Genomic DNA, 56,909 nt, shown 5'->3' with positions numbered 1-56,909 from the left:
GTTAAAACAAAAAAAGGGATGCTAAAAGAAGCATCCCTTTTTAAAAAAGTTTGTAAAATTTTATTACACAGAAAAACTTTCGCCACAACCGCAAGTACGGCTGGCGTTTGGGTTATGGAAGTTGAAACCTTTTCCGTTTAAGCCGTCAGAAAAATCAAGTTCGGTGCCGGCCAGGTAAAGAAAAGATTTCATGTCTAAAGAAATCCGGATGCCTTTATCTTCAAAAAACTGGTCGCCGGGCTTAATTTCATTGTCGAAATCGAGCTTGTATGATAAACCCGAACAACCTCCTCCGGCAACAGAAACCCGCAGAAAATAAGATTCGTTCAGGTTTGATGAACGGATCAGCTCTTCCACTTTACTTTTTGCTTTATCGGTTACAGTTATCATTGTATCAATTTTTAGTTCTATGTTGTAGTTTTAAGTTGGATAGCAAGCGTAAAAAATACATGCTAAAAACAGTATGGTAAAATCAAAGGTTGAAAGTTGTACAACTTTCAACCTAAAACTTACCAATTACAACTCTCCTAATGGTGTACTTTCTCAGATTCGATCGGAGCAAGGCCGTTTTTGATACGGAAATCATTGATGGCAGCTTTGATCGCATCTTCTGCCAAAACAGAACAATGGATTTTCACCGGCGGCAAAGCCAATTCTTCCACGATGTCCATGTTGTCAATTTTCATGGCATCGTCAATGCTTTTTCCTTTCAGCCATTCTGTGGCCAAAGAAGAAGAAGCAATGGCCGAACCACAGCCAAAAGTTTTAAATTTTGCGTCTTTGATTACGTTGTTTTCGTCAACTTCAATTTGCAAACGCATAACGTCGCCGCATTCCGGTGCACCAACCAAACCTGTTCCAACTTTGTTGCTGCTTTTATCCAAAGTCCCAACGTTGCGTGGGTTTGAATAATGATCAATTACTTTATCTGAATAAGCCATAGCTTTATGTTTTAATAGTTTTTTAATTAGTTCAAATATCCTGCCGCTCTGCTTTTTACAGCCAGTTTGGCAATACTGTTTTTATCGTATAAAAATTAGTGTTCTGCCCACTCGATCGAATCCAGGTCGATACCTTCTTTAAACATTTCCCAAAGTGGAGAAAGTTCGCGAAGATGTGTTACTGCATTCCGGGTAACTTCGATGGCACGGTCAACTTCTTCTTCAGTAGTAAACCGACCCAAACCAAAACGGATGGAAGAGTGCGCCAAATCATCCGATAAACCTAAGCTTTTCAAAACATAAGAAGGTTCTAAAGATGCCGAAGTACAAGCAGAACCGGAAGAAACGGCCAAATCTTTCATAGCCATCATTAAACCTTCGCCTTCTACATATTTAAAGGAAATATTAGTGGTGTGCGGCAAACGGTGCTCGCGGTTTCCGTTAACGTACGATTCTTCTAATTGCGTTAAAGCAGCTTCCAACTTATCGCGCAAAGCAGAAAGCCGAACCGCATCTTCGTGCATTTCTAAACGACCCAGTTCACAAGCTTTGCCTAAACCTACAATTCCCGGAACGTTCAATGTGCCAGAACGCATGCCTCTTTCGTGGCCGCCACCGTCCATTTGCGCCGTAACTTTAACCCGTGGGTTTTTACGGCGAACATATAAAGCGCCAACACCTTTCGGGCCATACATTTTGTGTCCGGATAAAGCTAAAAGGTCAATTCCGTCTTCAATAACATTTACCGGGATTTTGCCAACCGCTTGTGTGGCATCCGTCATAAACAAAGCGCCAAAAGAATGTGCGATACGTGCAATTTCTTTTACCGGCTGAATTACACCAATTTCGTTATTGCCATACATGATGGAAACCAAAATCGTTTCCTGGCTCATGGCGGCAACCAATTGTTCCAAATCAATTAAGCCATCAGGTTTTGGGGTAAGATAAGTAACCCGGGCGCCTAATTTTTCCAAATGTTTGCAAGCATCCAAAACGGCTTTATGTTCGGTAACCATCGTAATAATGTGGTTGCCTTTTTCCTTGTACATTTCAAAAACACCTTTCAAAGCCAAGTTGTCTGATTCTGTAGCACCGGAAGTAAAAATAATTTCTTTTTCGTTTGCGCCGATCAATTGTGCAACCTGCTCGCGGGCGTAATCAACAGCTTCTTCGGCAACCCATCCAAAAGCGTGGTTACGGCTGGAGGCATTGCCAAATTTTTGCACAAAATACGGAACCATCGCATCCAAAACCCGTGGGTCCATCGGCGTAGTGGCATTGTTATCGAGATAGATAGGAAGATCCATGTTCTTAATTAGATTAAGTATAAATGTTGATGCAAATATATTAAATGTTTTAGCTAAAATTTCCAAAAACCTTAGTAAAATCAGCTTTCAAAGTCATGTTGCTGCAATATTAAAAACGCCGAAACCGTTGCGGTTTTCGAGTTGAAATTTAAACAATTTAAACTTCAATTAGTGTTATTTTACAACAGCACTTTTTTTTAGTGGTAAAAGAAGTATATTTGCGCCTGTTTTTGAAACAACCCTACCGAAATGAAAAAAGAAATTCACCCTTCCAACTATAGATTAGTGGTTTTTAAAGATATGTCTAACGATTATTCTTTTATCACTAAATCTTGCATCGAATCCAAAGAAACCGTTCAATGGGAAGACGGACAAGAATATCCGTTGATCAAATTAGAAATTTCGCACACTTCGCACCCGTTTTATACCGGCAAAATGAAGTTGGTTGATACCGCAGGCCGTATTGACAAATTTCGTAACCGCTACAACAAAAAGTAACCCGTTTTTTAAGATATTTTATAGTCCCGGTTTTGCAACCGGGACTTTTTTTATTTTTGCCAAATGGGAATTATTTCTTTTGACGGAAGCACGCGACAAACTTTATTGCCGCTTACGTTTACCCGTCCGGTTGCCGATTTGCGTGTCGGGATGCTCACCATCGCCCAAAAATGGCAGCGCTATTTAAACCAGCCGGTTTCTTATCTAACGCAAGAATACTTACAAACTAAGTTTCCTTTAAAAATTGATGATCAAAATTTACTGATCAATGGCTCTGTTTGCCCGGACGAAGCTTTGCTTGAAGCGATAACGAATTTGCAGGAAGGCGAAGTTTTAAAGCAACAGGGTTTTTTGATTGCAGCAAAAGTTAAAGCCAGCGACGTTAAAAATTTCCAAACGATAAATGCTTCTTTTACCGGCATAAATTATGCGTCTGCTTTTGTAAAAATTAGTTATCCCGAGGATATTTTCAGCAAAAACGATGAAGAATTGCGCAAAGATTTTGCTTCGTTGACCAAAGGGAAAACCAGCGCAAAAATCAGCCAAACCAATACCATTTTAGGCGATATGTTTTTTGCAGAAGAAGGTGCCGCTGCCGAATGTGCGACTTTTAACACACGTTTAGGCCCGGTTTACCTCAGCAAAAATTCGGAAGTTTTTGAAGGTGCCAATATCCGCGGCAGTTTCTTTTTGGGCGAGTGTTCGCAGGTAAAAATGGGCGCCAAAATTTACAGCGGAACAACTATCGGCCCGCATTGTACCGTTGGCGGCGAAATCAAAAATTCGGTGATTTGGGGCTATTCATCCAAAGGACATGAAGGTTATTTGGGCAATTCGGTTTTGGGCGAATGGTGTAATATTGGTGCGGATTCTAACAATTCCAATTTAAAAAATACGTATGCCGAGGTAAAATTGTGGGATTATCCAACGCAAAAACTGCGGAATACAAACCTGCAGTTTTGCGGATTGATCATGGCAGATCATGCCAAATGCGGCATCAATACCATGTTCAATACCGGCACTGTGGTTGGCGTAAGTTCCAATGTTTTTGGCGCCGGTTATCCGCCAAAATTTGTCCCGGATTTTTCCTGGGGCGGAATCAAGGACACTGAAATTTATGCGATAAAAAAAGCATTGGCCACCGCCAAATTGGTTTTTGAACGCAAGAACAGAAATTTTAGCGAAGCAGAAGCTGAAATTTTAAAACATATATTTGAACTGACAAACCCTACACCATTAAAATTAATATGAGACAAAAAATTGTTGCCGGCAACTGGAAAATGAACTTGGATTACAACGAAGGCTTATCCATTTTTTCTGAAATTATCAACATGGTAAATGATGAAGTTACCGGCAAGCAAAGCGTAATTGTTTGTTGCCCATACACTTATTTGCACAGCTTATCGGCTTTGGCCAAAACCCATCCTAAAGTTTCGGTTGGTGCGCAAAATTGCCATCAGGAAGATGCAGGCGCTTACACGGGCGAAATTTCGGCACGGATGATCAAATCTGTTGGTGCAGAATACGTAATTTTGGGCCATTCAGAACGGCGCCAGCATTTTGGCGAAACAAATTTGGTTCTATCGCAAAAAACAAACGCCGTATTAAGCAACAGTTTGAAACCGATTTTTTGTGTGGGCGAAACCTTGGAAGAACGTGAAAGCGGGCAATTTTTTGACGTGATTAAATCGCAAATCAGCGAAGGTTTGTTTCATTTGGATGCGCAGCAATTCGGTCAGGTTGTGTTGGCTTACGAACCGGTTTGGGCGATAGGCACCGGAAAAACAGCAACGGCAGCACAAGCGCAGGAAATCCATGCTTTTATCCGCAAAGAAATTGCAACCCAATTTGGACAGTCAGTTGCAGATGAAACCACCGTTTTATATGGCGGAAGCTGCAACCCAAAAAACGCAAAAGAGCTTTTCTCAGAACCGGATATTGATGGTGGCTTAATTGGCGGCGCGTCTTTAAAATCAAGGGATTTTGTGGATGTGGTTAAGGCTTTTAATTGAGTTCAGTTGCTGGTTGCCGGTTGTGAATTGTCAGTTCTTATCTCATACAAAAATTAGCAGGACAGTTTTAATTTAAAACTCGCAACGGACAACTTACAACTCACAACTTCCTCCAAAATGAACTACATCGAACTTCTTTTCACCACGCTTTACCAGGAAGATTTTCAGCAGGATTTGCTGATGAACGCTTTGGCCGAAGCTGGTTTTGATACATTTGAAGAAGTTGATTTTGGGTTTAAAGCTTACATTCCGGCAGTTGATTTTGACAAGGAAGATTTGGACGATCAATTGGAACCTTTGCACCAAGTTTTAACTTTTTCTTACGAAGTAAACCTCATTCCACATAAAAACTGGAACGCCGTTTGGGAAAGCAATTTTCAGCCCATCCAAATCAAAGACCAGATTTGGGTGCGGGCAACTTTCCATGAACCGCGTCCGGATTTTCCTTTTGAAATTGTGATTGACCCGAAAATGGCTTTTGGCACCGGCCATCATCAAACCACTTCTATGATGATGGATTTTATGCTTGATACTGTTTTTACCGGCAAAAAAGTGCTGGACATGGGCTGCGGCACTGGCATCCTCGCCATTTTGGCTTCCAAAAAAGGCGCAACAGCAATTACAGCGATAGACAACGACCCGATTTGTTGCGAAAGCACGAAAGAAAATGCTGTTTTAAACGGCATTGAAAACATTACGGTTTTTTGCGGGTCAAAAGAAGTTATCCCCAACGAAACTTTTGATGTTATTTTAGCCAATATCAACCGTAATATTCTGCTCGACCAAATGGACACTTATGCGCAACGCCTGTCAGCAAACGGCCAACTGTTTCTAAGTGGTTTTTACGAAAACCCGGATTTGGAGATTTTAAAAACCGGGGCTAAAAAGTGCGGCCTGCAATTTTTGGAACGGAAAAAAATGCAGGACTGGGTTTCTGCAAAATTTATTCGTTAAACTATCGTTAATTTCTACATATGCTATTTTTATAGCATAAAATTTATTCTTGTAATTATAAATTAAATCGCTACTGGTTTTTACATGAAGATACATTTCATTGCTATGGGTGGAAGTGCTATGCACAACTTGGCCATTGCTTTGCACAAAAAAGGTTTTACGGTAACCGGTTCTGATGATGTTTTTACCGAACCATCAAAATCTAGGCTGGATAAATATGGTTTGCTTCCCGCAAATTCCGGTTGGGACGAAAAAAATATTACCCCCGATTTGGATGCCGTAATCTTAGGCATGCACGCCAAAGCCGATAACCCGGAATTGCTGAAAGCGCAAAACCTGGGCATTAAAATATATTCGTACCCGGAATATGTTTACGAACAAGCTAAAAACAAAACACGCGTAGTAATAGGAGGGAGCCATGGCAAAACCACCATCACTTCCATGGTTTTACATGTGCTAAAAGAAGCATCGCTGGATTTTGATTATCTGGTTGGCGCGCAACTGGAAGGTTTTGATACAATGGTCAAAATCACAAACGAAGCGCCGCTGATGGTAATTGAAGGCGATGAATATCTTTCTTCGCCGATTGACCGAAGGCCGAAATTTCATCTGTACAAAGCTAACATTGCGGTCATCAGCGGCATTGCCTGGGACCATATCAATGTTTTCCCAACCTTTGAAAATTACGCAGAACAGTTTTCGATTTTTATTGACACGATTGAAAAAGGCGGCCAATTGATTTATTGCGAAGAAGACAAGGTGCTGAAAAATCTGGTTGAAAACCATTCAACCGAAATCAAAAAAGTTGCTTACTGTTTGCCTCAGCATAAAATCAAAAACGGCATCACCATATTAATTAATAACAATCAGGAATATCCGTTGCAAGTTTTTGGCGATCATAACCTGTTGAATTTACAAGCGGCAAAAGCAGTATGTACGGCATTGCAAATTGATGAGGAAATTTTTTACAAAGCCATCAGCAGTTTTAAAGGCGCGGCAAAACGTTTGGAACTGATTGGCCAAAATGAGCGTACAAATATTTATAAAGATTTTGCGCACTCGCCATCCAAACTTTTGGCCACGATAAAAGCAGTGAAAGACCAGTTTCCCGAAAGGAAATTAATAGCCTGCATCGAGCTGCACACGTTCAGCAGTTTGAACAAAAAGTTTTTGCAGGAATATGCCGGAACGATGGACGAAGCAGACGAGGCGATTGTGTTTATAGATCGGCATACTTTTGTTCAAAAAAATATGGAACCTTATGAAAATATGGTGGTAAAAGAAGCATTTAAGAAACAAGATGTAATATTTTTCGACGATGCGAAATTATTGTTCCGGCATCTAAACCAATTAAATTTTAAGGACAGTAATTTATTAATGATGAGTTCGGGGACTTTCGCCGGTACAGACCTGGCAAAATTTTCGGAAAATATATTAGAGAACAATTAAAAAATAAATATTATAATAACTAATTATCAGAATAGCCGTATAAAATGTTGTATTATAAATCGCTTTCAATTATAAATTAAGCAGTATGAAATCTTTAGGAAAAAAAATTAGGTTGTTACGCCATCAAAAAGGTTGGAGCCAGGAAGATGTTGCCAAACAGTTAGACATATCTATCCCTGCGTTTTCAAAAATCGAAACCGGTATTACGGATATTAACTTATCACGTTTGGAGCAGATTTCAAAATTGTACGAAATGACTATCGTTCAATTGTTGACTTTTAACGATGCGGAGCAAGAGCAAAAATCAGCTTCGGAAATTGAATCCATCCAGAAAAAACTGGTTGAGCGCGAAGCCGAAGTGATTGACCTGCAAAAAAAGGTGATCGAACTGTACGAGGAATTAAGACATCCAAAGGCTATGGCCTAAGCTGTACTTTTGGTGGTTTTTGTTGCGTTTATTTAAACAAATAGCGCATCGTAACATGCCTTTTTCCAAATTTTGCATTCATAGCTTCATGCAGGGCGAGCATTTTTGTGTTAAAGTCTCCAACCCACGATAATTCCAGCTCATGGTACTGGTTTAGCGGGTACACATATTCTTTCAGTTTGATAAATATGGCCGATTCTAAACCGTGTTTCTGAAATTTTTGCTTCGTCCCCATTACCACGGCCCTCATCCTGTTTACGCCGCGGTACCTGCGGTAAAGGAATTTCAGTTTGCCAATCAGGTTTAATTTGCCGTTCAGGCCTTTTATCATCTGGTTGGCATCCGGTAAAATGAGTATAAATGCGGCCGGTTCGTTGTTTATGTAGGCAAACCAAATCAGTTTTGGGTCCATAATTGCTTTCATTTTTTCTAAACTCTCGAGGATGGTTTGCTTGTTGATGGGTGTAAATCCGGCAAAATCATGCCAGGCATCGTTGTAAATTTCAATAAAGTCAGCCGCAAAGCTGTCTATTTTTTTAACATCAAAACTCTGGAAATCGTAACCCGGCTTTTTGGCCACCCAATTGGCTATTTGCGTAAACCGGTCAGGAAAAGGTTTGTAAACCTCTAAGTGGTTGGTAATTTGCTCGTACATTTTGTAAAAGCCGTAATGGTCAAAAAAGGCTTTATAATAAGGATGATGATAATTCATGCCGAAGGAAGGATGTGTAAAACCTTCCACCAGCAAGCCCCAAAAGCTGTCGTTCTCACCGAAATTAATTGGGCCGTCCATCGCCTCCATGCCCTGGCTTTTTAACCATTCTTTAGCGGTGTCAAAAAGTAAAAAGGCAACTTTTTCATCTTGGATGCTTTCAAAAAAACCCATTCCGCCAGTTGGCTGGTCGTTTTGGTAAGCTTTTTTTTCATTGATGAAAGCAGCAACACGGCCAATTAACTTTCCGCTGTCATCTTTCACAATCCAACGGGTGCATTTTCCGTGTTGAAAAAAATTGTTCTTTTTTGGGTCGAAAACTGCTTCTACGTTTTCATCCAGCGGACAAACCCAGTTTGGGTCGTTTTTGTAAATGTCCCTGGCAACATCTAAAAAATCTTTACGGCCCTTTTTGTCCAGTACTTCTGTGATAACCATTCCTGTTTGTTAAAAACTCAAAGATAATTAAAGCATGTGCTTTTTGGCGTATTTTATTACATACTGTTTTTATGCCTGCTGTTTTTGCTTTTGCAGATTTTGTATTGTTGCAGCAATCGGTGAAAACTTAGAAGCTATTTAGAAATTTATTTTTATGCTTCTTTTATCACCTAAAAAAATAGGAAGTGCCTGTTTTTTTAATTGGTTTGGATTGATGCCTACACCAATTTTTATAGGGTAAAAGAAGCATGGGCATTTTTGGTGTATAGACTTAAACAGCTTCATAAATTATTTTAAATGGAATTTTATAAGATTTTATCAAAACAGTAATTGTTGATACAGTTTCATTTTAAATAAACAAGTGTTGCCATCAGGAAATAAATAAGTAAGGTTTTGCTTATTACTAAAAATACTTCTTTTATTGTATAAAATATTAGTAATCAAATATTAAATATATAATTGACCGGTTTTGGTGTTGTAATAATAAGTATTTAAGGCACAAACAAAAGCAATTGGGCTGCGTTAAAAGAAACAGGTTTGGATGCTTTAAATTAAAGTAGTTTCCGCCAAAAAAATTGAGCCAAAAAAATTAACCAAAAATAACTATCGCATTTTGAAATCTGCATTAAAGCACTAAACGTATATCCAATCAAATCGCTCAATAAATCAAACTCAACTAATTATTACTATGGAAATTTTCACAAAAAAAAGTGATCAGCTCCTGACTTCCCCGGAAGCTGAGCAATCACAAAAAATGCAGAGGAGACAAGTCCTGCGTTACGCTGGTGTAGGAACTGCAGCAGTAGGTTTATTTGCAGCTGAAGCATGTAAAAAAGACAGAAACAATTTTACAGGTGTTTATTTGGGAAGCGGCGACATTGGTATTTTAAATTATGCTTATGCTTTAGAGCAATTAGAAGCTGCTTTTTACATCAATGTAGTGTCAAACAGTGCTTTTACAACGCAGTTTAGTGCTGATGAGCAGATTTTGATTACCGAAGTTAGAAATCACGAGGTTTTACACCGCGAGTTTTTTAAAGCTGCTTTAGCAGGAAATGCAATTGCCTCTCTTGCCTTTAACTTCTCGGCCATCAATTTTGGAACCCGTGCAAGTGTTTTGGCTGCTGCAAAATCTTTTGAAGATTTAGGTGTTTCTGCTTACAATGGTGCAGGTTATTTAATCCAAAACCCAACTTACTTAACTTTGGCCGGTAAAATCGTTTCTGTTGAAGCCCGTCATGCAGCTTATTTCAGGGATTTGGTTTCTCCAAATACTTTTGTTGGGCAGGATGTTGTTAATGTTGCTCAAAACGGTTTGGAGTACGAAAAAACACCGCAATATGTATTGGGAATGGCTAGTGCCTACATCACCACACCTATCAACGCAGACGATCTACCAACCTCTTAAAAAATTAAAATCATGGATTTATTAAATATTATTGAAGAAATTGAAAAGGTTGACCCTGAGTTTCAGGATAAGATCAGCCCGCGCCGTGCAGCTATCAAAAACATCACCAGCTTTGGCTCAAAAGTAGCTGTTGCTGCCATGCCGTTTGCCTTGGGTTCTTTGTTTAAAAAAGCTTATGCACAACAGTCTTCCAGCAGTATCGTTGGTGTTTTAAACTACGCTTTGCAATTAGAGTTTTTAGAATCTAATTTTTACAATGCCGGTTTAACTTCCCCTGCATTCGCTGTAATGAAAGGTACTTTAAGCCAAAGCGAATTAGCAGGTTTAACTTTGATCCAAACGGACGAAAACAACCACGTAAAGTTTTTGCAAAACGTAATCACTTCTTTAGGTGGAACACCAGTTTCTTTTACCGCTGCCAATTTTGATTTTACTGCGCAAGGAACTTTTGCCGATGTTTATGTAAATAGCAACACTTGGTTGGCAGTTGCCTCCACTTTTGAAGACACAGGTGTAAGAGCGTACAAAGGCCAGGCGCCAAATTTATTGCGCAACAAAACAGTTTTAACGGCTGCCTTGGATATCCACTCTGTTGAGGCACGTCATGCTTCCCATTTACGCCAATTACGCCGCAACAGACAGTTGGTGTTAGGAACAACTTCTGCTAACTCTATCAGACCATGGATTACTGGTGCAAATGATTCTGGCGTTCCTGCAGTTGCTGCTTCTTACGCAGGTGAAGACAACGTAATTCAAGGTGGCGTTAATGTTGCTACCGGATTATCGGCTTATAACACCATTGCCGGTGCAAACGCAACAACAAGTGCTCAGCAAGCTTTTGATGAGCCTTTAGATATGCCAACAGTTGTTGGTATTGTAACACCGTTTTTTAAATAAGAAAGTCAATAATATTAAAAGTAAAAAGGAGCGAAAATTTCGCTCCTTTTTTTATGCGATAAAAACAGTATCAATAATTGATTACCTGTTCTTCCAGTTCCTGCGGCAGTTGGCGCCACTGGTATTTTTGGTTGCGCAGTTGCGGTTCGAACCCTGCTTCCATAATCGCATCCTGAATTCCTTTTGCCGTAAAACGGTGCGGTGCGCCTGCGGCAGAAACCACGTTTTCTTCAATCATAATCGAACCAAAATCATTGGCACCGGCTTGTAAACACAATTGGGCAACTTGCTTTCCAACCGTCAGCCACGAAGCTTGGATGTTTTTGATGTTCGGCAGCATAATCCGGCTTAAAGCAATCATCCGGATATATTCGTTGCCGCTTACATTATTGGTGATGCCACGCACTTTCCGCAACAAAGTTCCGTCGTCCTGAAAAGGCCAGGGGATAAAAGCGACGAAACCATAAGCATCAGCCGGTTTTTCGGCTTGTACTTCGCGTATCCAAACCAAATGTTCAATGCGTTCTTCCAAAGTTTCTACATGCCCAAACATCATCGTTGCAGAGGAAGGCAAGTTAAGCTGATGGGCAGATCGCATCACATCCAGCCATTCTTTTCCGCCGCATTTCCCTTTTGAAATCAAACGGCGAACACGGTCGTTCAAAATTTCTGCGCCTGCTCCAGGAAGCGAATCTAAACCTGCTTCTTTTAAGGCCGCTAAAACTTCAGTGTGGCTTAGCTTATCTAATTTGGCAATATGTGCAATTTCCGGCGGGCCTAAAGAATGCAGCTTTAAGTTTGGATACAATTTTTTTAGTTCCGAAAATAAATCAACATAAAACTTCAAACCCAAATCCGGGTGATGGCCGCCTTGCAACAAAAGTTGGTCGCCGCCGTAACGGAAAGTTTCTTCGATTTTTTGTTTGTAGGTTTCGATATCGGTAATGTAACTGTCTTCGTGTCCCGGCCGCCGAAAAAAGTTACAAAACTTGCAATTGGCAATACAAACGTTGGTGGTGTTTACATTACGGTCTATCTGCCAAGTTACTTTGCCATGAGGAACCTGGATTTTCCGCAGTTCGTTTGCCGTAAACATCAGTTCGGCGGTAGAAGCATGGTTGTAAAGAAAAAGGCCTTCTTCAATTGTTAAAAACTCAAACTGAAGGGCGCGGTCTAACAGTTCTGCTGTATTCATGTAACAAAGGTAGCTATCGGCAGACAGTTTTTAGCGATTAGCAATCAGCAATCAGCTTTTAGCTGTCAAACATAAGCCATAATTTCTTGAAGCTATCAGCTTTCGGCTTTCAGAAAACATGCTTAAAGTTATCCGATAAAAACAGTATCCGAAATACCTTCAACTTCAGTTTAAATTTAGGCTGATAAAAGAAGTATGCTGAGGTTTTCCCGCTTTTTAGTAACTGATTGCTGACAGCTTTTCCTCACCTAATCATCACCCCCGGCTTGTTTAAAACCGGCAAACGGATAAAATTGGATTCCACAATGCTTTCGGGCAAAAAGATAAATTTTTTATCGTAGATCTGGTCCTTAATGTAGTAGCTCAACCAATACTCATTGTTTAAACCGAAAGTTTGCTCGTCAATCGGCTCGATCAAAGCAAAACTTTTGGAACCAACTTTCGGAAAAACGTGGCGTAAAACAGAAGTTTTCACTTCTTCGCCGTCTTTATGCCCATAACCGCGCGAAGTAACCAGCGCGTTTTCTAGTTCCTCATTTTTTAGGTTGATAAGGTAAACATACCAAACCTTGCTTTCCGGGCCTTCGCCTTCCAGCGCAACGGCAATGGCAACATCTTCAACGATATTTTGTGGGAGGTCTTTAAGCATGAATAATGGATATTAATTTTTGCACGATAAAAGAAGCATTACAAACTACTTCTTCTTCGCAAATTTTTTGACTGGCTTTTTGGGTTCTTTTTCTGCCGCAGCGGCTAAAGTTTTGCAGTCTTCGTAAGTCAATTCTGTTGCTTCTTTGTCTTTTGGAAGTTTGATGTTGAGTTTTCCAAATTTTAAATACGGTCCCCAGCGGCCGTTTTCAATGCGTGCTTCCGGGTCTTCTTTAAACGATTTGATCAATTTGTCGGCATCAGCCTGGCGCTTGTTTTCAATAATTTCGATACCGGCTTTTTCGTCCACATCCAGCGGGTCAACACCTTTTGGCAACGAATAAAACATGCTGTTGTGGCGGATGTACGGGCCAAATTTTCCGATGGCAACCGTCATGTCTTTATCTTCAAACACACCGATTTTTTTCGGAAGTTTAAACAATTCCATTGCTTCTTCCAGCGTTAGCGTTTCGATCATTTGTCCGGTACGCAGGCTGGCATAAGCCGGTTTTTCTTCACCTTCCACCGCTTCTCCAATTTGCACAAACGGGCCGTATCGGCCAATGCGTACCGAAACTTTTTTCCCGCTTTTTGGGTCAATTCCTAAATCACGTTCGCCGCGTGTGCGGTCGGCAGTTTTGATTGTGTCTTCAACTTCCTGATGAAAAGGCTCGTAAAATTTATGCAGCATTTTGGTCCAATCTTCCAAACCTTGTGCAATTTCGTCGAACTTTTTTTCTACAACCGCTGTAAAATTATAATCAACAATGCCGTTAAAATGCTGCACTAAAAAATCGTTCACCACAATCCCAATATCCGTTGGAAACAATTTTGATTTTTCGGCACCCGTAATCTCTGTTTTTTGTTCTTTAACTACTTTTTTGTTAGCCAGCGTTAACACATTAAAACTGCGTGTTTTTCCTTCACGGTCTTCCTTCACCACATAACCGCGGTTTTGGATAGTCGAAATGGTTGGCGCATAAGTAGAAGGACGGCCAATGCCCAGTTCTTCCAGTTTTTTTACGAGCGTGGCTTCTGTATTGCGGGCGGGAGGGCGGGAAAAGCGTTCTGTCGCGTTCAAATCGCGCAAGTTTAATTGCTGGCCTTTTTCTAACGGAGGTAAAATGGCGTTATCGCTGTTGTCATCGGCTTTGTTTTCTTCTTCCTCGTCCAAAGATTCTAAATAAACTTTTAAAAAACCATCAAAACGTAACACTTCGCCGTTGGCAACCAGTTCTTCTTTTCGGGTGGAGATACTGATTTTAGCGGTCGTTTTTTCAAACAAAGCTTCGCTCATTTGCGAGGCAATAGCACGTTTCCAAATCAATTCGTATAAACGGACTTCTGCGGATTCCCCATCAGTTGTATGATGGTTAAAATAAGTTGGGCGGATGGCTTCGTGCGCTTCCTGCGCGCCGGCCGATTTGGTTTTGTATTTTCTGAACTGGTAATATTTATCGCCGTAGGCCGATTTGATTTCTTTGGATGCCGCCTCCAAAGCCGTATCCGATAGGTTGACGGAATCCGTCCTCATATAAGTAATTTTCCCAGATTCGTATAAACGTTGCGCAACCGACATGGTACGCGAAACCGAAAAACCTAATTTCCGGCTGGCTTCCTGCTGCAAAGTTGAAGTGGTAAAAGGGGCAGCCGGGGCGCGTTTTGATGGCCGGGTTTCTAAACTGCTGATTTTGAAAATGGCTTCGGCACAATCGCTCAAAAACTTTTCGGCATCGCTTTGCTGCACAAATCGGTTGGACAGTTCGGCTTTAAAAACCTCTTTATTTTTTCCGGTAGTAAAAACAGCAATGACGCGGTAAGCGGCTTCCGGTTTAAATTTGTTGATTTCGCGCTCCCGTTCCACAATCAAACGAACGGCAACCGATTGCACGCGACCGGCAGAAAGGGAAGGTTTAATCTTTTTCCACAACACGGGCGAAAGTTCAAAACCTACCAATCGGTCTAAAACGCGACGTGCCTGCTGTGCATTAACCAGGTTGTAATCTATTTTTCGGGGAGATTCTATCGCTTTTAGAATGGCAGGTTTGGTGATTTCATGGAAAACGATTCGGCGTGTAGTCGCATCTTTTAAGCCTAAAGTTTCAAACAAATGCCAGGAAATGGCCTCGCCTTCGCGGTCCTCGTCCGAAGCAAGCCAAACCACATCGGCTTCTTTGGCCAGTTTCTTTAACTCGTTCACTACCTGCTTCTTATCCGCAGGAACTTCATACTTCTGGGCAAAACCGTGGGCAATATCAATGGCATCTTCAGATTTTACCAAATCACGGATATGTCCGTAACTTGATTTTACTGTAAAATCTTTGCCAAGGTAACCTTCAATGGTTTTGGCTTTTGCCGGAGACTCTACAATGAGTAAATTTTTTGCCATTAATGGAATTTAGTTTTTGCAAAGGAAACACAACAATGCGCTAACTACAATATTTATTTTTGTAAATTAAACAGAACCAATTGTAAACACTAAAAAAGTACCGGTAAAAGAAGCATCCCTTATCGGTGAAACTTAAATTAAAAACCCTCCGCCCAGCAGATCGTTCCCCTCATAAAATACAGCCGATTGGCCTGGCGCAATACCGGCAACACGGTGATGAAAATCAATTTTTAAATGATCGTTCATTTGCGTAACCGTACTCAAAGCGCCCTGGTCTTTGTAACGTATTTTTGTAATTGCTTCAACTGAATTTTGCAGGTTTTCGTATTTGATCAGGTTAAAATCGCGCACCCAGGCTTCGCTGCTTTCCAAGTCTTCCTGTTCGCCCAAAACAACCGTATTCGTGTTTGGTTCGATTTTAGTTACAAACATCGGTTTGCCCAAAGCTATTCCCAAGCCTTTACGCTGGCCAATCGTGTAAAACGGATAACCCTGATGCTTACCGACAATGGTTCCGTCTTGTAAAACAAAGTTTCCGCCTGCAACGCGTTCTTCCAAATCTTCTACCTGATGTTTTAAAAAAGCGCGATAATCGTTATCCGGCACAAAGCAAATTTCGTAGCTTTCGCTTTTGTTAGCCAATTCCAATTGTCCCATTTCCACCGCCATATTTTTAATTTCGGCTTTGGTAAAAGAACCTAACGGAAACTGCGTCCGGGCCAAATTCTTCTGCGAAACGCCCCACAAAACGTACGATTGGTCTTTATGCTCATCGCGCCCTTTGGAAATCACGTAGCGGCCATTATCTTGTTGCCTAATATTGGCGTAATGGCCAGTTGCAATAAATTCGCAATCCAGTTTATCGGCCCGTTTTAACAAAGCTTCCCATTTAATATGTGTGTTGCACAAAACGCAAGGGTTTGGCGTACGGCCAGCCAAATATTCGTCCACAAAATTATTGATGACGGAACCGCCAAACTCGTTGCGGATATCTAAAATATAATGCGGAAAGCCATAACCAACAGCCAATGCGCGTGCATCGTTTATGCTATCCAAACTGCAGCAGCCGGTTTCTTTAGAACTGGAGCCGGAAGAAGCATAGTCCCAGGTTTTCATGGTCAAACCAATCACTTCATAGCCTTGCTCATGCAGCATCACCGCTGCTACCGAACTGTCTACACCGCCACTCATGGCTACCAATATTCTTCCGTGTCTGCTCATTTTAATTAACGCAAAGGTAAGCTAAGAAAAGTAGATATAAAAAAAGCATGGTCAGGCATAAGTAAATAGTGTTTGGCGTTTAACTTTTGGTATTTGGTTTTGCCCAAAAAGAAATGTTTGTAAAGTTTTAAAGAAAATTGATTTTTTGAAAAACATTTTTATACTTTAGCCAGCACAACCAATTATCCTATTTTAATTTTTCAAATATATGGCCAGCAATGAGTATGATGCAATTGTAATTGGTTCCGGTATTTCTGGTGGCTGGGCAGCCAAAGAACTGACCGAAAAGGGACTAAAAACAATTATGTTAGAGCGCGGTAAGAACATCGAGCACATTAAAGATTATGTAAATGCCAATAAAGCGCCTTGGGAATTTCCGCACCGCGGTGGCAAAACCCAGCAAATGATCAAGGACTATCCGGTTTTAGCGCGGGACTATACTTTGAACGAAAGCAATTTGGATTATTGGGTGAACGAAAAAGAAAGCCCTTACACCGAAGTTAAACCGTTCGACTGGTTTCGTGGATACCATGTTGGCGGGCGTTCGCTGATGTGGGGAAGGCAATCCTACCGGTGGGCCAACTCTGATTTTGAAGCTAACATGCGTGATGGTATCGGCGTAGATTGGCCAATACGATATAAAGACTTAGAAAAATGGTATGGTTATGCAGAGCGTTTTGCAGGCATTTCCGGTAATCGTGATGGTTTAGCTATTTTGCCAGACGGGGATTTTATGCCACCGATGGAGCTAAATGTGGTTGAAAAAGATGTTGCAGCCCGCTTAAAACAACATTACAAAGGCATGCGCCCCATGATTATTGGCCGTACCGCTAATATTACGCTTCCGCACCACAATCGTACAAATTGCCAGTACCGTAACAAATGCTGGTTAGGCTGTCCGTTTGGTGCTTATTTTAGTACGCAATCTGCAACCTTGCCCGCTGCTATGGCAACAGGCAAGTTAACGGTACGTCCGTTTTCTATAGTTACCAAAATTTTATATGATAAAGACAGCAAGAAAGCTACAGGTGTGGAAGTGCTCGATGCAGAAACAAAACAGACTTATGAATACAAGGCTAAGATTGTTTTTGTAAATGCTTCAACCATAAATTCTGCCTGGATATTAATGAATTCTGCTACAGATATTTGGCCGGGTGGTTTAGGTAGCAGCAGCGGAGAATTAGGTCATAACTTGATGGACCATCACTTAAATGTAGGTGCATCCGGGACTGTAGAAGGTTACGAGGATAAATATTATTTTGGCAGAAGGGCAAACGGATTCTACATTCCGCGTTTTCGCAATACCAACGGCGAAAAACGAGATTATATTCGTGGTTTCGGTTATCAGGGAAGTGCCAGCCGCGATGGTTGGAGCCGTGATATTGCCGAAATGAATATCGGAGGTGATTTCAAAGATGCGCTATCAGAGCCAGGTAGCTGGAAGATTGGCATGGGTGGATTTGGCGAAACTTTGCCTTATCACGACAACAAAATCACGATAGATAAAAGCAAAAAAGATGCCTGGGGCTTACCGGTGGTAGCTATTGATGCGGTGATTAGAGACAATGAAAAGAAGATGCGGGTAGATATGATGCAGGATGCCAAAGAAATTTTGGAAGCTGCAGGCGCTAAAAACGTGCAGGGAAATATGCAGGAAGCTGTGTTAGGTAAAGGTATCCATGAAATGGGGACGGCCAGAATGGGACGTGATCCTAAAACTTCCGTGCTAAACGAATGGAACCAGGTTTGGGATGCCAAAAATGTATTTGTAACCGATGGTGCAGCCATGGTTTCTTCCGCCTGCCAAAACCCTTCCCTTACTTACATGGCGCTAACTGCCCGTGCCGTTGACCATGCCGTAAGCGAAATGAAAAAACTGAATATTACCTGATCCTAAAACCTGTTTAAGCTTTGTTGAAAGTCTTTTGATATTTTAAAAATTGGTGCCGATGCTTCTTTTACCCTATAAAATTTGGCCGCTGCATCAATTGCATAAACTAAAAACTAAAGGTTTGCCATTTTTATAGCGATAAAAGAAGTATCAAAATTCAATGAAGTAAATCTTAAACTTCTTTTTGAAATTAGAACAAAACTAAACCATTAAGAATAAAAATCATGACTGAAAACCATTTAGAACCGCAAGACAAGTCGCGGCGTGTTTTTATTAAAAATGCCGCCGTTGCCGCCGCCGCTTTTACCATTGTTCCCCGCTTTGTTTTAGGCGGAAAAGGGTATACCGCACCAAGTGATAAGCTGATTGTTGCCGGTGTTGGCGCCGGTGGAAAAGGCCAGAGCGATATTGCTAATTTTTACAAAAGCGGCAAAGCAGAAATTGGTTTTTTATGCGATGTGGACGACAGGCGCGCAGCCAAATCTGTGGCCAGTTTCCCTAAAGCAAAATATTATAAAGACTGGCGCAAGCTGTTTGATAAGGAGGCAAAAAATATTGATGCCGTATCCGTATCAACCCCTGACCATAACCACGCCGTTATTGCATTGGCCGCCATGCAGCACGGCAAACATGTCTATGTACAAAAACCCATGACCCATGATATTTATGAGGCACGTATGCTGACAGAAGCGGCCAAAAAATACAAAGTGGTTACGCAAATGGGCAACCAGGGCTCATCAAACGATGGCACAAGGCAATTGGCCGAATGGTATGACGCCGGTGTAATCGGCGATGTACATACCGTTTATTGCTGGACAGACCGCCCGGTTTGGCCGCAAGGCATTCCATGGCCAACCACCAAAGCAGATATTCCAAAGGAATTAGATTGGGATTTATGGTTAGGTACGGCCCCTGAAAAAAATTATGTTGATAAATTAGTCCCTTTTAACTGGCGCGGCTGGTGGGATTACGGAACCGGTGCTTTGGGCGATATGGGCTGCCATTTGGTAGAAGCGCCTTTCCGGGTGTTGGGTTTGCAATACGCAAAAGATGTACAGGCCAGCGTAGGCAGTGTTTATGTAGATGAATTTAAACGTGGCGTTTTCCCGGATAGCTGTCCGCCTTCCAGCCACGTTACGCTTACTTTCCCTAAAACCAAAAAAACAAAAGGCGATATTATCCTGCATTGGATGGATGGCGGCATTCAGCCGGAAAGGCCGGAAGAATTAGGGGCCAATGAGAAATTCGGAGACGACGGCAATGGTATTTTGTTCATCGGCACCAAAGGGAAAATGATGGCCAGCACGTATTCAGAAAATCCTTTGTTGTTGCCAACATCACGTACCAACGAAGTTCATGTAAAGCAAACCATTGCGCGTGTGCCCGGACAAGCAAACGGACATTACGCCCAATGGGTAGAAGGTTGTTTGGCAGGTTACGGCAAAAAAGAATTAAGTTCGCCGTTTGAATTAGCCGGGCCATTAACAGAAGCTTTATTGATGGCCAATTTAGCGGTAAGGGGAAATGATTTGAAAGGCGGCCACATCAAAATGCTTTGGGACAATCAAAACATGAAGATCACCAACTTTGACGATGTAAATCAATATGTAAAACGCGAATACCGGCAGGGCTGGAGCTTGAGGGCATAAGTTTTAATTATTAAATACTTTATGGGCCTGTTTAAATTTGCACAAGAATAAAAATGACGATGCTTCTTTTACCCTATAAAAATTGGTGTCCGCATCAATTTTAATAAACCAAAATTTACGGTTTTTTAGGCGATAAAAGAAGCATGGGAAAATATATCGAACAAATTTTAAACAGGACCTAAATACTGTTTTTAGCACATAAAAATATGGATAGAAGAGAAGCCATAACAAAAGTTGCCTGGTTATTGGGCGGCACAGTTTTAGGGGCCGAGTTTTTTTTGCAAAGTGGTTGTAAATCAACACCCGAAAAAGTAAGCGAATTATTTAACACCGACCAAATCGGTTTTATGGATGAAGTTGGCGATACCATTTTCCCGGCAACCAGTACGCCTGGTGCAAAAGAGGCTGGCATTGGCCATTTTATGGCCACGATGGTAAAGGATTGTTACTTGCCGGAAGACCAGAAAGTGTTTACCAAAGGTTTGTCGCAAATAGATAACGCCAGCCAGAAAAAGCACGGCAAAAAATTTATGGAAAGCAGCCCGCAGCAACGCACCGCTTTGTTGGTTGAGCTGGACAACGAGCAAAAAGCGTATCAAAAAACAAAGAAAAAGGAAGACCCGAACCATTATTTCAGGATGATGAAAGAGCTAACCATGCTGGGCTATTTTACTTCCGAGGTTGGCGCTACCAAAGCTTTGCGCTATATGCCTATACCCGGAAAATACGATGGCAATTATCCCTATAAAAAAGGCGATAAAGCCTGGGCACTTTCCTAAACTACAATGATGAGGTTAAAATTAGGAATGATTGGCGGCGGCCAAGGCGCATTTATCGGTGCTGTCCATCGCATTGCGGCACGGATGGACGATCAGTACGAATTGGTTTGCGGCGCTTTTAGCAGTGATCCTGCAAAATCCAAAGCCAGCGGTTTATTGCTCAACCTGCCCGAAAACCGCGTTTATAATTCGTATCAGGAACTGATTGAAAAGGAAAAGCAGTTGCCCGAAAACGAGCGTGTACAAGTGATCAGCATCGTAACACCAAACCATCTTCATTTTGCACCAGCAAAAGAAGCATTGGAAAACGGCTTTCATGTTATTTTGGATAAACCGGCCACATTTTCTTTGCAGGAAGCAAAAGACTTGCAGAAAGTGATCGAACAGACCGGAAATTTCTTTTGCCTTACGCATACTTACACCGGATATCCGATGGTAAAAGAAGCACGGCAGTTTGCACTTTCAGGAAAGTTGGGAAAAATCCGCAAAGTTTATGTAGAGTACCCGCAAGGCTGGCTGAGCAAGTTTGAAGAAGGCGGAAATAACAAACAAGCTTCCTGGCGTACCGACCCGACCAAAAGCGGTATGGCAGGGGCAATGGGCGATATCGGGACACATGTTTTCAATTTGTGCGAATATGTTTCCAACCTATCCGTTACAAAGCTTTGTGCCGATGTTAACATTGTGGTTGAAGGGCGGCAGTTGGATGATGACGGCGCAGTTCTGCTAAAATTTAACAATGGCGCGAGCGGCGTTTTGATGGCCACGCAAGTTGCAGCCGGAGAAGAAAACAATGTCAAAATCAGGGTTTATGGCGAAAACGGAGGGATTGAATGGCAACAGTTTGATGCAAACTCTTTGCTGGTAAAACTTTTGGACAAACCGGTAGAAGTTTACCGGACCGGCGGCAGCTATACCAGTTCCTTCGCCCAAAAAAATACCCGAACACCTGCTGGCCATCCCGAAGGTTATCTTGAGGCTTTTGCCAATCTTTATAAAAATTTCGCTTTTACCATTCAGGCGCATTTGGCAGGAAAAACACCCGAACCGGAGTGGCTGGATTTTCCGGGAATTGAAGAAGGCATCCGCGGAATGGCCTTTATCGAAAACGTAATTGCATCCGGAAAGTCTTCCGAAAAATGGACGGACTTCAAAATATAAATCATGACTACTTTATTAGGACCTGCCATATTTTTGGCCCAATTTATTTCTAACGAAGCTCCTTTTAACAGTCTGGATGCCATTTGCAAATGGGCTGCTGACCTTGGTTTTCGGGGTATCCAACTGCCTACCAACAATGCTTCTTTTATAGACCTAAAATTGGCCGCAGAAAGTAAAACTTATGCCGATGATTTGAACGGGAAAGTGATGGGTTATGGCTTGCAAATCACCGAACTTTCTACACATTTGCAAGGCCAGTTGGTGGCAGTCAATCCGGCTTATGATACTTTGTTTGATGCTTTCGCGCCGGATCAGGTAAAAAACAACCCCAACGCACGTAAAGAATGGGCCATACAGCAATTAAAGTATGCCGCAAAAGCTTCCCAAAATTTGGGATTGCATGCCCATGCTACTTTTAGCGGTGCTTTATTATGGCCGATGGTTTATCCCTGGCCGCAACGCCCGGCGGGTTTGGTAGAAACCGGTTTTACAGAATTAGCAAAACGGTGGTTGCCGATCCTGAATGAATTTGACGAATGCGGTATTGATCTGTGCTACGAAATCCACGCCGGAGAAGACCTGCACGATGGTATAACTTACGAAATGTTCCTCGAAAAAGTGAACAACCACCCGCGCGCTTGTTTATTGTATGATCCTTCCCACTTTATTTTGCAATGTTTGGATTACCTGGATTACATTGATATTTACCACGAACGCATCAAAATGTTCCATGTAAAAGATGCAGAGTTTAACCCAACCGGCAGGCAAGGTGTTTACGGCGGTTACCAAAACTGGATTGACCGTGCTGGCCGTTTCCGCTCTTTGGGCGATGGCCAGGTGGATTTTAAAGCAATTTTTAGTAAGTTGGCCGCTTATGATTACAAAGGCTGGGCGGTTTTAGAATGGGAGTGTGCCATTAAAAACCAGGAAGACGGTGCCCGGGAAGGTGCACAATTTATTCAGGACCACATCATCCGGGTAACCGACAAAGCCTTTGATGACTTTGCAGCTTCCGGTGCCGATGCTTCTTTTAACAAAACTTTATTAGGAATATAATTAATACAAATACCATGAAAAAAACTGCCATTATTTTAAGCCTTTGTGCTGTAATTGCTGCTTGTAGCAATAATAAATCTAATCAATCTGTAAGCAACGATAGTGTAACTGCCGCTAACGTAACTGCAAAAAGCCAAAATAGCGATGCCGATACCAACGTGAACAGCATTGGTACAGAAAGGACCGGCGCAACTTCATCATCTAAGGGTGCACAATTGCTTGCTGCCTCTGATTGTTTGGGCTGCCACAAAGAACATGAAAAATTAATTGGCCCGGCTTATGCCGATGTGGCCAAAAAATATGAAAACAATGATAAGAACATTGACTATCTGGCCAATAAAGTAATCAGCGGCGGAAAAGGCGTTTGGGGTGATATCGCGATGACACCACATCCAAACCTGCCTTTAGCAGATGCCAAAGAAATGGTAAAATATATATTGTCATTAAAATAAACCATACTCTTTTTACCTACCTAAAACCTAAATTATGACTGCTGCCATCCGCACCAAGTTATCGGCCATGATGTTCCTGGAATTTTTTATCTGGGGTTCATGGTTTGTAACCCTGGGAACGTACTTGTTAAAAGACCTGAAAACTTCCGGTATAGAAGTTGGGGCTGCGGTAACCACGCAATCCATAGGAGCTATTGTTGCACCGTTTATCATCGGTTTAATAGCTGATAAGTTTTTCTCGGCACAAAAAATCCTGGGTGTTTTACATTTATTGGGTGGTGCGTTATTGTGGTGGGCTTCTACTGCAAGCAATTTCTCTGCATTTTATCCGGTGATTTTGGTATATATGATTTTGTATATGCCCACATTGGCTTTGGTCAATTCAGTTTCCTTCCGGCAGATGCAAAACCCAAGCAAAGAGTTTCCGCCCATCCGTGTTTTGGGAACGATTGGCTGGATTGTGGCCGGTGTTTTAATCAGCTATCTAAACTGGGACAAGCAAGGCGGAGAAGCAGCTTTGGTAAATACCTTTAAAATGGCTTCCATTGCTTCCATCATTTTAGGTTTGTTCAGTTTTACTTTACCAGCAACGCCACCGGTAAAAAGAGGCGAAAATGTTTCTGTTGGCGATATGTTGGGTTTAGATGCTATCGGTTTGCTCAAAAACAAATCTTACCTCATCTTTTTTATTGCGTCCATTGCCATTTGCGTTCCGCTGGCATTTTATTATGGTTTTGCCAATCCTTTTTTCCAAGAAGCAGGCATGCACGCCACCACGGTAACACAATCTTTGGGGCAGGTTTCCGAGATTTTATTTATGGTGATGATCCCGTTTTTCTTCGTCCGTTTGGGCGTAAAAAAAATGCTGGCCGTGGGCATGTTGGCCTGGGCATTGCGTTATGTTTTGTTTGCCTACGGCGATGCAGGCAGCAATTACTGGATGCTGATTGCCGGTATCGTTTTGCACGGCGTTTGCTACGATTTCTTTTTTGTTACCGGGCAGATTTATACCGACAACCTGGCTGGCGAACGCTTTAAAAGTGCGGCGCAAGGCTTTATCACGCTGGCCACTTATGGTGTTGGGATGCTGATCGGATCTTTAATTGCCGGACAGATTGTGGACAACTACAAAACTTCTGATACCGCACACAACTGGCAAACTATCTGGTTGATACCAGCCGGAATTGCGGCCGTGGTTTTAGTGTTGTTTTTGCTGTTGTTTAAAGATAAAAACCATATGGAAGCAAACCCGGCTTTAAATTTGGACGAACAGCGGGACATGCGCCTCGATGTTTAATTGATCAAAAAATGGCATCAAAACTAAACCGCCGGTCTGCTATTAAAGATTTGATTGCAGGCACCGTAACCTTGGCCGCTGGCAGCAGCCTTACTTCTTTTACCACATTAAAAATGGAGTCAGTTGCACTAAAAGGAAACATCAACCACTCGGTTTGCCGCTGGTGTTATAATGAGTGTTCGGTAGAAGAACTTTGTGCAGCGGCAAAAAAAATCGGCATCAAAGGCATTGATCTGGTTGGGCCAAAAGACTGGCCAACGCTGAAAAAATACGGTTTGGATTCGCCCATGTGCAACGGTGCCGAGATCAGCCTCACTCAAGGTTTCAACAACAAAAAATACCACGAAACTTTGGTGAAAAATTATTCGGAAATGATCCCGCTGGTAGCAAAAGCCGGTTATACCAACCTAATTTGTTTTAGCGGGAGCCGCGAAGGCATGGACAACGAAACCGGCTGGAACAACTGTGTAGAAGGCTTAAAAAAAGTAATCGGACTGGCCGAAAAACACAAAGTTGTGCTGGTGATGGAGTTGTTGAACAGCAAGGTCAACCACAAAGATTACCAGTGCGACCGAACTTCCTGGGGCGCAGAACTGGCAAAGCGTTTGGGTTCTGAAAACTTTAAATTGCTGTACGATATTTACCACATGCAAATTGATGAAGGCGATATCATCCGGAATATTACAGATTATCACCAATACATCAACCATTACCATACCGGCGGCGTTCCCGGAAGAAATGAAATAGACGATACCCAGGAACTGTATTATCCGGCAATTATGCGTGCAATTTTAAAAACCGGGTTTAAAGGATATGTGGCACAGGAATTTATCCCTTTGAAAAAAGACAAACTTGCATCGCTGAAAAACGCAATAGAAATTTGCGATGTATAAGGGCCTGTTTAAATTTATACAAGTAAATATGCAAATGCTTCTTTTACCCTATAAAAATTGGTGTTTGCATCAACCTGAACAACCGATTGCACACCAATTTTTGTGTGATAAAAGAAGCATAATAACTTAGATAAGTAAATGTTAAACAAGCCCTAATTTACCCTGCTAAAAACAGTATCCCTTTTAAATAACCTAAACCATTTCCATGATCAACAGAAGAAAATTTTTAGCACAGGCCGGTTTAGTGTCGGCAGGTGTTTTGATAAAGCCGGATTTTCTAAACGCATCCATCAACAGTAAACAAATTGGGCTGCAACTTTATACCCTGCGTAATGAACTGCCTAAAGATGTAAAAGGCGTAATTGCCAAAGTGGCGACAGCGGGCTACAAAGAGGTAGAAACTTTTGGCTTTGATAAAAAAACCGGCTATTGGGGCTTAACTTCAAAAGAATTTAGCCAACTGCTGAAATCACATGGTTTGTCCACACCAAGCGGGCATTATGGTTTGGATCAATTTTTTGGAACCGGAAAAACCGATGACCTGAAAGCGTACATCGAAGTAGCACACGATACCGGCCAGTCTTACATTACTGTTCCTTCATTGGCAGAACAATTTATCAAAACCGCGGAAGACTTTAAACAAGTTGCAGATAAAATGAACAAAGCCGCAGCAATTTGTAAAACAGAAGGGCTGAAGCTGGGCTATCATAACCACAACTTTGAATGGAAGCCGGTAGATGGCACCACGTTTTATGATACGATATTAAAATATACCGACCCGGCTTTAGTGCATATGGAGATGGATATTTTCTGGGTTGTACGTGCCGGCCAGGATCCCATCGAAATATTAAACAAACACAAAGGCCGTTATTTTGCGGTCCATGTAAAGGATAGGGATAAAACCAACACCAACCTCAACACCGAAATAGGCAAAGGCAGTATTGATTTTAAAAAGATACTGCCTGTGGCCAAGGCTGCTGGTGTTAAACATTATATTATGGAACAAGAGAATTTTATCAACATTGATCCTTACGTTAGCATTGCAGAAAGTGCTAATTACATGAAAAATAGTTTACCGGTATAATCTATAATCTAATTCATTTCTTTAACCAATTTTAAAAATGATGAACAAACTAATATTAACCGTTTTATTGGCAGGAGGTTTTTCTATGGCGAATGCCCAGCAAGCTGCAAAACATGAAGACACTGAGTTTTACGAACCGGTGCCAAAAGTGGTAACTCCGGGAAAAACAAACAACGAACCGCCTTCTGATGCGGTTATTTTGTTCTCCAATGGTAATTTAAACCAATGGGTTTATACAGACGATAGCAGCAAACCCGTAGAGTGGCCGGTGAGCGGTGATTTTTTTACGGTTAAAAAAGGCACAAGCAACATCGAAACCAAAAGAAAATTTAACAATTACCAGTTGCACCTGGAGTGGAAAATTCCAACAAATATTACCGGCGAAGGCCAGCTTCGAGGAAATAGCGGTGTATTTCTGGCTTCTACCGGAAAAGGCGATTCTGGCTACGAATTGCAAATTCTGGATTCGTACAACAACAAAACTTATGTGAACGGGCAGGCAGGCAGTATTTACAAGCAATCTATCCCGCTAGTAAATGCCAACAAAAAGCCGGGCGATTGGCAAACATATGATATCATCTGGCAAGCACCAACTTTTAAAACAGATGGTTCTGTAAATACCCCGGCTACAGTTACCGTATTTTTTAACGGTGTAGTGGTGCAAAACCATTATGTTTTAAAAGGCGAAACGCTTTACGTTGGCCAGCCGAAATACAAAGCTTACAGCGGAGGCGCACCTATCAAACTGCAGGCGCACGGTGATAAAAGCGAACCGATAAGTTACCGTAATATTTGGGTTCGAGACTTGTAAGCTCACACTAATTTTATGCTGATAAAAGAAGCATCAACAAATTTCAAAAAAACGGCACTAATTTTTTACAGTGCCGTTTTGCTGTTTACAAGTATTTTTCAACCAGTTTTTGCACAATTAAAACCGGCAGCAATTATCCCTGATTTTACTTTGTACACAATGAACGATCAGGTTTTCACCCAAAAGCAACTGAAAAAGGATAGCAAAATTTTATTCTTGTTTTTTGATGCTACCTGCCCGCATTGCCAGTACGAAACGCAGTTGATTAGTTCGCATTACAAAGAATTTAAAAATACAGCATTCTATCTGGTATCAATGGACAAGAAACCTCAGATCCAAAAGTTTGTACATACTTACGGCAAGGCTTTGGAAAATAAAAATAATGTTACCCTTTTGGCCGATGCAAACCGGCAATTTATCGAACGCTTTACACCTTCGCAGTTTCCAGCATTGTATATTTACAACAAAGAAAGGAAGCTGTTAAAATACTGGGATACGCCTGTCAGCATTGATCAGGTTTTGGGTGTCATTTATCAGCCTTAATGATTTTATGGGCATAAAAGAAGCATCTGTAACAATTAAACAAGACAAAAACGAGTAAGCAAATCGTATTCAATCATAAAAAAACTAACCAGTGAAAAGAAGTGCTTTTATCAAAACAACATTAACAGCCGGTTTGGCCGGAAGTGTTTTGCCCGCCATTTCATCCGCAGAAAAAACGGCCAACAAAGACCAGCAGACCGAATTTTACGAACTGCGCATTTATACTTTAAAAGATGAAACGCAGCAAAAACTGGTAGAAGATTATTTTCAAAATGCGGCCATTCCGGCTTTAAACAAATTGGGCAGCAAGAATATTGGTGTTTTTACGGAGATGAAACCCGAAGGGCAAACCAAAATTTATGCGATTATTCCGTTTAAATCTGCCGATGCTTTTTTTAAAATGGAAAACCAGTTGCTGGCTGATACTGCTTATCGGCAGGCTGGTGCTGCTTACCTGAATGCGCCTGCTTCGGCACCAGCTTATGACCGGATTGAAAGTTCGTTGATGCAAGCTTTTAAAACTACGCCAAACTTATTGCCAACAGAGAAAAAGCAGCGTCTTTTTGAACTGCGCCGTTACGAAAGTGCCAGCGAACTGACCGGCAAAAAAAAGATCGAAATGTTTAACGAAGTCGGCGAAAGCGCTATTTTTAAACGTTTAGGTTTTAGGCCCGTGTTTTTTGCAGAAACCCTGATTGGGGAAATGCGGCCAAATTTAACTTACATGATTATGTTTGACGATATGGCCGACCACGACGCCAAATGGAAAAGTTTTGGCGGCGATGCTGAGTGGAAACGCATCAGCTCCATGCCCGAATATTCTGATAAATTGAACGTTTCGCGCATTACTTCTACCTTTTTAATTCCCACCGTTTTCTCTCAAATTTAAACCGGCATACTGTTTTTACCTGGCAAAATTTGTGCTGGTAAAAACAGTATTTGTGTTTCCCTATCTCAGCAAAAATTGCTATTATTGAGTAGCATTTTCCTAAGGCTAACCCAATTATTAAAACCAATTTTAACACTCAAATCATGACGACACGACGTTCATTTCTTAAATCTTCTGCGGTTTATTCTGCCAGTTTGCTGGTAGCACCAAATTTGCTGAATTACAACCACAAGTACATTGGCCTGCAATTATATACGGTAAGAGACGCAATGCAAAATGATCCGGCCGCAACTTTGGCACACGTAGCAAAAATAGGCTACAATTCGGTAGAAGGTGCAACTTACACCGGTTCGCAAAAATTTTACGGCATGGAACCTGCCGCTTTTTCGCGCTTACTGAAGCAGAACGGATTGATTATGCCAAGCAGCCATTATCGTTTGGGCGAAGAAAAAATCAATGGCGAAAGCCAAAAAGGCACGATGATGAGCGGTTGGGACAAAGCGATCGAAGATGCGTCGGCCGTCGGAATTAAATACATGGTTTGTGCTTATCTATCAGAACAGGAGCGCGGCGGCTTAGACCATTACAAAAAACTGGCCCAGGATTTTAACAAAGCCGGCGAAATGTGCAAAAAAGCAGGCATCCAGTTTTGTTACCACAACCATAATTTTGAGTTCGAAAAGCAGGACGGGCAGTTTCCGTACGAAGTTTTGCTGGCCAATACGGATAAAAATAACGTAAAAATGGAAATGGACATGTATTGGGTTACCAAAGCCGGGCAAGACCCGATTGCATTGATCAACAAACATCCGGGCCGTTTCCCGCTTTGGCATGTAAAAGACATGGACAAAACACCCGAAAAGAATTTTTCAGAAGTGGGCAACGGCTCCATAGATTTTAAACAAATATTTAAATCGGCCGATAAAGCCGGCCTGCAGTATTTCTTTGTGGAACAGGACAAAACACCAGGCGACCCTTTTGCCAGTATCACCCAAAGTATCACTTACATCAAGAAAAACTTAGTGTAAAAGAAGCATCCATTTAAAAGCTTTTTTAACAGAATGAAGATGCCCTGCTACAACATAAATTAGCAGGGCATTATTTTATATCTATAAAAACAGTATGAAAACAAAACAGCTTGTTCAAACAGCTTTACCGGTTTTGGCTTTGCTTTTTTCGTTGTCGGTTTCGGCACAAAAAATTGGGGTTTTTGATGGGCAAACCGATGTTGGAAAAAACGTAAAGCCTGGCTCGGCTACTTTCATCCCGCAAAACCAGCAATACATAATTACCGGTGCCGGAACCAATATTTGGGGAAACCAGGACGAATTTCATTTTGTGTGGAAGAAAATGAAAGGCGATTTTATTTTGTACACTAAAGCCGAGTTTGTAGGTTGGAACGGCGTGGAAGAACATCGGAAAGTGGGCTGGATGGTGCGCAAAAACTTAAACGGCAACTCAGCACAAGTAAACGCAGTTGTTCATGGCGACGGTTTAACTTCTTTGCAATACCGCAAAGCAGATGGCGCAACGACAGAAGAAACGCGTTTTAAAATTAACCATGCCAACATCATCCAATTGGAAAGAAAAGGCAACACTTACACCATGCGTGCCGCTAAATACGGCCAACCTTTTGCAACTGAAGCAATAACCAATGTAGATTTAGGCGAGGACGTTTATGTAGGTTTGTTTGTAGGCTCGCACAATGCGGATGTTACAGAAACAGGTATTTTTCGGGATGTGCGCATCACCATTCCTTATAATGGGGCAGCAGGCCAATCTACACAAATGACTTTGGGCAGCAACTTAGAGCTGATGGAAATAGCAACCGGAAACCGGGAAATTATCTACACCGTCCCTAATTCTATCCAGGCACCAAACTGGATGAAAGATGGCAAAAGCCTGATTTATAACGATAGCAAAGGTTTGATGTATAATTTTGATCTCGCCAACCGTCAGCCTAAACCGTTAAATACGGGCGAAGTAAAAAGCAACAACAATGACCATGTGCTTTCTTTCGACGGCAAAATGATCGGGCTGAGCAGTTGGGTAAAAGAGCTGGGCGGTTCTATTGTTTACACCGTTCCGGTTACCGGCGGAATACCCAAGCAAATTACACCAAAAGGGCCGTCTTACATGCACGGCTGGTCTCCAGATGGTAAATATTTGGTTTTCTGCGGAGACCGGGATGGCGAGTTTGACGTTTACAAAGTACCGGCAACCGGCGGAAAAGAAATCCGCCTGACTTCAACAAAAGGGCTGGACGACGGGCCGGAATACACGCCCGATGGCAAATACATCTATTTTAACTCCGTTCGTTCCGGCCTGATGCAAATTTGGCGGATGAGGCCGGACGGAAGCAACCAGGAGCAAATGACCAACGATGATTACAACAACTGGTTTGCACACATTTCTCCGGATGGCAAAATGATGGTGTTTTTAACTTTTCTGAAAACAGAAGTAGAGCCGGGCAGCCACCCGCCTTACAAACACGTTTACATCCGTATGTTGCCTATTGATGGCAAAGGAACGCCAAAAGTACTGGCCTATGTTTACGGCGGGCAAGGTTCTATGAACACGCCTTCGTGGTCGCCGGATAGCAAACACATTGCTTTTGTGAGCAACAGCGATATGGGCAATTAATTTATGTAGGTAAAAACAGTATTACAGATTTGGACAGCTGCGCATCTTTTATAGGTTTAACGATCACAATTATCAACTTTCGTTGTTAAGCAGGTCAAACTTTTGTATTTTAACCATCAGTTTTTAAAAACTGGCAACAACATGATTAAAGTATTACTTGCAGAAGATCACAACGTAGTTCGTAATGGTATAAAATCTATCCTGGAAAAGGATAAGGATTTAGAAATTGTTGCGGAAGCCACCAATGGAAAGCAAGCATTGGAATTGCTGGCAAAAGGCTTTAAAGCGGATATTGTACTGGCGGATGTAAACATGCCGGAAATGAACGGAATGGAAATGACCACGTTGGTTAAACAGCAATTTCCAAAAGTTAAAGTGATTATCCTAACTATGCTGGATCACGAAAAATACATTGTTCAGGCTTTTAAAAATGGTGCTTCCGGTTATATCTTAAAAAATATTACTTCAAACGAATTGATATTCTGCATCAAACATGTTTGCACAAGCGATGACCGGTATATTTGCAACGAGCTTTCTTTGCGCATGTTGGACAAATTAATCCATAAACCGGAAGTGGTTGTTCCGAACGAAAAACCAGAAATAGAACTTTCTAAACGCGAAGTTGAAATATTATCTTTAATTGCCGAAGGTTATACCAACTTAGAAATTGCCGATAAACTTTTTACCAGTAAACGCACCGTTGAAGGCCACCGCCAAAACCTCATTGATAAAACCGGAAGCAGAAACACGGCAGCACTTATCCGTTATGCTATTTTAAGCGGTTTAATTTCATAGATACCATTTCTAAACGTTTTTTGTATTAATACTTGCATCCGCCTGTTTACAAGTATTAATACAATTTATTATATATTTCAATTTTCAATCTTGTTCTTTTCAGATACAATTTTAGATTAAGCAGAAACCTGTTTTTGCTGTTACAAGCCAGGTTTTGTTTTTAAGTTGAAATAAACCTTATAAATATTTAAAGTTTTTCTCTTCTAAAGTTTCCAATCAGGCCTTTGTTTTTCGCATCAGCCTTGCATTTATTTTTAAAACGGGTACTTATCCGAGCCAATTCACAGTATTAATACTTTATAGTTAAAAATCTTTTAAAGACCTTTGAAACATTAATTATTAAACTATGAAAACGTTACTGACCCCACGTTTACTTGGTTATTTGATAAAGAAAGGTTATAAGTTCTTTTTATCTCAAACTACTTGTATAGACCAAGACGATGCTTATGTAGGCATCACTTTAAAACCTGTAAAAAAGCACCCTTTGCTGCAAAAACTGCCCAAGCCTTTTAGCGCCTATTGCAGCATTTTTTATCAGCCTTTTCAAAGGGTTTCGGATAAGGCCAACACAAAAATTTTAGTAGAACTTAATGCGCGGGATTTAAAAAATTTCAAAAATCTTTCTAATCTTTCAACCGCTTTACAATAATTTTATGCTAAAAAAAGTACTGGTACTCGATAACGATCAGCGGATTTTGGACGTAATGCAGGAAGCTCTAAACTACGAAGCTTTTGATATAAACACTTACGACAGTACAGATGACATTTTAGATTTGATCAAAAAGTGCAAACCCAATTTGCTGATCTTAGATTACATATTAATGACGTAAACGGCGGCGAACTTTGCAGCAATGTTAAAAACTGTTCCATCACCAAAAATTTGCCGGTCATCATCTTTTCGGCTTACCCCAAAGTCTTGCAGTCTTTAGGTTTTTATGGTTGTAACGCTTTTATTTCCAAACCTTTTGATTTGTCAGAACTGATAGATAAAGTAACAGAACTGGTAACCGTGCAACCAAAATTAGGTATTAATGCAAGCATAAATTAGTATTAATACTCATTGTAAAACTAATAATTGCCTTTAAAATTGAATACAGTTCAGATAAAAGCACATTCCAGATAATTACAAATATAAACCAGCACGCTATGTTTACAAATTCAGGTATAAACAAGGTATTCCTTGTAGGGCATATTGGCAAAGAACCCCGTTTGCACAACTTTACAGACCAAAAAGAAGTTTTATGTTTTCCGTTGGTAACCAACGAAACCATCAAAAAAAATGGCGATAATGTAGAACTGATTGAATGGCACAATATTAAAATTCCGAAAGAAGTTGCCGCTTCAGGAACCGAACTGTTGCAAAAAGGGCATTTATTGTACATTGAAGGCAAAATACAAACACGCAGTTTTTATGATGAACAGCAAATCAAAAAATACAAGCTCGAAATAATTGTTGTCAAGTTTCAGGTTTTAAATGCTGTTCCTGTATTGCAAGAAGTTTAAATATCCGTACAAATTTTGTAATCAGGTTGAATGCGATTTTGATGTTGGGCTAATTGAAAACAGTTTGTTCAATATTAAAAATCAAAAACCACCAAAAATATACCTGTAAAAGAAGTATCAGGCAAATTTGATCTAAACGCTGCTAAAACTTAGCAGCGTTTTTTTTATGTTGGTTTTTTTCGAAACTAAACTGTTACATAAATTTTGTAAGAAGTTAAAAACATTCGTCCGGCTTGATCTTTAATAAGTTAATGTTTAAAAATAAAATTCCGGTCCTGTTTGCCATAAGCTGCTTTCCCTGTCATCAAACTTATCATCGGTAAAAATGGAATTAGGCGTAGAAATCCTTAAAATATTAAATAAAACCTACGACCCGAACAGCATGGTCGAAACAAAGTTCAAACGCTATGACTTGGCTTTTAAAACAGACGAAGCCGGCAGGCCAATATTGTTGTTTATGGGGCAAAAAGACGAAGATGGCAAAATAAAAGGCGAACGCTACGCACGCAGGCTAAAATTTGGCGAAAACGGCGAAGTAGTTAAAGACCATTGGGACAATAAAGGCAAAGCCACGCAATAACGGATACTGTTTTTACCGGTATAAATTAAGCAACATTTATGAAAAAAGAAGAAATCCACTTTGCGGATTTGAAACGCATCTTGTTCGGCTTGGCGCCCCCGGAGTTTATGATAGAGGTTTTTATCCGAACCCTCATCATCTACATTGCGTTGCTTTTTATTGTACGCACATTAGGGAAACGCATGAGCGGACAGTTAACCATTATGGAAATGGCCGTTATGCTTACCATCGGGGCTATTGTTTCTGTACCGATGCAAGTACCAGACCGCGGGCTTTTGCAAGGTGCGTTACTGTTGCTTTGTATCGCTTTTTTTCAGCGCGGTATTAGTTGGCTGGGTTTTGTGAACGGCAAAATAGAAGATTTAACGCAGGGAAAAGCAAGCATGCTGGTAAAAGACGGCATTTTGCAACTGGACGAAATGAAGAAAGTAAGAATTTCGCACCAACAGCTTTTTGCAGAACTAAGGCAGGAAAACGTTTTTAACCTCGGCATAGTAGACCGTGTTTATCTGGAAGCTTGCGGCGAGTTCAGCATCTTTCAATCCAAAGAACCGAAGCCGGGATTGTCTATCCTTCCTCCGGATGACCAGGAAATTATAAAAACCAAAGAACAGGCTTTTACAAAACCGCCACAACCTATTGAATTAATAGCTTGCATTAATTGCGGTTTTATAAAACCTGAAAACGCAGGCGCGCCTTGTAAAAATTGTGGGCAGGATGAGTGGATAAATGCCATAAACTAAGCAAAAATGAAACCGAACGAAATACATTTACAGGATTGGTTTAGGATATTGGTAGGCGAAGTGCCTGCAAGTTTTTATTTAGAACTGGTCATCAGGGCGGCAGTGTTTTATTTATTATTGCTGGTTGCAATTCGGATGATGGGCAAACGGATGTCATCGCAACTAAGCCGTAATGATTTGGCCGCTATGGTTTCGCTTGCAGCCGCAATTGGTGTCCCGCTTCAATCTCCTGACAGAGGGATAATTCCTGCCGTAATTATTGCCGTTATTGTAGTGTTTGTAGCACGGTGGGTTGCAGCACGGTCATTTAAAAACCAGGATTTTGAAGAATTTTCTCAGGGAAATATAAGTACGCTGGTTAAAGATTCTGTGTTGGACCTGGGCACGATGAAAAAAGCCCGCATCTCGCGCGAGCGGCTTGTTGCCCAGCTTCGTGCCAACAGTATCAAACAATTGGGCAGTGTAAAACGGTTTTATATGGAAGCGGGCGGTTCTTTTACGTTGATACAGGAAGAAAACGCAAAACCGGGACTGTCAATTTTGCCGCATTGGGATAAAGAATTTAATGCGAGTTTAAAAAAATCACAAGAATTGAAAGTTTGCCAAACCTGCGGGACCCTTAAAAAAAACCCTTTTGATCAAAACACAAAATGCCCCAAATGCGGCGACCATAACTGGACGGAAGCGGTAACAGAATAAGCGGATGCTTCTTTTATCAACATAAATTTAGTGTGGTAAAAACAGCATCTGGTCAGCTTACCGTTTCTCATAAATTTGGTTTAAATTTCCGGCTAAATACAATCGCTGCTTTGCGTAAAAGTATTTGATAAAATACCGGTTAAATGAACGAAAGCCAACCGCAACCAAGAACTGTAAATGTTGTCCGCTATGTTATGCCATTGCGCGAAGGCGGTTCTTTACCGGCCATTGCCGAAGCGGACGACGGGTTTTTATATGTACTTAAATTTTGTGGTGCAGGGCAAGGCGTAAAAGCTTTGATTGCCGAACTGATTGGCGGCGAAATTGCGCGTACATTGGGTTTAAAAGTCCCGGAGATTGTTTTTGCCGATTTGGATGTTGCCTTCGGAAGGGCAGAACCGGACGAAGAAATACAGGATTTGCTTAAAGCAAGTGTTGGCCTGAACCTGGCTTTGCATTACCTCTCCGGTGCCATTACTTTTGATCCGGCCGTAACCGTTATCGCCCCAAAACTGGCTTCTCAGATTGTTTGGCTGGATTGCCTGATTACCAATGTTGACCGTACGCCCCGAAATACCAACATGTTACTGTGGCACAAAGAGTTATGGCTGATTGACCATGGTGCGGCTTTGTACTTTCATCATTCCTGGCAAAACTGGGAGGAACAGGCGCGGCGGCCTTTTGTGCAGGTTAAAGACCATGTTTTGCTGCCTTATGCTGCCGAACTGGAAGAGGTTGATGCGGAATTTCGGTCCATCTTAACAAAAGAAAAAATCGAAGCCATCGTATCGCTGATACCAGAAAGCTGGTTAACGCAGGAAGCCGGATCAGCCGAAGAAATGCGACAGGTTTACACCCAATTTTTAACCACAAGAGTGGCCGCATCCGAAATTTTTGTAAAAGAAGCCCAACATGCCAGAGAGATACTTATTTGAGTATGCCGTCATTCGTGTTGTGCCGAGGGTAGAACGGGAAGAGTTTTTAAATGTGGGCGTGGTTTTGTATTGTCCGAAACTTAAATTCCTTCAAACCAAAATTACTGTAAATGAAAACCGTTTAAATGCTGTTTTTACCGGTATAAATTTAGGCGAACTGAAAGCAAACCTTTTCGCCTTTGAAAACATTTGCCACGGCAATTTTGATTTTGGGACGATTAGTAAATTGGATCACGCTTCACGCTTCCGCTGGCTAACGGCAACACGCAGCACCATTATCCAGTCTTCAAAAGTGCATCCGGGCTTGTGCACCGATCCGAAAGAAACGTTGCTAAAGCTGCACGAACAGTTGGTTTTGTGAAAAAGTTAATGGATCATGGTTCATAGTCCATCGCCAAAGTTCGTCATGCTGGACCTCGCACCTCAAACCTGATACCTCTTACCTCAAAATCCTCATTCTCCCCAAGCGGTTAATAACAAATTTCTTTGTCCGCCATAATTGCGGTGTTCGCACAGGTAAATTCCTTGCCAAGTGCCCAAAGCAAAACGGCCGTTTCTAATCGGAATCATAACTGAACTGCCCAGCATGGCTGCTTTTAAGTGTGCCGGCATATCGTCTGCGCCTTCTTCATCATGCAAATAATTGGGGTCATTTTCGGGCACGGCTTTGTTAAAATACATTTCAAAATCTTTACGTACCGTTGGGTCTGCGTTTTCGTTGATGGTTAAAGATGCAGAAGTATGCTGGATAAAAACCTGGCAAATGCCCGTTTTAATTTCCCTGATCTCCGGAAACGCTTGTGTAACTTCTGTTGTTATCAAATGGAAACCTCTTGGCTTGGCTTTCAGTTGCAACGGTTGCTGGTAAATTTTCATTTGGCCTTTTATTGATTTTTAGGTGGTAAAAGAAGCATCGGTGAAAATACAATTAAATCAACAGGATGCGTTTCATTTTTATGTTGAGAAAAAACATCATTTAAAATACTGTTTCTTTTGGCTTAGTTTGATCAACTAAAATCAAACAAAAGGAAACCGAACAAAAAAATAATCGTAATGCTTCTTGTATCCGGCAAAAAACTTTAAACATTGTATTTTTACAAAAAAATATGCTTTTTGCTGTTTCGTTTTTACCTACAGAGTAAAGCTTAATCCGGTATGTGAAGCTTTGCTACAAGCTGATTTTTTATTAAAATTTGACCTTTAAATAAGTGAACAACCCAAACGACGAGTTTTATACAAGCGAAGCCTTTCAATTATTTTTTATAAAATCTGCGAACTCTCTCATTATTAAAGCCGATCCTCCGCATTTTACCATTCTGGCCGTGGGCAACAAATATCTTGATTTGGTGCACAAGCAGCGAAATGAATTATTGGGCAAAAGCTTGTTCGAAGTGTTTCCGGGCAGCGGAGCAGACTCTTCAGAAAAGTTTAGCGTTTTTAGTTCCTTCAACCGGGTAATCAATCATAAGGCCGAGGATAAGCTGCCTGTTTTTAAATATGAAATCTTTGTTCCAAGTTCGGGCAAGTTAGAAACCCAGTATTGGTCAAACCTTAACGAGCCAATTTTGGATAAAGCGGGAAATGTACAATTTATCATCAACACCACCAATAACATTACCGCGCAAGTTTTAGAAACTGCCGAAAAGGAGCGCGCACAAAACCTGTTGAAAGCCAGCGAGCAAAATATACAAAACATGGTGAGGCAAGCACCGTTTGGGATGTGTATTTTGAAAGGCGAACCGGCATTTGCAGAGGAAATAAACGATTGTTTTTTGACGCTGGTTGGCAAAACCCGGGACCAGTTTAAGGCAAAGCCTTATTGGGAAGTGCTTGCCGAAGCTGCCGCAATTTACGAACCGGTTACAAACGAGGTATTTAAAACAGGTAAAACTTACCATGCCAAAGAGCATGAAATTGTGCTGGTCAGAAATGGCAGGGAAGAAATTGTACACATAGATTTTGTGTACGAGCCAATGAAAGATGCGGACGGCCATGTGTTTGCCATCATGATTGTAGCAATTGATGTTACCAACCAAGTACTTGCACGAAATGAATTGCAAAGCGCTTACGAACAGGTGCGTTTATCAAAGCAGGCGGCGGCTTTAGGCACATTTGATATGGATTTAGTTAATGGAACGATGGAATGGGACGAGCGCTGCCGCGAACTTTTTGGCATTTCCCATAACAAAAATGTGAGCTACGAAAAAGACTTTTTGCCTGGCCTGCATGAAGAAGACCGGGAAAGAATCAGCAAGATAATTTCGGAACTGCTTAACAAAGCAACCAGTATCGGCGATTATGATGTAGAATACCGAACCATTGGCACAGAGGATAAAAAACTACGCTGGGTACGGGCCAAGGGCAAAGTGTTTTTTAACGAAAAAGACGAACCGGTAAGGTTTATAGGGTCGGTTTTAGAAATCACAAGTCAAAAAGAAGACGAACAGCGAAAGAACGATTTTATAGGCATGGTAAGCCATGAGCTGAAAACGCCACTTACTTCGCTTAGCGCTTATGTGCAAATGTTGCATGGAAAAGCCAGAAAAAGCGGGGACAGTTTTACGGCTTCTGCTTTGGATAAGGCAGAGCGGCAGGTAAAAAAGATGGGTACCATGATCAATGGTTTTTTAAATATCTCGCGCCTGGAATCGGGCAAGATACACTTGGAAAAGCAGTTGTTCAATCTGCAAGATTTACTTACCGAAGCCATAAAAGAAACATTGATCTCCAATCCAGATCGTTCTATTCATTTTGTTCTCTGCAACCCAACTTTTGTGCAGGCCGACCGCGATAAGATTCATTCCGTTATAAGCAATTTATTAAGCAACGCAACCAAGTATTCGCCTCCCGAAAAAGAAATTGAAGTGTTTTGCGAGGTGATAGATAATTGTGTACAAGTTGGCGTAAAAGACCAAGGCATCGGTATCAAAGCCAGCGATGCAGAAAGATTGTTTGAACGCTATTACCGTGTAAAAACAAAAAACACGCAGCATATTTCAGGCTTTGGCATCGGGCTTTATTTAAGTGCCGAAATTATAGAAAGGCACCAAGGCAAAATTTGGGTAGAAAGCAAACCTGAAAAAGGTTCAACTTTCTTTTTCAATTTGCCGATGAACTGATCCGGGTTTCAAGTTTTTTTCAAACGTAAATTGTACAATTTTAAATTTAGGTTTGGTTTTTTTTAAAGTTAAATCATTTCAATTTTTAAGTGATAAAAGAAGCATCAGCAATAGTATAGATTGGAATTTCTATACAAGTAAAAATTGAATATTGAGATATTGTTGCAATAGTTAAACTACTTTAAATCGAAATCAAAACCAAAACGCAATACTTCTTTTACCGCCTTATTTTTGGATAATGCGCAAAGTCTGCGTGTCTTTTGTCCCGCCAAAAAACTTTTCTAATACAGCTTGAAATACCGGATTTGCATTGGGCACGGCGGCAAATAAAGTCATGGATGATTTTAACTTTACATCGTCCGGGCTGCCAAATATTTGGTTGGCGTTATTGCTTTTTTGTTCTATCAAAGCTTCACAAATTTGGATCAGCCTGCTACCTAAAATTGGATGGTTTAAAAACGCTTCGGCTTCTTTTAAATCATGGATGGCATAAAACTTGGAAGTTTCGCTAAAACCTAAACCCTGCACTTGCGGAAAAATATACCACATCCAATGGCTGCGTTTTCTGCCGTTTTTAATTTCGGCCAAAGCCGTTTGGTAATCCCTTTTTTGGGCATCGAGAAAGCGTTGCAACTTATCTTCAAGTTCCATTTTAAGCAAGTTTTTAAGGAGGTTTAAACAGAATTTTAAGTTGATTTTATAGCCGGAAAGCTATTATCGCAACTAAAACTTTCTGGCCATTTGCACTTTTGCAGGCAATGCTTTTGCATGTGCTGTTTGCGGCTGGTTATTACATTTCCCCAACAAAGTATAAATCACAATAAAAATAATAATGGTAGAGAAACAGCCGCCGCCCAGTTTTTTGGCGCCCCAGGCTGCAATTATAGTTCTGAAAAAATTGTTCATCGTTTTTTATTTGGCTAATATTAATTTCCAAACTTAGTTTTATTTTCTCTAATTGCAAGTGCTTGTTTCAGCAGTTTTCCAGAACCGGCAATGCTTCTTTTATCACCTATTTTTTGGTGTCCGGCTATTTCTTAATTGCTAAACAAAGGCATCGTGTTTGCCTATAACATTTTTACACAAGCAGTTACAACCTAAAGGCACCAGAGCAGGTTATCCTTTTGAACATTAATTAGTAAAATATAAATACGATGAACGAAGAAAATAAGATTAGCCGGAGAAAAGTAATCGGCGGCTTGGGCGCGGGTTTGGCGGCAGTAGCTGTTGGGCCGGTTTTTGGGGCAACAGAACCACAAGCAAACGCATCATACGCACCGTTAAACCTGCAAGACCCAACTTCCAAATATCCAAAACCGCCTTTTAAAAGCCAGTCTCAGCCTTGGCCGGGTTTGGCCTCGCAAATGGATCCGAAACCAGACCATGGCGAAACCAGTTATAAAGGTTCTGGCCGTTTGGCAGGCCGCAAAGCTTTGATTACCGGCGGCGATTCGGGAATGGGGCGTGCAGCAGCCATTGCGTATGCCCGCGAAGGTGCCGATGTGGCCATTAATTACTTTCCTACCGAAGAGCCGGATGCCCGCGAAGTGGTTGCTTTGATCAAGGCGGCAGGCCGCAAAGCCGTTGCCATTCCCGGCGATTTGCGCGATGAGACATTTTGCAAGCGTTTGGTAGATGAAGCTGTACGCGGGTTGGGCGGGTTGGATATTGTGGTGAGCAATGCAGGCCGCCAGCAAGCACACGAATCTATCCTGGATATTTCTACCGAGCAGTTTGACTGGACAATGAAAACCAATATTTACGCGCCATTTTGGATTATCAAAGCCGCTTTGCCGCATTTACAGCCCGGATCGGTTATTATCGGAACAACTTCTGAACAGGCTTATGATCCATCGCCAGACTTATATGATTATGCACAAACCAAAGCCGCAACGATGAATTATGTAAAATCACTGGCCAAACAATTGGGGCCAAAAGGTATCCGCGTATGCGGTGTAGCGCCAGGACCAATCTGGACACCTTTGCAAGTAAGTGGAGGCGCAACCCAGGAAAAACTGAAAAAGTTTGGTAGCGATGCGGCTTTGGGAAGGCCAGGCCAACCGGCAGAATTAGCTTCTATCTATGTTCAATTGGCTGATAGTGGTGCAAGCTTTACCACAGGTAACATTTATGGTGCCGGTGGCGGAAAAGGGCAACCATAAGATATTTACAACTCCTTTTATAGCAAAAGAGGTTTTTAATAAATGATTTTGAAAAACGGAGTGAGGTTGCTTGCTCCGTTTTTTGTGTTTTAATGTATACCGTAGTATTTTTGAAGTAATTCTAATTCATTACCTAATCTATTTATTGGAAGGATTTAGCCCTAAAAACTCCTCAATATTCTCGTTCAAAAACTTTGCATCGGCAGGGTTACTAGCGGCACCTGCCGTATGGCCCCAAAGCGAAGGAATAGGTTTGAACAAAACATTGGGCATAAAAGCAGCTTCATAACGGGCATCGCCAAGCGGGAAATAAAGATCAGTTTCGGAAGGCATATATAAAAAAGGGACTTTAATAGAGCGGAGTGCCTTTTCTACATCGCCGCCAAATCCGGGTGTTGCGCCTACATCGTGGTGTTCCCAAGTCCGCATTTGTAAAATCAAATCGTTGGCATCGGCACCGGGAATAAAATGGGTGCGGTAATTATCTAAAACCTGCTCAAAAGTAGTTCCGGCAGGTGCATTAGCCCGCCATAATTCTTTTCGCCACCATTCCTGCGAATACAGCCATCCGGCCCAAACCACAGCAAATGCTTCAAATCCCCTTTTTGGCGGTGTTTTATAATCACCGTTTTGAAAGGCGTCATCCGCAGTTAAAGCAGCAATTTGTCCTTCCAGCCTCACCACGCCATGCGGATAAGTTTTTGCTGTTCCTGAAGTAGCCACAATACGGTCGGCAAAAGTGGGATAACTTACCGCCCATTGAAAAGCTTGTTGTGCGCCCATCGAAAAACCGATCAAGGCACGCAGGTGGGTGATCTTTAATTCATGCGTTAAAAGCTGATGAACAGCGGCTACATTATCACGTATCGTCATGATGGGGAAACGCGGGCCGTGAAAAGGTTCGGGCGTATTGCTGGGCGAGGAGGAGCGGCCGTTGCCAAATAATTCTGTCGCAACCAGAAAAAGTTTGGTAGTGTCTAAAGCTTTTCCCGGCCCGATCAGCCATTCGTAGCCGTGGTAATTAGCCATATAATGCGAAGGGAGCAGAACCACGTTATCATGAGCGGCATTTAAATGTCCGTAAGTACCATAAATGATATGCGCTTGGGGTAAGGTAACTCCGCTTTCGGTTTTAAAATTGTTGATGACGTATTCATGTTTGGTTGCGCCGTCAACCCGTTTCGGTATCTGGGCAAAAATCTGTTGGGACATAAGCAGGAGTAAAAATAGTTTTTTCATGAAATGAAATTGATTGTGGGCGAGGGCCCGTTTGCAAATTACAATTAATAAGCTCCAAAAAAAACGTCATGCTTCTTTTACCACTAAAAAATTTGTGTTTGCCGCCCACTGTTTTTTAGTGGTAAAAGAAGCATGTAAAACAACTGGAACAAAAGCTAAACAAGCGTTAACAGACCTATAAGTGTTTCTTGCGGAATAAACCCTAATCTCGCAATTGCACCAACTAATCCTTGTATTCCAAGTGCTTTTTCAACAAGATATGATCGGCATCACGGGCAATCATCACGTCAAATGTCCCAGGTTCGGTTACTAGTTTCATACTGGCATTCCAAATGGCAATATCAGCCGAATTGATGCTGAAACTGACGGTTTTTACTTCGCCGGGCTTTAAGGTGATTTTGCTAAACCCTTTTAAAGCCATCACCGGCGTGCTTACCGAATTTACTTTGTTTCCCAAATATAGTTGAACCACTTCTTTGCCTTCAACAAGTCCGGTATTTCTTACGTTGACAGATATGTTGACTTGATCGTTTTTTCCAAATTCAGTTCTGGAAACTTGCAGTCCGTCATATTCAAAAGTTGTATAACTCAAGCCATAACCAAAAGAAAATAACGGATCGGTAGATGAAAAAACATAGTCTAAACCTGGTTTTTCAACCGTTCCGTGATGGCGGTTGATGCCTTTTGCCGAATTTACATAATTATAAAAAACCGGGATATGGCCGGTAGATTGCGGAACCGACATGTTTAACCGGCCGGATGGGTTTACCTTTCCGAATAAAATATTGGCGATTGCCGTTCCGCCTTTTTCTCCGGGATACCAGGCTTCCAAAATAGCAGGGATATTTTCTTTTTCCCAATTGATGCTCCAGGGACGGCCATGTACCAAGACTAAAATTACAGGTTTTCCGGTTTTATAAATGGCTTGCAACAATTCCCGCTGCACACCTTGCGGGCTAATATCGGTAACATCATAGCCCTCGCCGCAGGTAAAAGGGTCTTTAGGTTCGTTTTCCGGTGCATGGCCATTCCAACCTACGCCCGAAAATACCACGCTGCTGGTTCCAAGCACCACCACAACCGCATCGCTGCCTTGTGCAGTTTTTACGGCCTGTTCAAACCCGCTTTTGTTTAAACCGGTCAGTTCACATCCTTTTGCATAATTGATTTTGATGTGGTTGCCCGCAAACTGCCTGATGCCATCCAAAACAGTAACACCAGAACGGTTGTCGCGCGTAAAGCTGTAATCGCCGTATTGCACCTGATCTGCGTTCGGGCCAATCACCGCTAAAGATTTAACTTGATTGATATTTAAAGGCAACAGGTTTTTATCGTTCTTTAATAAAATGATTGACTCTTCTGCTATTTGTTGCGAAAGTTTAACATGTTCGGGTGTGTGCAAGCGCTTTTGAAGCTGGGTGGTATCCGGAAGAGGCTTCTCAAACAAACCTGCTTTAAATTTAGCAGTCAAAATCCGGGCTACCGAACTGTCTATTTGCGCTTCTTTTACTTTGCCGGACTTTACCAGTTCAATCAAATGCGCGTACACATCCGGGCGTGATGCTTCCAAATCAACACCCGAATTTATGCCGATAAAAGCAGCATCAGTTGCCGTTTTTGCCACTTTATGAAAATTGTACAATTGGCTCAAGCCGCCGTAATCAGAAAAAACGTAGCCTTTAAAACCCCATTCTTTTCGCAATACCTGGTTGAGCAAAAATTGGTTTCCGTGGGCGGGAATCCCGTCAATTTCATTATAAGAAGGCATGACAGCGTAAATATTTGCCTTTTGAACGGCTTCTTTAAACGGCGCCAAAAACATCGAACGCAGCTCTCTTTCGCCAATTTCGGCAGGGGCCAGGTTGATGCCGGCCAAAGGTTTGCTGTAAGCGGCAAAATGTTTAGCGGTACACATCACTTTACCAGCGGCGATACCAGTGCGGCTTTGTGCAGGATTGCCTTGCATCCCTCTTACAAAAGCCAAGCCCATTTGGCCAACGAGGTAGGGGTCTTCGGCAAAACATTCTTCCACGCGGCCATAACGTGCGTCTCGTATTAAATCAAACAATGGGGACAAGGCCTGGTCAACGCCGGAAGAAGTTGCTTCGTAGGCAATAACCGATCCCATTTGTTCAATTAGAACCGGGTTCCAGGTACTGCCTTGGGCAATGGATTGCGGAAATACTGTTGCCCCGGCGGCTAATTGGCCGTGCAAACATTCGCCGATTTGGATTGGCGGAATGCCTAACCTGGTTTTTTCACGGGCATATTTTTTTGCGTTGATGGCTTGTTTGGCCACTTCTTTAACACTTACAAAAGGGCTTTCTAAAACGCCGTAAGCAATAGGGCTGTTTACAGATTCTGCTAAGGAAGACATCGTCATCTGGCCTACTTTTTCTTCAAGGGTCATCCTTTTCAGCAAATCTGCAACCCTTTTTGGCACCGGTGCATTTGCGTTTTTATACAATTGTGCATTGGCTGTGGCAACAAACAGTAACGCTAAAAATGCAGACAGGATTTTTTTACTAAACATGGTTTGGGTTGAGGTTGATAACCGTTAATGAAAAAGGCTGCTCTTTTTTGGGCAGCCCTTGTTGTATTTTTCAAATCTTTATAACACTTCCGAAGTTACAGGTTTCCAACCTCTTTTTAAAAACCGATTGAAACTTCAGCAAGTTTGACTGCTTAATTTAGGGCTTGTTTAAAATTTGCTCAGCTATTTTTTATGCTTCTTTTACCATATAAAAATCATTGGCCTAATTGTATTTTTTCCATTGAAGACAGAATTTATAGGCATAAAAGAAGCATTATTGGTTTTTGCGATAACAATTTAAACAAGCCCTAAAATGGACATTTTTAATTCATAAGATATAAAACTTAACTAAAAGTAGGATGTTGAATATTTACAGTTTATACCAAACAAAGTATTAACAACAAACCAAATTAAGACATCAAAAAAATTTGAACATGGAAAAGCAGAATTTGAAAGAGCTGATCAAACAAGGTTTTGCGGCAATGAAAGCAGGCAGTAAAGTAGCGGAAGAAGCCACAAGCGAGATACAAAACGATGTAAAAAACGAGGAGCTAAAAAACGCACTTCAGCAAGGCAACGAACAGTCAAAAGTTTGGGCCCAACGCATAGACCAGGGCCTTGAGGAAGCAGGCGGCAATGCAGACCAGGACAACGAAATATTGAAAGCCCATTATCAGGTAAGCAAAAAAATTAGGCAGCAGGCAGCGGATGATAATACCCGTGATTTGGGCATCATCGCCAGCGGCCAAATGTCATTGCACTACTGGATAGCAGCGTTTGGCACGCAGGCAAGCTATGCTGCTGCAGTCGGCCTTGCCCAGGCACAGCAGGCAATGCAGGCATGTTTGGATGAGGCCAAGCAAGCTGATGAAAAGTACACTCAAATTGCAAAAAGCATTTTAGGGGCATAAAAATCAGCAACGTAATTATTGTTAAAGCCTGGCACTCAAGAATTGAGTGCCGGGCTTTATTATTTATACGCTTCTACTGCTTTAAAAAGGTAAAACGTCAAAATTAAACCAACCGAAACATGGTTTAAACAGCGTTACGGTTTATCCCACCAAACCCTGGTCAAAAAATCATCTGCGCCCTGGCGTGCTATGGCAGCCTTGTAAGCCGCGGCATTTAAGTTTTGTTCCGAAACCGGGTATAGCATCCGCCTGAAAATTAAACCACCGGTAGCATTGCCGGCGTAGTTGTTTGGCGTTAAGGCCGGATAACCTGTACGACGGTAACTTGCAAAAACTTCCTGCGCATCCGGAAATAAACTTACCCAAAATTCGGTGTAAATCTGCTGCATTTGCTGGGCAAAAGTTCCGGAAGTATTAAGTTGATGATAGCTGATGTAAGTGTTGATCTGGTTGGTGGTGATCGTTCCGGGCGCCCCTGCAATTACCGCCCATTGCCGCATCGCCGAACTGATCCCGTTTTGATATAAGAAACTGGCCGTTGCACCGGAATACCAGCCGCGCAAAGCAGCTTCTGATAAGAGAAAATAAGATTCGGCTGCCGTAAAAACCAATCTTGGGGCAGATAAAAGAAGTACTGTATTTTGGCGTGGCTCAGAATAAGTTACAAAATCGGCAGGTTTTGCACTGAGTGTTGCCGGCATACCTTTTTGATTGGCCGAAGTTGTATCTGCAGTCCCGGTAGTATAAACCACCGAAATAACCGGCAGGCGCGGGTCTTTATTTGCCTTTAAATAATTAATAAACACATCCTGGTACTTGCCGCCTTCGGTATTGCTGCTTCCGTTGGCTTTGATGTAATCAGTATTAAGCAGGGTTAAGGCCAAAGGGTTTTTGTTGATGTCCTGGCCAGAACCTACGTAAGCAACTTTTGCAATGTCGGCATCCGCAGTAATCACACCGCCGGCGATAGCTTTGGTAACCCAGGTTTGTGCCGAAGCAGGGTCAACCTTAGTCATCCGCATGCTTAAACGAAGCATTAAAGAATAAGCAAACTTTTTCCACTGGGCAGTATTGCCGCCATAAATTAGATCCGAAGAACCAAAAGTAGCGGTTTTGGTAGGGTCCATACTGGTAGCGGCAGCATCAAGTTCAGCCAACATATTGGCATAAATATCTTTTTGGGGATCATAAGCAGGCGTATAATTTGCGCTGTTATAACCTTGCCCCGCCTGGGAATAAGGAATATCACCGTAAAGATCGGTCAACCTGCTAAAACAGTAAACGCGCCATATCCTGGCCTGGGCGAGCATATTTACTTTTGACGGATCGCCGGTTACGCCTTTAATAACTTCTCCAATTTCGTTGATCTCGTTTGGATAAGCACTGCTGAAAGTTGCTGATGATGAATTGCTTTGGCTTTGAATATATTTTGAACCGAAACCGGCAACATCATTATAACTGGTTGTATATTGCATGGTGCCCAGCAACAGGTTTAGCATATTTGCGGTGCCATCGTACTGCGCTTTGGTGAAAATAAACTGCGGCGTGCTGGTAGAAACAGCATCGGGGTTGGTGTTTAGTTCTACAAAGTTTTTGGTACAAGCTTGTATAAACACTGCGGCCAACAGCAATGCTGTTTTTAGCAGATAATTTTTTATGGGGTTCTTCATTAGTTTTTTCATTAAAATTTAACAGAAAGGTTTAAACCAAAAGACCGGGTGTGCGGCAAACCGATAGATTCAATGCCTTGGATATTACTGTTTGTAAAACTTGATTCCGGATCAAAATTGTCTGTCTTTTTATAAAGTATGGCCAGGTTTCGGGCAACAAGGGAGATGCTTGCCGATTGGAGTTTAACCATCTTTAAATTAGCTACCGGAATATTGTAAGCAAAAATCAGTTGCCTTAATTTCACAAAGCTTCCATCGTGCAAAAACAACTCTGAATACGATTTATAATTGTCATAATAATTTCTCAAACCCGTAACCGGGACCGTTCTGCTGTATGCTGCACCAGTTTGGTCTACTCCGTTTAAAAGCAAACCACCATCGCGGCCGGGCAAAGTTGTTTTTAGCAAACCTAAACGGGTTGCATAAACTTCCATTAAAGAAAATACTTTATTGCCAAATTTTCCATCCAGCAATACGCTTAATGTAAAGCGTTTGTACCTGAAATTATTGGTAAAACCCATGGTATATGGCGCAACACCATTTCCTAACACTTGTAAACCTGTTGCAACCGGCAAGCCTGTAGTTTTATTAAAAACCACATTTCCGCCTGCGTCTTTTTGTATGCGCGTTCCAACAATTTGGTCTGCTGCATAACCCACAATGTTATTGATGTAAGCCCAGCTATTCACGGTGTTGGCCAATTGCATAGAGTTAATGTTATCCGTTAATTTTAAGACACGGTTTTTATTGTAAGAGAAATTATAACTGGCATTCCAGCTAAAATTGTTGCTTTTTATTGGCGTACCGTTAATTAACAACTCTATTCCTTTGTTGTCAACTTCACCCACATTTAAAACAACACTGTTATAACCGGAAGTGGAGGATATGGTAGAATTTACAATGTCGTTTGTGGTTTTACGGTCGTAATAGGTTACATCAAAGCTTAAACGGTTTTTAAGCATTTGCAATTCAATACCGCCTTCTTTTGTGGTAGAAGTTAAAGGCCGCAAATTTGTATTGGTGATTTGGCCGCTGGTAACATTTTGCAAGGTAGGGCCAGAACTCGGCACGTTGCTATAAGTTAAATTGACAACATATGGATCCGGGGTAGAACCGCCAACTTGTGCATAATCTGCCCGCAATTTTACCAGGTTAAAAACAGCAGGCAATTTTACCGCATCAGATAAAATAAAACTTCCGCCCACACTTGGATAAAAAATACTGTTGTGTGCCGGGCTTAAAGTTGAGAACCAATCTTTACGCCCGGTAACGGTTAAAAAGAACAAGCTTTTGTAATCAAAATCTACCGAGCCAAAAATTGAATTGGTTTTTAAATGTGCATTATAAGGCACTGTAGATGCCGTAGCCAGATTTGTGTAGCTGTAAAAATAGGGAATGGTAAAAGTAGAGCCGTTCAAATTTAATTGTTCGTTGATAAAACTGCGGCTGTTTACACCTCCCAAAACAGATACATTAAAATTACTAACCACCTTTGTTTTATAAGTAACTGTAGCCAAACTGTTTGTTTCTGAAACATCAGATTTTATAGCAGTGTATGATCCGTTTGGAACATACAAAGTACCAGTTGGCAATATGTTGGCGTAATTGTAATTATAAAAATCCCTGCTGATGGTACCTTTAAACACCAAGTCTTTTACCGGCTCATAAGCAACAGTTCCCTGGCCGATAAACCTGTTTTTGGTATCGTCTTCTTTGTATTTGTTGATGACGAAATAACCGTTTGATGCAACTGATGCATCGTTCCAAACAATTTCATTGCCATTGACATCGTAACCTGGTTTCAGCCACCGCACATCGGCCGTATTGGCAATCATGTAAGGCAACCAGTTTGGGTTGCCCAAGGCATCTCCGGCACCAGTGCGGTTGTGGGCGGTTTCCAGGTTGTATTGTGCCAAAGCCTCAATGCTTATTTTACTGCCTAATTTTCCGTTCAAGGCCAGGTTGCCTGTTTTACGGTCGTAAGTTGTGCCGGGCAATATGCCTTTACTGTTTAAATCAGAAGCAGAAAAACGGTAAGTCAGCGCATCAGACCCACCGGTAAAAGCCAGGGTATTGGTAAAGGTGGAGCCGGTTTGATAAAAATTTTTCAAGTTGTCTTTTTGGACGGTATAAGGATGTCTCAAACCATCGGCAGCAACATAATCAGTTGAACCATTGATTTTTGCACCCCACGAACGCCTTCCGGTTGTTTGTGCCGAGCTTAGGTTTGTTGGCATAATCCCGTTGTCTCCTTGGCCGTATTGGTATTGATAATTTGGAAAAACGGCAATATTTTCTACGGTTGCTGTTGAATTGTATTCGATACCGACCCCTTTTTGCGCCCTGCCTTTTTTGGTGGTAATTAAGATAACGCCATTTGCAGCCCTCGATCCGTACAGCGCTGCTGCCGTGCCGCCTTTCAGTACCGTCATCGTTTCAATATCGTCCGGGTTAATGCCGCTGATGCCGTCTCCCCGGTCAACGTTGTTGGTAATGCCATTGATGGTAGGCGGGCCTCCGGGTGTAGAGTTGTCAATCGGCATCCCGTTGACTACATACAAAGGCTGGTTTTCGCCGGTCAACGAACCATTGCCACGAATAACCACACGGCTGGAACCGCCAGGTCCGGTTGATGTACCGATAGCATTTACACCGGCAACTTTACCGCTTAGTGCGTTGGCTACGTTGTTTTCGCGCGCCTGTGTAAATTCTTCGCCTTTCAGTTCTGTTACGGCATAACCGATAGAACGCTTTTGCCGGTTGATGCCTAATGCAGTTACCACCACTTCGTTGAGCGCGTTGGATGATTCTGCCATCTTTATATTGATGACCGCTTGGTTGTTCACCGCTACTTCCCGGGTAACAAAACCGATGTAAGTGAATACCAAAGTTGCGTTTCCATTAGGCAAAATGAGGCTGTACATCCCGTTTTCATTGGTGGTTGCGCCAATTTTTGTGCTTTTTATCAGTACGCTTACCCCTGTTAGCGGTGCGCCTTTGCTGTCGGTTACCTGCCCTCTCACCGTATGGTCCTGTTGCTGCGCCGCGTCTTCGGAAAGCTGTTTTTTACCAATCAAAATGCTATTATGGGCTATCGAATAACCCATTGCATTTTTAAGCTTTAGCGTAATGCGTGTGTTTAAAATTTGGTCGGTTTTTAATTTTGCTTCGGCCGTGTTTATGCCTATAAGCAGTAATAAAATAAGCATCCGGTATTTGCCAATGGCACGTTGCTTCTGGCAAAAAGGCTGTAAAAGTTTTATCATATATTTAAATATTGTTTAAGTACATTGGTTGGTTTTTCCCTGTTGGGGATGAATTGGTTGCCGTTCCTGCTTTTGGCAAATCCGGTTTTTGGGTTAAATGTGCTGGCATTGCCTGACCCTTTTTTAAGCTTCTGTTTTTTTTACCATAGGCATATTTTTTTAATGTTTAGTTTGGGTAATTGGGTTTGCCGCTGCAGCCTTCATCAAAATTTACTGCTTTGTCATCGTGCAAAACATAATTTGAACCGGTCAACTTGTATTGACGGCAAGTATTTGCGGCAGGGTTTTGTGCTGAAGACGGATGAAACCCAGTAGTTTTTTAAGCTGTTGTTGCTTAAAGTAGTTTTTTCTGCGGTAAGCCCGGATTCGGCAATAGCAGGCACATCAGCGCAAATACGCTTTTTGTATTTATCAAAAACAAAATTAAATGCTGGATAAAGTACAAGTTTCGGCTCCATATTAATTCCTTAACAATTAATCAGCACTGAATTAACAGGAGGTCAAAGTAAGAAATATAATAAGATTATTTTTTATTCCGATAAAAATTTAAGCTTTCACCATGAGCTGGTTTTAATTCCAAGTTAAAAACGGTAGGAACAGGATAAAACATTCCACGACAAGCCTGGCTTAAAACAAACACATTTCTGTTTCAAAAGCTGTTTAAATTTATACAAGGAAAAATGCCAATGCTTCTTTTACCCTATAAAAATTGGTGGCAATATGTTTTGATTTGGTTAGTCTGGTAAAAGCCAATTTTTATAGGGTAAAAGAAGCATCGGCCGGAAAAAAAGTTTAAAGAACTTCCAAGTTTGAAGTATGGCCAATGTAATAACGGCCGCTATTTTCAAATTGTAAAATGTAAGTGTAAAACATAGAGATGAAATAACAAAGCCCAATACTTTGGTATCAGGCTTTGTACTCCCGAAGGTACAATTATCAAACTATTTTCTCGAAGATCTTGGAATTTTAGTGCGTTTAATTGCTTAGAACAGATATTTGTAAAAAGTGGGAGGGAAGTATATCAAACCGTTGCTATTTGCTTTTATAACACCTGAAGCTATGCAACTTCGGATCAAACTCTTGGAAGAAGCTCTGGAGAACAAAAAGCTGGAGAACCTTGCCCTAAGTAAAATGATTGATATTACCGGGCGAGAGCTTAAAATCTCTATCAGAAAAAATTTTGGGGCCAAACAGTCAAAGAAATGAAAAACCATTTCCCAGAGCTGGCAATGGCCCAGCTTTGCGGGTTGTTTGGCCACAGCAGGCAAGCTTATTATAAATCTCAGAGCTACGAGTATAAATGCCACGCACAAGCCCATCTTCTGTTAGAAATGGTACAAAAAGAGCGTAAATCTATGCCAGGTATTGGTGGCCGTAAATTGCTGGACGTGATCAGTAATGCAGCGAAAAATGAACAACTACTAGTTGGTAGGGATGCTTTTTTTGATCTGCTACGCGACAATCGTTTACTGGTCCGGCGCTACCGGGCTAAGAAAAAAACAACAGATTCCAGGCATAGGTTCCATAAGTATCCCAACCTGATCCGTGATCTTGTTCCAGTTCACCCTCATCAGCTTTGGGTTAGCGATATCACCTATGTTGAAACCAGTTAAGGGTATTTGTACCTGTCTTTGATCACTGATGCTTACTCCCGAAAAATAATCGGCTGGAATATTTCACCAAAGCTCGAAGCAGAAGGGGCGGTAAGCGCACTATCAATGGCTATTACGCAGTTACCTAAAGAACGCATTGAGTTAATCCATCAATCAGACAGAGGTGTATCCAGTACTGCTGTGAGAAATAGGTTTCCAAGCTCAATACTTTCAGAATTAGTATTAGCATGACAGAAAATGGAGATCCCTTAGAAAATGCGATAGCTGAAAGGGTAAACGGCATCTTAAAAATGGAATGGCTTTATAGAAAAACACCTGATACCAAATGGGAAACAGCTTCCGGGATACCAGCTATTATTGATGCTTATAACAATAGAAGACCACACCTTAGTATTAACATGATGACTCCAGAAGCTGCTCATTATTGCTAGGGTATAATCCCTAAAAAATGGAAAAACTACTGGAAAGAAAGGGCTAAGCAAGCAGAAAAATAAAAAACGTTTTGTTAATATTGTCTATCAAAATAAGGCCTGACAACCTATTTTAGTACTAAGCTGAACCTGTCAACCTTATTTAGTATTAACCCCACTCAACTGTCAACTAATTTCAGGACGATACATATGTCTGTATACAGCTATACGTATAGCTGTATATATGAAAAACGCTCTTTTTAGAGCTGGTTAATCACGCTTTTTGGCTTATTGAATCCTGGTTTTTATGTCTTTTATTTTTACATTTTATGTAAATTATAAATAGTTTCTATGTATTTTGTAAACATAAACTATGTATTTTGAGAGTACAGGTTATGTATATTGAGAATTTAATTAAATTTGCTTACACTTTTTAGTAAATGAACACCTTTATAAACAGGCAGATTGCACCAATTATTCAAGCGCAGCAATCAAAATTTCCTGTTTTGGCCATTACTGGCCCCAGACAATCCGGTAAGACAACATTGTTAAAAGAGCTGTTTAGCGATTACCGTTATGTTTCTTTAGAAAACCCAAACACCCGCGCTTTTGCCCTGGAAGATCCGGTCGGGTTTCTAAACCAGTATGACGGGAAAGTTATTTTTGATGAAGTACAGCGCGTGCCTGCATTGTTCTCTTATATTCAAAGCAGGGTAGACGAATCCGGGCAGATGGGGCAATTTATCCTATCGGGTTCTCAAAACTTTCACTTGTTAAACAGTATTACCCAAACCCTGGCTGGCAGGGTTGCCCTGTTTAAGCTGCTTCCTTTTGATTTTACGGAACTAAAAGCAAATGGCTTACTGGAAAACTCCTATGCTGGGGCTGGTATCAAAGGCTTTTATCCTGCCATTTTTGACAGGGATATAGACCCGGCCATATTTTATGCAAACTATGTACAAACCTATCTGGAAAAAGACGTAACAGAATTACTGAATATCCGGGACATCAAGTTGTTCCGCACTTTTTTAAGTCTGTGTGCTGGCAGGGCAGGGCAATTGGTTAATTTTAGTTCCCTGGCTAATAAATGTGATATTACGCACAATACTGCAAAATCCTGGCTTTCCATATTGGAAAGCAGTTATATCATTTTTCTTTTACAGCCTTATCACCAGAATTTTAACAAGCGTCTGGTTAAAAGTCCCAAACTTTATTTCTATGATACCGGCCTGCTTACCTATTTGTTAGGGATAAGGACGGTTGATGACCTGGTAGAAAACAGGCTGAAAGGCCATGTATTTGAAAACATGGTCCTGGCAGAATACCAGAAAAAAAACCACCACCTATATCTTCATCAGGATTATTATTTCTGGCAGGATAGCAATGGCCACGAAGTTGACCTGCTCATGAAAAAAAACCAGGGCTTTGCCGTTTTTGAAGTGAAGGCCACCCAAACCATTAGTGAAGGTCTGTTTAAAGAAATGGACCGTTTTGAAGAAATTACAGCTCCCGCGGAGGTAATTAAAACCCTAATTTATGGTGGTGATGAAAATGAAAAAAGGACTAACTACCACGTAATAAGCTGGAAAAATATTTCAGATTAATAACTTACTCTTTTCTTGCCTAATAATTAGGGTTATGTTGAATTAAAGGTTTTTACCCTTCCACACAACCGGATAATGTCTTTATTGTAAGGCACCTTTGGCTATAGTTCCTTCTCTAACTGATAAAAGCGGATCAGTTCGCGCTGTAACCTGATAATCTCTTCGTCCCGCTGGTGAAGCTGGTTTTTGAGTTTGTCCAACCTCCTTGAAGTCTTGCGGGCCTTCTTCGGCCAGTAACTGCACGACGTTCAGGTTGTAAAGCCCGGCGATCTGCTCTAACCGGGAAAGGTTAATATCGGTAACCCCTGTTTCTATTTTGGAGTAGGCCGGTATCGAAATGTCGAGGGCGGCCGAGACTTGTTCCTAGCTCCAGCCATTGTTATGGCGAAGCATTTTAAGCCTTTTCTTTAACTTTATATTGCCCATATTGTCCCGATATTTATTTTTGAGCAGTAAATATATTAACAATATTAATTATTTAGAAATATTATTTATGAGGTTGTTTAAACTTTTGATTTTTTGTTAATTCTATTGAGGAAGAAGACAGAAAATGCCATCCAGTGCATTGCCATCCAGTTCCTGGCTAGGGTTTCATAACGAATAAACAAAGCTTTGTAACTGTCCATCCAGGCATTGGCCTGTTCTATTACCGTCCTTTTTTTATATAATTCTTCATCAAAATACTGCTCATCCAGGCCATTTTCTTTATTGTTGTTGCGCGGGTTAGATTTGATGTTGGCCTGAATTTCTTCTTTTGCACAGACAGCCCTGAGTTCTTTACTGTCAAAACCGCTATCGGCGTTCAAAAAGATGCCCCTGCTGTCTATTGCCGCTTCTTTTAATACCCCACAAAGTTCTGTAAAGAGCTTCTTTATTTCATGCAGGTCATGGTGCTGGCCCTGCTGTGGTTCCGACAAGGCAAGCATTTGCCCGGTGTTGTCTGCCAGAAACAAGGCATTGCTCGTCTTTGAGGCCTTCCTGCCTTGATAACCTACCGCTTGTCCGCCACGCTTTGCAGGCGTATGGCTGCCGTCCAATTGAACCGACGAAAGGTCTAAATAATTTCGGTAGGAACGTAAAAGGCCTATCCATACTGCCCGCCATGAACCGTCCCTGCACCATTTGTTAAAATAATAATAAACGTTTTGCCAGCTTACCGAAACATCGTTTATAAAGTGCTTTAAGGGAAGTTCACGCCACTGGCAGCCCGTTTTTAACCTGTAAAATATGGCCTTTACTACTTGAAATATAGGCACTTTAGACCTAAAACCCCGTTTTCCCTTGCTTAAATAGGGCACAATTAATTTCTCTATCGTATCTTTATCCACGGTTCCCTGAGATTGTTCCTGTTTTATGATTTAGCACCACAAAACTCTAATTCTTTCTGGGAACCTCCTTTTTAAACCCTAAATAAGTTTAAACAACCTCAATATATACACGGGTAATTATCCTAATGAAAAATATATCATTATGATCGGTGGCC

General features: G+C 41.5%; 56 protein-coding genes. 39 read left to right on the top strand and 17 right to left on the bottom strand.

Annotation, left to right across the window (positions count from 1 at the left end; translation table 11 throughout):
- Positions 1–63: 63 nt before the first annotated feature.
- From Q0192_RS18425 to Q0192_RS18415, 3 genes are all read right to left on the bottom strand, one after another.
- Positions 64–390, bottom strand: a complete 327-nt coding sequence (locus tag Q0192_RS18425) for an iron-sulfur cluster assembly accessory protein (protein ID WP_299291925.1) — start codon at positions 388–390, stop codon at positions 64–66.
- Between the two features lie 137 nt (positions 391–527).
- Positions 528–941, bottom strand: a complete 414-nt coding sequence (iscU, locus tag Q0192_RS18420; protein WP_299291923.1) for a Fe-S cluster assembly scaffold IscU — start codon at positions 939–941, stop codon at positions 528–530.
- Between the two features lie 95 nt (positions 942–1,036).
- Entirely contained in the window at positions 1,037–2,248 is a 1,212-nt protein-coding gene (locus tag Q0192_RS18415) for an IscS subfamily cysteine desulfurase (protein ID WP_299291921.1), read from the bottom strand.
- Between the two features lie 249 nt (positions 2,249–2,497).
- Between Q0192_RS18415 and Q0192_RS18410 the strand changes: the two genes are divergently transcribed.
- The 6 genes from Q0192_RS18410 to Q0192_RS18385 all read left to right on the top strand — a co-directional run bounded on the left by Q0192_RS18410 (position 2,498) and on the right by Q0192_RS18385 (position 7,588).
- A complete protein-coding gene (locus tag Q0192_RS18410) occupies positions 2,498–2,746 on the top strand; it encodes a type B 50S ribosomal protein L31 (RefSeq protein WP_299291919.1) in 249 nt (82 codons plus the stop codon).
- A gap of 63 nt (positions 2,747–2,809) precedes the next feature.
- The gene (locus Q0192_RS18405; protein WP_299291917.1) at positions 2,810–3,997 is read left to right on the top strand and encodes a putative sugar nucleotidyl transferase; all 1,188 of its coding nucleotides are present in this window, start codon (positions 2,810–2,812) and stop codon (positions 3,995–3,997) included.
- Positions 3,994–4,758, top strand: a complete 765-nt coding sequence (gene tpiA, locus Q0192_RS18400) for a triose-phosphate isomerase (protein ID WP_299291915.1) — start codon at positions 3,994–3,996, stop codon at positions 4,756–4,758. The genes Q0192_RS18405 and tpiA overlap by 4 nt, the downstream gene beginning before the upstream one ends.
- A 117-nt stretch (positions 4,759–4,875) precedes the next feature.
- Positions 4,876–5,712, top strand: a complete 837-nt coding sequence (gene prmA, locus Q0192_RS18395; RefSeq protein WP_299291913.1) for a 50S ribosomal protein L11 methyltransferase — start codon at positions 4,876–4,878, stop codon at positions 5,710–5,712.
- Positions 5,713–5,796: 84 nt separating this feature from the next.
- Complete coding sequence (locus tag Q0192_RS18390) at positions 5,797–7,161, top strand: Mur ligase family protein (RefSeq protein ID WP_299291911.1); 1,365 nt, start codon at positions 5,797–5,799, stop codon at positions 7,159–7,161.
- 85 nt (positions 7,162–7,246) lie between these two features.
- Positions 7,247–7,588 (top strand): helix-turn-helix transcriptional regulator, encoded by a 342-nt coding sequence (locus Q0192_RS18385; RefSeq protein ID WP_299291909.1) that lies wholly within the window; start codon positions 7,247–7,249, stop codon positions 7,586–7,588.
- 28 nt (positions 7,589–7,616) lie between these two features.
- Here Q0192_RS18385 and Q0192_RS18380 read toward each other — a convergent pair whose 3' ends face one another.
- Positions 7,617–8,738, bottom strand: coding sequence for a GNAT family N-acetyltransferase (locus tag Q0192_RS18380; RefSeq protein ID WP_299291907.1), 1,122 nt, complete (start codon positions 8,736–8,738; stop codon positions 7,617–7,619).
- 688 nt (positions 8,739–9,426) lie between these two features.
- Between Q0192_RS18380 and Q0192_RS18375 the strand changes: the two genes are divergently transcribed.
- Both Q0192_RS18375 and Q0192_RS18370 read left to right on the top strand, forming a co-directional pair.
- Positions 9,427–10,146 carry a ferritin-like domain-containing protein gene (locus Q0192_RS18375; protein WP_299291905.1) on the top strand — a complete coding sequence of 240 codons (720 nt, stop codon included), beginning with the start codon at positions 9,427–9,429 and terminating at the stop codon, positions 10,144–10,146.
- Between the two features lie 12 nt (positions 10,147–10,158).
- Entirely contained in the window at positions 10,159–11,043 is an 885-nt protein-coding gene (locus Q0192_RS18370) for a ferritin-like domain-containing protein (protein ID WP_299291903.1), read from the top strand.
- 70 nt (positions 11,044–11,113) lie between these two features.
- Here Q0192_RS18370 and mqnC read toward each other — a convergent pair whose 3' ends face one another.
- The 4 genes from mqnC to mnmA form a co-directional block, all read right to left on the bottom strand.
- Positions 11,114–12,238: a cyclic dehypoxanthinyl futalosine synthase gene (gene mqnC / locus Q0192_RS18365; protein WP_299291901.1), complete on the bottom strand. Its 1,125-nt coding sequence runs from the start codon at positions 12,236–12,238 to the stop codon at positions 11,114–11,116.
- A 244-nt stretch (positions 12,239–12,482) separates the two neighbouring features.
- The gene (locus Q0192_RS18360) at positions 12,483–12,887 is read right to left on the bottom strand and encodes a hypothetical protein (protein ID WP_299291899.1); all 405 of its coding nucleotides are present in this window, start codon (positions 12,885–12,887) and stop codon (positions 12,483–12,485) included.
- Between the two features lie 45 nt (positions 12,888–12,932).
- Positions 12,933–15,275, bottom strand: coding sequence for a type I DNA topoisomerase (topA, locus tag Q0192_RS18355; RefSeq protein ID WP_299291897.1), 2,343 nt, complete (start codon positions 15,273–15,275; stop codon positions 12,933–12,935).
- Positions 15,276–15,407: 132 nt separating this feature from the next.
- On the bottom strand, positions 15,408–16,496 hold the full coding sequence (gene mnmA / locus Q0192_RS18350; RefSeq protein ID WP_299291895.1) for a tRNA 2-thiouridine(34) synthase MnmA: 1,089 nt from the start codon (positions 16,494–16,496) through the stop codon (positions 15,408–15,410).
- Positions 16,497–16,704: 208 nt separating this feature from the next.
- On the opposite strand from mnmA, the gene Q0192_RS18345 reads away from it, so the two are divergent.
- The 24 genes from Q0192_RS18345 (at position 16,705) to Q0192_RS18230 (ending at position 37,260) form a co-directional block, all read left to right on the top strand.
- Complete coding sequence (locus Q0192_RS18345) at positions 16,705–18,387, top strand: GMC family oxidoreductase (RefSeq protein ID WP_299291893.1); 1,683 nt, start codon at positions 16,705–16,707, stop codon at positions 18,385–18,387.
- A 224-nt stretch (positions 18,388–18,611) separates the two neighbouring features.
- On the top strand, positions 18,612–20,036 hold the full coding sequence (locus Q0192_RS18340) for a Gfo/Idh/MocA family oxidoreductase (RefSeq protein WP_299291891.1): 1,425 nt from the start codon (positions 18,612–18,614) through the stop codon (positions 20,034–20,036).
- Positions 20,037–20,242: 206 nt separating this feature from the next.
- Positions 20,243–20,815, top strand: coding sequence for a gluconate 2-dehydrogenase subunit 3 family protein (locus Q0192_RS18335; protein ID WP_299291889.1), 573 nt, complete (start codon positions 20,243–20,245; stop codon positions 20,813–20,815).
- Positions 20,816–20,821: 6 nt separating this feature from the next.
- Positions 20,822–21,976 (top strand): Gfo/Idh/MocA family oxidoreductase, encoded by a 1,155-nt coding sequence (locus tag Q0192_RS18330; protein ID WP_299291887.1) that lies wholly within the window; start codon positions 20,822–20,824, stop codon positions 21,974–21,976.
- A gap of 3 nt (positions 21,977–21,979) precedes the next feature.
- Positions 21,980–23,032, top strand: coding sequence for a sugar phosphate isomerase/epimerase (locus Q0192_RS18325; protein WP_299291885.1), 1,053 nt, complete (start codon positions 21,980–21,982; stop codon positions 23,030–23,032).
- 14 nt (positions 23,033–23,046) lie between these two features.
- Complete coding sequence (locus Q0192_RS18320) at positions 23,047–23,484, top strand: c-type cytochrome (RefSeq protein WP_299291883.1); 438 nt, start codon at positions 23,047–23,049, stop codon at positions 23,482–23,484.
- Positions 23,485–23,518: 34 nt separating this feature from the next.
- Entirely contained in the window at positions 23,519–24,781 is a 1,263-nt protein-coding gene (locus tag Q0192_RS18315; RefSeq protein WP_299291881.1) for a nucleoside permease, read from the top strand.
- 11 nt (positions 24,782–24,792) lie between these two features.
- Positions 24,793–25,674, top strand: a complete 882-nt coding sequence (locus Q0192_RS18310; protein ID WP_299291880.1) for a TIM barrel protein — start codon at positions 24,793–24,795, stop codon at positions 25,672–25,674.
- A 205-nt stretch (positions 25,675–25,879) separates the two neighbouring features.
- Positions 25,880–26,758, top strand: coding sequence for a sugar phosphate isomerase/epimerase (locus tag Q0192_RS18305; RefSeq protein ID WP_299291879.1), 879 nt, complete (start codon positions 25,880–25,882; stop codon positions 26,756–26,758).
- A 37-nt stretch (positions 26,759–26,795) separates the two neighbouring features.
- A complete protein-coding gene (locus Q0192_RS18300) occupies positions 26,796–27,569 on the top strand; it encodes a DUF1080 domain-containing protein (protein WP_299291878.1) in 774 nt (257 codons plus the stop codon).
- A 15-nt stretch (positions 27,570–27,584) separates the two neighbouring features.
- Positions 27,585–28,112 carry a redoxin domain-containing protein gene (locus Q0192_RS18295; protein ID WP_299291875.1) on the top strand — a complete coding sequence of 176 codons (528 nt, stop codon included), beginning with the start codon at positions 27,585–27,587 and terminating at the stop codon, positions 28,110–28,112.
- A 91-nt stretch (positions 28,113–28,203) separates the two neighbouring features.
- On the top strand, positions 28,204–29,001 hold the full coding sequence (locus Q0192_RS18290) for an NIPSNAP family protein (protein ID WP_299291873.1): 798 nt from the start codon (positions 28,204–28,206) through the stop codon (positions 28,999–29,001).
- Positions 29,002–29,144: 143 nt separating this feature from the next.
- The gene (locus tag Q0192_RS18285; RefSeq protein WP_299291871.1) at positions 29,145–30,029 is read left to right on the top strand and encodes a sugar phosphate isomerase/epimerase; all 885 of its coding nucleotides are present in this window, start codon (positions 29,145–29,147) and stop codon (positions 30,027–30,029) included.
- Positions 30,030–30,123: 94 nt separating this feature from the next.
- Positions 30,124–31,644 carry a hypothetical protein gene (locus Q0192_RS18280; RefSeq protein ID WP_299291869.1) on the top strand — a complete coding sequence of 507 codons (1,521 nt, stop codon included), beginning with the start codon at positions 30,124–30,126 and terminating at the stop codon, positions 31,642–31,644.
- Between the two features lie 141 nt (positions 31,645–31,785).
- Positions 31,786–32,439, top strand: a complete 654-nt coding sequence (locus Q0192_RS18275) for a response regulator transcription factor (RefSeq protein ID WP_299291867.1) — start codon at positions 31,786–31,788, stop codon at positions 32,437–32,439.
- A 346-nt stretch (positions 32,440–32,785) separates the two neighbouring features.
- A complete protein-coding gene (locus Q0192_RS18270) occupies positions 32,786–33,088 on the top strand; it encodes a hypothetical protein (protein WP_299291865.1) in 303 nt (100 codons plus the stop codon).
- Between the two features lie 4 nt (positions 33,089–33,092).
- Positions 33,093–33,269 carry a hypothetical protein gene (locus Q0192_RS18265; RefSeq protein WP_299291863.1) on the top strand — a complete coding sequence of 59 codons (177 nt, stop codon included), beginning with the start codon at positions 33,093–33,095 and terminating at the stop codon, positions 33,267–33,269.
- Positions 33,224–33,487 (top strand): hypothetical protein, encoded by a 264-nt coding sequence (locus Q0192_RS18260; RefSeq protein WP_299291861.1) that lies wholly within the window; start codon positions 33,224–33,226, stop codon positions 33,485–33,487. The genes Q0192_RS18265 and Q0192_RS18260 overlap by 46 nt, the downstream gene beginning before the upstream one ends.
- 98 nt (positions 33,488–33,585) lie before the next feature.
- Positions 33,586–33,942, top strand: coding sequence for a single-stranded DNA-binding protein (locus tag Q0192_RS18255; RefSeq protein WP_299291859.1), 357 nt, complete (start codon positions 33,586–33,588; stop codon positions 33,940–33,942).
- 325 nt (positions 33,943–34,267) lie between these two features.
- Complete coding sequence (locus Q0192_RS18250; RefSeq protein ID WP_299291857.1) at positions 34,268–34,522, top strand: hypothetical protein; 255 nt, start codon at positions 34,268–34,270, stop codon at positions 34,520–34,522.
- Positions 34,523–34,560: 38 nt separating this feature from the next.
- The gene (locus Q0192_RS18245) at positions 34,561–35,265 is read left to right on the top strand and encodes a YetF domain-containing protein (protein ID WP_299291855.1); all 705 of its coding nucleotides are present in this window, start codon (positions 34,561–34,563) and stop codon (positions 35,263–35,265) included.
- 6 nt (positions 35,266–35,271) lie between these two features.
- The gene (locus Q0192_RS18240; protein WP_299291853.1) at positions 35,272–35,964 is read left to right on the top strand and encodes a YetF domain-containing protein; all 693 of its coding nucleotides are present in this window, start codon (positions 35,272–35,274) and stop codon (positions 35,962–35,964) included.
- Positions 35,965–36,107: 143 nt separating this feature from the next.
- Positions 36,108–36,899, top strand: a complete 792-nt coding sequence (locus tag Q0192_RS18235; RefSeq protein ID WP_299291851.1) for a HipA family kinase — start codon at positions 36,108–36,110, stop codon at positions 36,897–36,899.
- Complete coding sequence (locus tag Q0192_RS18230; RefSeq protein ID WP_299291849.1) at positions 36,877–37,260, top strand: DUF3037 domain-containing protein; 384 nt, start codon at positions 36,877–36,879, stop codon at positions 37,258–37,260. Before Q0192_RS18235 ends, Q0192_RS18230 begins: the two co-directional genes overlap by 23 nt.
- A gap of 92 nt (positions 37,261–37,352) precedes the next feature.
- On the opposite strand, the gene Q0192_RS18225 is transcribed toward Q0192_RS18230, so the two are convergent.
- Entirely contained in the window at positions 37,353–37,775 is a 423-nt protein-coding gene (locus Q0192_RS18225) for a secondary thiamine-phosphate synthase enzyme YjbQ (protein ID WP_299291847.1), read from the bottom strand.
- Between the two features lie 332 nt (positions 37,776–38,107).
- On the opposite strand from Q0192_RS18225, the gene Q0192_RS18220 reads away from it, so the two are divergent.
- Positions 38,108–40,018, top strand: coding sequence for an ATP-binding protein (locus Q0192_RS18220; protein WP_299291845.1), 1,911 nt, complete (start codon positions 38,108–38,110; stop codon positions 40,016–40,018).
- 225 nt (positions 40,019–40,243) lie between these two features.
- Here Q0192_RS18220 and Q0192_RS18215 read toward each other — a convergent pair whose 3' ends face one another.
- Both Q0192_RS18215 and Q0192_RS18210 read right to left on the bottom strand, forming a co-directional pair.
- Positions 40,244–40,669 (bottom strand): DUF1810 domain-containing protein, encoded by a 426-nt coding sequence (locus Q0192_RS18215; RefSeq protein ID WP_299291843.1) that lies wholly within the window; start codon positions 40,667–40,669, stop codon positions 40,244–40,246.
- Between the two features lie 72 nt (positions 40,670–40,741).
- Positions 40,742–40,924 (bottom strand): hypothetical protein, encoded by a 183-nt coding sequence (locus tag Q0192_RS18210; protein WP_299291841.1) that lies wholly within the window; start codon positions 40,922–40,924, stop codon positions 40,742–40,744.
- A 248-nt stretch (positions 40,925–41,172) separates the two neighbouring features.
- Between Q0192_RS18210 and Q0192_RS18205 the strand changes: the two genes are divergently transcribed.
- The gene (locus Q0192_RS18205; RefSeq protein ID WP_299291839.1) at positions 41,173–42,180 is read left to right on the top strand and encodes an SDR family oxidoreductase; all 1,008 of its coding nucleotides are present in this window, start codon (positions 41,173–41,175) and stop codon (positions 42,178–42,180) included.
- Between the two features lie 138 nt (positions 42,181–42,318).
- Here Q0192_RS18205 and Q0192_RS18200 read toward each other — a convergent pair whose 3' ends face one another.
- Together Q0192_RS18200 and Q0192_RS18195 are read right to left on the bottom strand one after the other, a co-directional pair.
- On the bottom strand, positions 42,319–43,392 hold the full coding sequence (locus Q0192_RS18200) for an alpha/beta fold hydrolase (protein ID WP_299291837.1): 1,074 nt from the start codon (positions 43,390–43,392) through the stop codon (positions 42,319–42,321).
- A gap of 250 nt (positions 43,393–43,642) precedes the next feature.
- On the bottom strand, positions 43,643–45,952 hold the full coding sequence (locus Q0192_RS18195; protein ID WP_299291835.1) for a glycoside hydrolase family 3 N-terminal domain-containing protein: 2,310 nt from the start codon (positions 45,950–45,952) through the stop codon (positions 43,643–43,645).
- A 434-nt stretch (positions 45,953–46,386) separates the two neighbouring features.
- Between Q0192_RS18195 and Q0192_RS18190 the strand changes: the two genes are divergently transcribed.
- A complete protein-coding gene (locus Q0192_RS18190) occupies positions 46,387–46,863 on the top strand; it encodes a DUF892 family protein (RefSeq protein WP_299291833.1) in 477 nt (158 codons plus the stop codon).
- Between the two features lie 134 nt (positions 46,864–46,997).
- Here the strand turns inward: Q0192_RS18190 and Q0192_RS18185 are convergent, their stop codons facing one another.
- The 3 genes from Q0192_RS18185 to Q0192_RS18835 form a co-directional block, all read right to left on the bottom strand.
- Positions 46,998–48,533, bottom strand: a complete 1,536-nt coding sequence (locus Q0192_RS18185) for a SusD/RagB family nutrient-binding outer membrane lipoprotein (RefSeq protein WP_299291831.1) — start codon at positions 48,531–48,533, stop codon at positions 46,998–47,000.
- Positions 48,534–48,544: 11 nt separating this feature from the next.
- Positions 48,545–51,799 (bottom strand): SusC/RagA family TonB-linked outer membrane protein, encoded by a 3,255-nt coding sequence (locus tag Q0192_RS18180; RefSeq protein WP_299291829.1) that lies wholly within the window; start codon positions 51,797–51,799, stop codon positions 48,545–48,547.
- 792 nt (positions 51,800–52,591) lie between these two features.
- Positions 52,592–52,672 carry a GIY-YIG nuclease family protein gene (locus Q0192_RS18835; RefSeq protein WP_366518215.1) on the bottom strand — a complete coding sequence of 27 codons (81 nt, stop codon included), beginning with the start codon at positions 52,670–52,672 and terminating at the stop codon, positions 52,592–52,594.
- 132 nt (positions 52,673–52,804) lie between these two features.
- Here Q0192_RS18835 and Q0192_RS18175 point away from each other — a divergent pair, with 132 nt between their 5' ends.
- The 4 genes from Q0192_RS18175 to Q0192_RS18160 all read left to right on the top strand — a co-directional run bounded on the left by Q0192_RS18175 (position 52,805) and on the right by Q0192_RS18160 (position 55,426).
- Positions 52,805–53,005, top strand: coding sequence for a hypothetical protein (locus tag Q0192_RS18175; protein WP_299291827.1), 201 nt, complete (start codon positions 52,805–52,807; stop codon positions 53,003–53,005).
- The gene (locus Q0192_RS18170; protein ID WP_299291826.1) at positions 53,002–53,412 is read left to right on the top strand and encodes a hypothetical protein; all 411 of its coding nucleotides are present in this window, start codon (positions 53,002–53,004) and stop codon (positions 53,410–53,412) included. The genes Q0192_RS18175 and Q0192_RS18170 overlap by 4 nt, the downstream gene beginning before the upstream one ends.
- A gap of 215 nt (positions 53,413–53,627) precedes the next feature.
- The gene (locus Q0192_RS18165; protein ID WP_366518214.1) at positions 53,628–53,843 is read left to right on the top strand and encodes an integrase core domain-containing protein; all 216 of its coding nucleotides are present in this window, start codon (positions 53,628–53,630) and stop codon (positions 53,841–53,843) included.
- Positions 53,844–54,262: 419 nt separating this feature from the next.
- A complete protein-coding gene (locus Q0192_RS18160; RefSeq protein ID WP_299291824.1) occupies positions 54,263–55,426 on the top strand; it encodes an ATP-binding protein in 1,164 nt (387 codons plus the stop codon).
- A 503-nt stretch (positions 55,427–55,929) separates the two neighbouring features.
- Here the strand turns inward: Q0192_RS18160 and Q0192_RS18155 are convergent.
- Positions 55,930–56,754 carry an IS5 family transposase gene (locus tag Q0192_RS18155; RefSeq protein WP_299291822.1) on the bottom strand — a complete coding sequence of 275 codons (825 nt, stop codon included), beginning with the start codon at positions 56,752–56,754 and terminating at the stop codon, positions 55,930–55,932.
- Between the last annotated feature and the right edge of the window lie 155 nt (positions 56,755–56,909).

This window comes from uncultured Mucilaginibacter sp. (assembly GCF_937859865.1).
Classification (GTDB): domain Bacteria; phylum Bacteroidota; class Bacteroidia; order Sphingobacteriales; family Sphingobacteriaceae; genus Mucilaginibacter_A.
Note: the sequence above shows the minus strand (reverse complement) of the source record. Positions and strands in the feature narration are given on the sequence as shown.

Bases quoted from the DNA above. Each gene is read 5' to 3' on its own strand.
- Q0192_RS18425 (WP_299291925.1), bottom strand. From the start codon at position 390: ATGATAACTGTAACCGATAAAGCAAAAAGTAAAGTGGAAGAGCTGATC.
- iscU (WP_299291923.1), bottom strand. From the start codon at position 941: ATGGCTTATTCAGATAAAGTAATTGATCATTATTCAAACCCACGCAAC.
- Q0192_RS18415 (WP_299291921.1), bottom strand. From the start codon at position 2,248: ATGGATCTTCCTATCTATCTCGATAACAATGCCACTACGCCGATGGAC.
- Q0192_RS18410 (WP_299291919.1), top strand. From the start codon at position 2,498: ATGAAAAAAGAAATTCACCCTTCCAACTATAGATTAGTGGTTTTTAAA.
- Q0192_RS18405 (WP_299291917.1), top strand. From the start codon at position 2,810: ATGGGAATTATTTCTTTTGACGGAAGCACGCGACAAACTTTATTGCCG.
- tpiA (WP_299291915.1), top strand. From the start codon at position 3,994: ATGAGACAAAAAATTGTTGCCGGCAACTGGAAAATGAACTTGGATTAC.
- prmA (WP_299291913.1), top strand. From the start codon at position 4,876: ATGAACTACATCGAACTTCTTTTCACCACGCTTTACCAGGAAGATTTT.
- Q0192_RS18390 (WP_299291911.1), top strand. From the start codon at position 5,797: ATGAAGATACATTTCATTGCTATGGGTGGAAGTGCTATGCACAACTTG.
- Q0192_RS18385 (WP_299291909.1), top strand. From the start codon at position 7,247: ATGAAATCTTTAGGAAAAAAAATTAGGTTGTTACGCCATCAAAAAGGT.
- Q0192_RS18380 (WP_299291907.1), bottom strand. From the start codon at position 8,738: ATGGTTATCACAGAAGTACTGGACAAAAAGGGCCGTAAAGATTTTTTA.
- Q0192_RS18375 (WP_299291905.1), top strand. From the start codon at position 9,427: ATGGAAATTTTCACAAAAAAAAGTGATCAGCTCCTGACTTCCCCGGAA.
- Q0192_RS18370 (WP_299291903.1), top strand. From the start codon at position 10,159: ATGGATTTATTAAATATTATTGAAGAAATTGAAAAGGTTGACCCTGAG.
- mqnC (WP_299291901.1), bottom strand. From the start codon at position 12,238: ATGAATACAGCAGAACTGTTAGACCGCGCCCTTCAGTTTGAGTTTTTA.
- Q0192_RS18360 (WP_299291899.1), bottom strand. From the start codon at position 12,887: ATGCTTAAAGACCTCCCACAAAATATCGTTGAAGATGTTGCCATTGCC.
- topA (WP_299291897.1), bottom strand. From the start codon at position 15,275: ATGGCAAAAAATTTACTCATTGTAGAGTCTCCGGCAAAAGCCAAAACC.
- mnmA (WP_299291895.1), bottom strand. From the start codon at position 16,496: ATGAGCAGACACGGAAGAATATTGGTAGCCATGAGTGGCGGTGTAGAC.
- Q0192_RS18345 (WP_299291893.1), top strand. From the start codon at position 16,705: ATGGCCAGCAATGAGTATGATGCAATTGTAATTGGTTCCGGTATTTCT.
- Q0192_RS18340 (WP_299291891.1), top strand. From the start codon at position 18,612: ATGACTGAAAACCATTTAGAACCGCAAGACAAGTCGCGGCGTGTTTTT.
- Q0192_RS18335 (WP_299291889.1), top strand. From the start codon at position 20,243: ATGGATAGAAGAGAAGCCATAACAAAAGTTGCCTGGTTATTGGGCGGC.
- Q0192_RS18330 (WP_299291887.1), top strand. From the start codon at position 20,822: ATGATGAGGTTAAAATTAGGAATGATTGGCGGCGGCCAAGGCGCATTT.
- Q0192_RS18325 (WP_299291885.1), top strand. From the start codon at position 21,980: ATGACTACTTTATTAGGACCTGCCATATTTTTGGCCCAATTTATTTCT.
- Q0192_RS18320 (WP_299291883.1), top strand. From the start codon at position 23,047: ATGAAAAAAACTGCCATTATTTTAAGCCTTTGTGCTGTAATTGCTGCT.
- Q0192_RS18315 (WP_299291881.1), top strand. From the start codon at position 23,519: ATGACTGCTGCCATCCGCACCAAGTTATCGGCCATGATGTTCCTGGAA.
- Q0192_RS18310 (WP_299291880.1), top strand. From the start codon at position 24,793: ATGGCATCAAAACTAAACCGCCGGTCTGCTATTAAAGATTTGATTGCA.
- Q0192_RS18305 (WP_299291879.1), top strand. From the start codon at position 25,880: ATGATCAACAGAAGAAAATTTTTAGCACAGGCCGGTTTAGTGTCGGCA.
- Q0192_RS18300 (WP_299291878.1), top strand. From the start codon at position 26,796: ATGATGAACAAACTAATATTAACCGTTTTATTGGCAGGAGGTTTTTCT.
- Q0192_RS18295 (WP_299291875.1), top strand. From the start codon at position 27,585: ATGCTGATAAAAGAAGCATCAACAAATTTCAAAAAAACGGCACTAATT.
- Q0192_RS18285 (WP_299291871.1), top strand. From the start codon at position 29,145: ATGACGACACGACGTTCATTTCTTAAATCTTCTGCGGTTTATTCTGCC.
- Q0192_RS18280 (WP_299291869.1), top strand. From the start codon at position 30,124: ATGAAAACAAAACAGCTTGTTCAAACAGCTTTACCGGTTTTGGCTTTG.
- Q0192_RS18275 (WP_299291867.1), top strand. From the start codon at position 31,786: ATGATTAAAGTATTACTTGCAGAAGATCACAACGTAGTTCGTAATGGT.
- Q0192_RS18270 (WP_299291865.1), top strand. From the start codon at position 32,786: ATGAAAACGTTACTGACCCCACGTTTACTTGGTTATTTGATAAAGAAA.
- Q0192_RS18265 (WP_299291863.1), top strand. From the start codon at position 33,093: ATGCTAAAAAAAGTACTGGTACTCGATAACGATCAGCGGATTTTGGAC.
- Q0192_RS18255 (WP_299291859.1), top strand. From the start codon at position 33,586: ATGTTTACAAATTCAGGTATAAACAAGGTATTCCTTGTAGGGCATATT.
- Q0192_RS18250 (WP_299291857.1), top strand. From the start codon at position 34,268: ATGGAATTAGGCGTAGAAATCCTTAAAATATTAAATAAAACCTACGAC.
- Q0192_RS18245 (WP_299291855.1), top strand. From the start codon at position 34,561: ATGAAAAAAGAAGAAATCCACTTTGCGGATTTGAAACGCATCTTGTTC.
- Q0192_RS18240 (WP_299291853.1), top strand. From the start codon at position 35,272: ATGAAACCGAACGAAATACATTTACAGGATTGGTTTAGGATATTGGTA.
- Q0192_RS18235 (WP_299291851.1), top strand. From the start codon at position 36,108: ATGAACGAAAGCCAACCGCAACCAAGAACTGTAAATGTTGTCCGCTAT.
- Q0192_RS18230 (WP_299291849.1), top strand. From the start codon at position 36,877: ATGCCAGAGAGATACTTATTTGAGTATGCCGTCATTCGTGTTGTGCCG.
- Q0192_RS18225 (WP_299291847.1), bottom strand. From the start codon at position 37,775: ATGAAAATTTACCAGCAACCGTTGCAACTGAAAGCCAAGCCAAGAGGT.
- Q0192_RS18215 (WP_299291843.1), bottom strand. From the start codon at position 40,669: ATGGAACTTGAAGATAAGTTGCAACGCTTTCTCGATGCCCAAAAAAGG.
- Q0192_RS18210 (WP_299291841.1), bottom strand. From the start codon at position 40,924: ATGAACAATTTTTTCAGAACTATAATTGCAGCCTGGGGCGCCAAAAAA.
- Q0192_RS18205 (WP_299291839.1), top strand. From the start codon at position 41,173: ATGAACGAAGAAAATAAGATTAGCCGGAGAAAAGTAATCGGCGGCTTG.
- Q0192_RS18200 (WP_299291837.1), bottom strand. From the start codon at position 43,392: ATGTCCCAACAGATTTTTGCCCAGATACCGAAACGGGTTGACGGCGCA.
- Q0192_RS18195 (WP_299291835.1), bottom strand. From the start codon at position 45,952: ATGTTTAGTAAAAAAATCCTGTCTGCATTTTTAGCGTTACTGTTTGTT.
- Q0192_RS18190 (WP_299291833.1), top strand. From the start codon at position 46,387: ATGGAAAAGCAGAATTTGAAAGAGCTGATCAAACAAGGTTTTGCGGCA.
- Q0192_RS18185 (WP_299291831.1), bottom strand. From the start codon at position 48,533: ATGAAGAACCCCATAAAAAATTATCTGCTAAAAACAGCATTGCTGTTG.
- Q0192_RS18180 (WP_299291829.1), bottom strand. From the start codon at position 51,799: ATGATAAAACTTTTACAGCCTTTTTGCCAGAAGCAACGTGCCATTGGC.
- Q0192_RS18835 (WP_366518215.1), bottom strand. From the start codon at position 52,672: ATGTTTTACACTTACATTTTACAATTTGAAAATAGCGGCCGTTATTAC.
- Q0192_RS18170 (WP_299291826.1), top strand. From the start codon at position 53,002: ATGAAAAACCATTTCCCAGAGCTGGCAATGGCCCAGCTTTGCGGGTTG.
- Q0192_RS18160 (WP_299291824.1), top strand. From the start codon at position 54,263: ATGAACACCTTTATAAACAGGCAGATTGCACCAATTATTCAAGCGCAG.